Raw genomic sequence first — 57,671 nt, forward strand, 5'->3', positions numbered from 1 at the left:
GGATTAATTGTAACCTAAATCGCCACGGCAAAAAACTTGTTCTATGCCATATTTTGCTGACTTTTCTGGCAAGCTTGTTACAAGTTTTTCAATGGATGCAATTTAACCATCGTACTTCTTTTACATTGCACCCAATAATTCGCTATATACCACAGCGTGGCACTTATATCTATTTTAAAAACCTTAATCTAATGGATTTTTAATGAAATCCATATCAGTTTTAACGACATGTGTAAATTTCAGTGGTTTTGCTTGGTTGACGACCGGATAGTAGCTGTATATGTCTTCGAAATTAGCTTGAGTGGAAGTCCCTGATTAAACCTTAGTGGGGTGTCGCTTTCAGCTTCTATAGACGAGGCCAGCTTGTTGCAACTATTGTATTTCAGCCGATCCTTAATTCTTAGAAAGGATAAAAACAATAGTTGAGTAAACAATGAAAAGTATTTTAAACTCTAACGGGCATCGACCGCCCGGGAATTATATGTCTAACTAATTTCGAAGAAATACAACAAAGAAAAAGCCTACCTTCGCTCAAAGAGCTACGGCAGGCGAAGTCGGGATGACTGGCTCTCGATCGAACTTTTTCGTGGAGGACTTGAAAAGGTTGGAGAGGTATTTTGGGTTATTCGATTGATAAGTGTTAAGGTCGCCTTAATTTCGTTTTCCAGTAAAGCCAAATTCAGTACGATGGGATAGCATAGAGCTATCTAGGGTAGGTCCATGTTCATTTAAACAACCCGGATCACAGATCCTACATATTCGCCCTAAAAAATAAAAGGGTGTAGTTGCAAACACACACCCAGTTTTTTTCTTTTTGTAGAACATTACCGCCTAGTGGGGTTGTATAAAACCCTTTTTAAAATTTATACAACCTATTATTGTTATTATTAAAATGTTTGCAACCCGATAGGGTTATCAATATTTCATTCATCTTCTTATAGTATTTTCCTAACGTTCAACTAAAATGAGTATGCGTCCCATTTGCTAAAAGCATTGAGGTTTCCAGTTTGTAACGTCCTTTCTAATAGCTCAGGTCGCATATTCATTTTAGTGTTTGTTATGTTCTTTTTATTTCAGTTCGATAATAAATCGAACGAGTTCATGAATGGTTACGAATGGGTTTAGTTCCCAGATTGGGATTCCAGCGTCAATATCTACTTGTTTATTTCTCCTAAGCCTCTCAGCATTATTCTCAGCTTCTTCAAATTGATTTCCCAATATTGGGAGCAACCTTGTTTTTCCAGGTTCATAGTTATTAATGAAGTTTTCTCTAATAACATTCTTTACATCATCTCCATTTGTAAAAGGTTTTGCCGAGTATTGAAAGTGAATTAGAAACCAGAATTCAATATTAAAGCTTGAGTAGGCTATGTTAATCTTATTGGATTCTGCTTTAATAAATGCTCTATCTCTATTAGGTAGGTTATCATGGTCGAAAACCACCCATATGTGGTCATATAGTGCGCCTTCGTTTTTTGCTTTTTGTTTCCTTCTAATCGTTTCATTGACAAGATTGAGAGGGTCATTTCTTTTGAAATGTTCAACATCTATTTGAATTCCTCGCTGTTTTTCACGAGGCAATTCATTCTTTATTTCTAACAGGTAATTCCTCTCTGTTTGTCCCTCACATAAGATCAAGATTTTTAGATTGAGCTTCCTTGATTTTCTTGATCTTGCCACTCTAAAATGTCATTTCCAATTCATTAATAATTGGAGTTGCACCGAATTTTCCGCTATCATACCATTTATCGTAAGGGACATTTGGGCGGACTCCACTAATATCAGCCATGCTAAATAAATCAGTTTCTCCTCTTTCATTCTTTTCTGCGAACCAAATCTGATCACGCCTAAAAATATCGCTATCAAGTTGTGAAAGATCATGAGTAGCAAAGATTAATTGGGCGTTTTTTTCATTAATTGAAGGATTGTGAAAGAGTTTAATAAGTGATTTTGTTATGTGGGGATGTAGATTTTTTTCAAATTCATCCACTACGAGAATTGTACCATCCTCAAAAGCATCAAGAATGATTCCCGTTAGCATAAATAAGCTTTGAGTTCCCTTAGATTCTTCGCTCTTATCAAACTCTGTCTCTCCAACTATAGTATCGTTCTCATAGACATTGTGAACAGCCTTGATTTTGTATTTGTAGTCATCTTTTATTTTCTCAACTACAGAATCGGGTATATCCTCGGGGAGTGGGCTCTTCTCCCAATCAATCACCTCTGACTTCACCTTTGAGATACCTGTATCAAGAGCACAGATGATTCGATTGAATTTCTCATTGAAATCAGTGTCTTCAGGATCTGCCAACCTTTCTGCATATAGCTGCTGGATTCTGCTTTCATGGAAATCTTTAAAGAACGGATAGGATGCTAGTTTTTCTTTGAAAAAATTAAAGACAGGAATTAATACTTCAACGTTATCAAGAACTGCCTTTGATAAGAACAGTTGATTTGGAAGAAGCTTCTTTTCAATCGACTTACGGTCGCCTTTGTAATGTTCACCAAAAGCAATAGGCTTGTCAATTATTCTTGAGTAAATAACCGATGGCTGCCTTTTTGGCCGGAACACTAACTCTTCTCGAGTAATTGTATTTTTCTTGAATTCTAAAAATAGAGAGTAAAGAATATCATCAATATAAAAGTCGAGCTCAAACTTGACTGGTTGATTCTTGGTTGACCTGTCCAGAAGGTAGGGCTCATATGGCCCAATTTCTTCATTCGGTTCAAATTTTGCACTTCTGAGAACAAGAAAGTCAATTGCCGAAAAAGCCATAAGAATATTACTTTTCCCTGAGGCATTTGGGCCATATATGACTGATGTTTTTAGAAGCTTTTTTTTGTGAACTTCAACTACGTTGTTGTAATGCTCTTTGAATGTTGTTGCTTCAAAGGAGAATTCCACTCGATTCTTAATCGATCTGAAGTTCTCTATGGCAATTCTTGATAGCATTTCTTTGTATTAATAGGTTTCTAATGCTAATAACGCAAAAAAAATGCAAATAGTTTATTAATTCCCTATGATTATTTTTCGTATTGTTACGTTCTGTAGAAATTGAACATAACATTTGGCCATACACCACAATGTGGTGCTTATATTTATTTTATCAAAACCTTAATCTAATGGATTTTTGATAAAATTCGTATCGGTATTGGCTACATGGGTGTATATTTCGGTGGTTTTGCTGGAGTTATGTACTAATAGCACCTGGATATCTCTTAAGCTTACACCATCTTCCAGTAAATGGGTAGCAAACGAATGTCGTAATGTACATGCGCTTATTTTCTTAATAATATTCAATTTCTTCACGGACCTCTATCGGGCATCACCCGACGTAGCCCGCCCAGGGAATTAAAAGCAAAACAAATTTCTGGAGGTATTCAAAAAAGAAGCCCGCCTCCGCTCTATGAGCTATGGCGGGCTACGTCGGGGCGGCAGGATTCGAACCTGCGGCCCCCTGCTCCCAAAGCAGGTGCGCTAACCGGACTGCGCCACGCCCCGAAATTGAGTGTGAGTTTGGGTTTGAGAGTGAGTGTGAGTGTTATTTTGTGTTGCGGAAGAGGGAGAGGAGCATTTTTGAGATTTCTTCGTAGCCTGAATAGAATTGGACGTATTGACTTTTGTTCAAAATTTTCAGGTCGAATAGCACTTTTACCATTGATACACATTCAAAGACCGAACCTCTTGCCATTGTGTAAAAGTGTTTTTTATCTGCCTTGCTAACTCTTCCTACACCCTCGGCAATATTTAAAACAACACCCAGCGACGCCCTCTTGAGCTGATCCTTCATATAAGGATCCAAATCTTTTTCCACATACAATAACCTAAGAATACTTACAGTCAAAGCATGCGCCTTCCTATAAACCTCTAACCTCTCAAAATCAAACATCCATATAAACCCTTCCCCCAACCCCAAAATTTCCTCACACTCACACTCACTCCCAAACTCACACTCAATTCGCGGAGAGGGGGGGATTCGAACCCCCGGTACACTATTACGCGTACGACAGTTTAGCAAACTGCTGGTTTAAGCCACTCACCCACCTCTCCTTGCTTATCGCTTACCGAAAAGTGATGCAAATATAGCACAACCTCCCCAAGATAACCAAGTCTATTCTGAAAAATATTTACCTTCTCAAAGCGGTTATTTTTCGCATATTTAACTTTATTTAACAATAAATATCAAAACACCCTTCAACCCTTCAAAGCCCTTTCCTATATTTGTTTTTCAGGTATCGTGTTAAACTAGATTTCAGGCATGGTCTGGACTAATTCTATAGGACTTTTAGAGGGTATATTTATCGGCGCCTTTGTGGTGTTTTATGGTATTTACCTGTTTAAGGTAATCAGTGCTGCCAGAAGGTTGAAGTCTTCGTTTTATGCGGTATTTTATAAGGTGGCGATCAGGATGCTTTTCTTTACGCTGCTGATTGTAGCGCTGCTGGGACCATCTTTCGGGGAGTCCATCAAAGAAGTCAAAGTGATTGGAAAAGACATTTACTTTGCGGTCGACCTGTCAGGCTCTATGAATGCTTTTGACATTCAGCCCACGAGGCTGGAAAAAATAAAATTCGAGCTTAAAACCATTGTCGACAACTTCAACTCTGACCGGATGGGACTGATCATCTTTTCGTCGGAGGCGTTTGTACAATGCCCGCTGACGTATGATCAAAGTGCTTTTAACCTGTTTCTGGAGACGTTGAACACAGGACTGGTGCCGAATGCCGGCACGGATTTCGGGGCGCCCCTGAAAACTGCGTTGAAGAAGTTTGAGGAAGAAAAGGATTCTGGCCCCTCGACGCAGCAAAAATCAGAAATAATTATCCTGATCAGTGACGGGGAAGATTTTGGGGAAGAAACCGTGGAGGTAGCCAAGGATATAGAAAAACAAGGCATTAAATTGTATACCTTGGGGGTAGGCACAGAAAGGGGCAGTAAAATCAGGACGAGAGGTGGTTTTAAAAGGGATAAAAACGGTCAGGAAATTATCACCAAACTCAACCCGTCTTCGTTGAAACAAATATCCAGCATTACCGGCGGAAAATACTTTGAGATCAACGATACCAAAAATGACGTCTCACGATTGATTAATACCATTGAAAATATTGAAGGGGATTTAAGGGATACAAAAAAAGTGGATGTATCGGCCAATAAATACTTTTACTTTTTGGGCCTTGCCCTTTTGTTGTTCCTGCTTGATTTTCTCACAAAGTTTAAAACTTTAAGAATATGAAATTATATCTGGTCGCTTTCGTATTGCTGGCGCTGGACCCTATCGGGAAACTGGATCGGGTAGCCAAACAAAATGCTTTAAAAAAAGAGGCTAAAGCGGCTTTTATGAACGAAGATTATAAAACTGCCATTGAGAAATACAGCTACCTGCACGACAGCTTAAATGTACGCGATGATAACATTTTATTGAACCTGGCCACCGCACAATACAAAGTGGCCGACTCAGCCAGTGCCTTGAGCAATTATCAAAAACTGACTTCCAGTGCCCACAAAAACGTTCAATCCATTGCCTATCAGCAATTGGGTGTCATGAACAATACCCCACAAAAACAACAGGAGGCCCTGGATTACTTCAAAAAGGCCCTGAAGGCCGATCCTACCAATGAAGCGGCAAGATACAACTATGAGTTGCTTAAAAAGTTGATGAAAGAGCAGGAAAATCAGCAGGATCAACAAAATAAAGACGACAAAAACAAAGATCAGCAGGACAAAAAAGAGCAGGAAAAACAGGAGCAGGAAAAAGACGAAAAGGAGCAGCAGGAAAAAGAGCAGCAGGAGCAGGGAAAAGGAGATAAACAAGACCAGGAACAAAAAGACCAACAGCAAAAAGATCAGCAACAAAAAGATCAGGAGCAGCAGGAGCAAAGTCAGGAGCAACAGGATGCTGATGAAAAAAAAGACAAAGAGCAAAAAGAAGGTCAGGCGGAACAGGAACAAAGTGAAGGAAAAAAAGAGGAAAAAGAGGAAATTCCCCCCTCTACGTACAAAAAACTGCAGGAAATGAAAATCAGCCCTGAGAAGGCCAAAATGATCCTGGAAGCCATGAAAAACCAGGAAGTACAATACATCCAGCAGAACAAAAAGAAAGCCCGTACCCGGGCAAAAAATGATAAGCCGGATTGGTAGATTCTTGCTGTAATGATTTACTTTTACAGCAAGAATCGATAATCAACAATAACTCAAAAGATTTCTATATGAAAGAAGTATATATCATAGCTGCCGTACGAACACCGATTGGCAGCTTCGGGGGCGTTTTGTCCGGATTTACGGCGGTTCAACTGGGTGCTAAAGCGATCAGCGGGGCGTTGGAGAAAGCTGGTGTGGATGCCGGTGAGGTGGATGAAGTATTTTTTGGCAATGTCATCTCAGCCAACCTGGGCCAGGCGCCGGCGCGTCAGGCTGCTGTGGAAGCCGGCATAGGTTATCATGTTCCCTGTACTACGGTCAATAAGGTTTGCTCGTCGGGGATGAAATCAGTCATGTTTGGGGCGCAGTCAATCATGCTGGGACAGGGCGATGTCATTGTCACGGGTGGCATGGAAAGCATGTCTAACGTTCCGTTTTACATTCCAAAAGCCAGATTTGGCTACAAATATGGGAATGGTGAAATAATCGACGGCTTACACAAGGATGGCTTGTATGAAGTGTACTACAAATTTCCCATGGGAAATTGTGCTGACAACACGGCGAAAGAGATGGGGATATCCAGGGAGCAACAGGACGAATATGCGGTTAATTCATATAAAAGGGCCGCCACTGCTACCGAAGCTGGATATTTCAAAAACGAAATTATTCCGGTAGAAGTGCCTCAACGAAAAGGTGACCCATTGGTTATCTCAGAAGATGAAGAGTATAAAAATGTGAAATTTGAAAAGATTGCTCAGCTAAAACCCGCATTTTCAAAAGAAGGAACCGTTACCGCTGCCAACGCCTCTACCATTAATGACGGAGCGGCGGCCGTTATATTGATGAGCAAGGAAAAGGCTGAGGCACTCGGTATAAAACCGCTGGCACGTATCAGAGGCTTTGCCGATGCTGCCCAGGATCCGATTTGGTTTACCACCTCCCCTTCCCTGGCCATTCCCAAAGCGATGAAAATGGCCGGAGTAGAAGCTGGCGATGTAAATTATTATGAGATCAACGAGGCCTTTTCTGCTGTAGCATTGGCGAATAATATAAAACTGGAACTGGAGGCAGACAAGGTAAATGTTTTTGGCGGAGCGGTGTCGTTGGGACATCCGCTGGGAGCTTCGGGGGCGCGTATCCTTACCACGTTAAACAGCGTATTGGACAATAAAGACGCCACGGTAGGTGTGGCCGGTATTTGTAATGGTGGTGGTGGGGCTTCTGCCATGGTCATTGAAAAGGTATAAAGCACTGTCTAAAATAAATTCAAAGGCCTTACGTTTTTCGTAAGGCTACAGTTTTTTACTTCGGCTGTAATTGTTACTTTTTATGCAGATGATAGTCATGTTGCCTCGAAAAATAATCCTCATACCGACCGTCATATTTCTCCTGACAAACGTGGCTTATGCTCAATCCAAAGTAGTCACTTATCATGACGTGTCCCGCAGTCAGATCAAGGAATCTTACTTTATTCTGGGTAATGACAGCAGCCAGGTGGACGGCCCTTATGTCAAATACTATCCGGATGGCACAGTAGAGCTAACAGGCAATTTTGTCAAAGGACAGAAGGTGGGCGCATTTCAGGAATATTATGCCAACGGCATCAAAAAGCGCTTGCTGAACTTTGAAAACGGCCTTAAAAACGGAGAGATTACAGTTTGGGATGAAGCTGGCAATATCATTCAGAAAGGCCAATACCTCAATGACACCCTGAATAACACGTTGGTGGTCTATTATGACCACGGCCAGACCAAAAGTGAAACAAACTTTGTCAGGGGAAAACCCGAAGGGTTAATCAGGCAATACTATCCCTCCGGCGCTTTAAAAGAGGAGATTTATTACCAAAATGGCAAACCGGAAGGTGTGAGTAAAAGATACTATGAAAACGGTCAGCTAAAATCGGAAGCCAATTATAAAAAAGGACTGCTGGATGGTTACTTCAAAACTTACTTTCCCAATGGTCAGCTCGAGACCATCTCCAACCACACCGACGGCCTGAAATCAGGAGCATTTGAAAATTACAATGACAAAGGTATTCTTACACTTAAGGGTACCTACAAAACCATTACTGTCAATAAAAAATCCATCGGCGTCCTGGACGGTGACAACTTCGCATATTATGATGATGGAAGTAAAAAGCATGTTTTTCACTATAGTGACGGTCATCGCTACGGGGATAATTATACTTACTATCCTGACGGCCGTGTCAAAAGTGAAATAAAATATGACAACCACGAAAAAGACCGTATCATCAAAGAATTTCATGACAACGATAGCATTAAAAGCTTAAAGCAGTACAAAGAAGGCATGGCTACCGGAATATGGGAATATTATTACAATAGCGGTAAACTGAAAACCCGGGAAACCTATCTGAATGACAAGTTAAACGGGCTAAAATCCACTTATGATGAAGAAGGCAATCTCCAAAGTGAGGAGCCCTATACAAACAACCTGATTATTGGGGTTGCAAAGACTTTTTTCCCTTCGGGAGCTGTTAAAAGCGAGACACCCCATCATGTAAATAAAAAATCAGGCCAGCATATGTCTTACCATGACAATGGACAAACGGCGGTTAAAGGCAACTATATCGACAACAAAAAACATGGGCCCTGGGAGTTTTTTGACCCGGATGGTAATAAACTCAAAGTTATCGACTATAGCCGGGGCAAAAAAACAGGTGAAGAAATCTATAAAGAAAAATAACAGAAATCATCCAGTGTTTTTTTTATAGAAAGCAATCTTTAAATTTGCGGCATGGTGAATGAGGCAATTAAAGAAACAAATTATCATTTTAAAGGGCAGACAGATTTTTACCGGGGAAAGGTTCGTGATGTTTATTTCTTTGAAGATACCGTTGCCATGATTGCTACAGACAGAATATCGGCATTCGATGTGGTATTGCCCAAACCAATTCCCTACAAGGGACAGGTACTCAATCAGGTAGCTACCAAGTTTCTGATGGAGACCTGCGATATCGTTCCTAACTGGGTAAAATCAACGCCTGATCCTAACGTCACCATAGGAATCAAATGTGAGCCTTTTCTTGTTGAAATGGTAATCAGAGGCTATTTGGCCGGTCACGCCTGGCGGATATACCGGTCAGGAAAAAGAAAAATATGTGGTGTCGAATTGCCTGAGGGGTTAAAAGAAAACGACAAACTCCCAAAGCCGATCATCACGCCTACCACCAAGGCAAAGGAGGGGCATGATGAGGATATATCCAAACAGGATATCCTGGCGCAGGGCATTGTGTCAAAAGATGATTATGAGCAGCTTGAAAAATATACGTACGCATTGTTTGAGCGGGGTTCGGAAATCGCCAGACAGAATCACCTGATATTGGTTGATACAAAGTATGAATTTGGTAAATTTCAAGGGCAAATCTACCTGATTGACGAAATCCACACACCTGATTCTTCCAGGTATTTTTACCGGGAGGGTTACGAGGAAAGGCAGCGAAAAGGTGAAGCCCAAAAGCAGCTCTCCAAGGAATTTGTAAGACAGTGGCTGATAAGCAACGGTTTTCAGGGAAAACGCGGTCAGCAAATCCCCGAAATGAACGACAATTTGGTTGAGACAATCTCCGGCAGATATATAGAGTTATACGAAAGTGTGACCGGCGAGAAGTTTCAAAAACAGAATAATGAAGCCATTCTGAAAAGAATAGAAAAAAATATTAATCTAGCCTTAGAATAGCATGTAAGTCAGAAAAAATATGAAGATACTATTTTTGATTGTGCGAAAAGTTTATAAATTATATATCTGCAAATAACTTTCTTGCGCGTGCGCTTGAAATTGCAGGCATAAACCTGACCCTTCAAAAGGCTGGTGTGACCATTATAAAAAATATAACGATGAAATACTCAATTGAAAAAGAAGAAAAATATTGCCTTTTCGTATTGAACGAAAGCAAACTGGATACGACTGTTGCACCTAGCGTAAAATCCGAACTTTTAACCATTAATGCCGAAGGAATAAAAAACCTGATCCTCGACCTTTCACAGGTGAAATATACTGACTCATCAGGACTAAGTGCCATTTTGGTGGGTAACCGAATATTTAGTGAAAATGGTGGTGTGTTCATTCTGGCTAATCTGAACGATCACGTCATGAAATTAATCACCATTTCACAACTTGATAAAGTGTTGAACATACTGCCTACTGTGGAGGAATCGGTGGATGCCATCTTTATGCATGAAATTGAAAAAGACCTTAACAAGGAAGAGGACGAGGATCAGCACGCATAGTTAGGGGATTATAAGATGAGGGATAACATTTGGGATTTGAACTAAAAATACTGGGCGCAAATTCGGCCAAACCTGCTTACAACAGAAATCAGACATCGCAGTTACTGACAGTACAAAATGAATGGTTTTTAATAGATTGTGGTGAAGGCACTCAATTGCAATTAAATCACTACAAAATAAAGATCAGCAGGATCAAACACATTCTTATCAGCCACCTGCATGGAGACCATTTTTTCGGGCTGATTGGGTTAATCTCGACGATGCACCTGCAACGCCGGGCAACGGAGCTAAACCTTTACGGCCCTCCGGGATTAGCAGAGATCATTACCATGCAACTGAAGGTTTCAGGGACTGTGCTAAGCTACCCGCTGAATTTTAAGGAAATAAATCCTGATAAGGCCTGCTGTGTATTTGAAAATGACAAATTGACCATACAGACCATTCCTTTGAAGCATCGCATTCCATGTGCAGGGTTCCTTTTCCGGGAAAAAATCAAGCCGCGCAGGATTATAAAAGAAAAAATTCAAAAAGAATTTTCTCTGATTGACATGGTATCCCTGAAAAATGGCAAAGATATTGTCGATGAAAATGGTGGTATTATTTTCAAAAATGAAGATTACACCCTTCCTCCCAGAAAATCACGGTCCTATGCCTACTGTTCGGATACCCTGTATCATGAAGGCATTGTCCACCAGATCAGAGGAGTAGATTTGCTGTATCATGAGGCAACATTCCTAAGTGACAGGGAACAAAGGGCGAAAGAGACCTTTCACGCCACCGCACGCCAGGCAGCTTTAATTGCAAAAAAAGCGGATGTCGGACAACTACTCATCGGCCACTATTCATCCCGGTACAAGGATATTACCCCCTTCAGAACAGAAGCCAGAGAGGTTTTTGACAACACAATTTTGGCAATTGAAGGTGAAACCATTTATATTGAGGACTAACTTGAAATTAAGAAAAATTGACCACTAACGATCTCCCCAACAAGAAAAAAACCAATTTGTTCATCATCTTAAGTGGAATATTCCTGACCAATGCCATCATTGCCGAACTGATTGGGTCAAAAATATTCTCTTTGGAATCAACCTTCGGCTACCAGCCAGCCAACATACGCCTGTTAGGTGGTTTTGTGCTGGATTTTAACCTGACTGCAGGGGTAATCCTTTGGCCGGTCGTATTTCTTACAACCGATGTGATTAACGAATACTTTGGAAAAGAAGGAGTAAAAAAAATCAGCCTGCTTACTGTCGGCTTCATTGCCTATGGATTTGTGGTGATATACCTGGCTACAGTGCTGCCCCCCGCCCGGTTTTGGCTTGATATCTATGAGACCGACGGGGCGGGAAACCGGTTCGATATTAACTTTGCCTTCTCCACGGTGTTCAGGCAGGGTACGAGAATCATTTTTGCTTCATTGGTAGCCTTTCTCATCGGTCAGTTACTCGATGTGTTTGTTTTTCAACGATTGAGGAAAATGACCGGCAGCGGCATGATATGGTTGAGGGCAACGGGTTCCACACTGGTCTCCCAGTTAATGGACAGTTATGTGGTACTTTTCCTGGCTTTTTACGTTTTAGCGCCTCAGGATACCCGGTGGTCGGTAGCCCAGGTCTTATCTGTAGGGGTGATCAATTATATCTACAAATTCGTAGTAGCCATACTGCTCACCCCGTTGATCTATCTGGCCCATTATCTAATCGACAGGTATCTGGGAAAAAAAGAAGCACACACCATGGCCGACGAAGCCGCTGAAAAGAGTACAGGATTTTTTTAATGCGTCGGCAGGGTCTGTCATAACTCATTCACTCTGACCCTTTGCTCTTTCATATTATTGACCAGGATCTGATGATTCCCAATAATTGGGTAAAGTGTCTCCAGCTTTATTAAATAGTTTTTATCGATGATTTTGTAGTAAACCCGGCCTTCGGAATCCTTAAAATTCTCCTTCCGGCAGGCAAGTTCCATTGAATAATCCTGCAAATGAATAATCAGATTATTGTCACCGTCGCGCTTGTATCTACCTGTTAGCCAACGTTTTTCTTCAATGGTGGGGTTGCCCATACCCTCATCTTCATCTTGCAGAGTGCCATAGGCACACCTGTTATCATCAAAAAGAAATAAAATCCCGGATCTGAACGGGGACCGGTAATTGACAAACACAGCCCGTATCTTTAGCCGCCCGGCAGCATGGCTAAACCTGTCATTGTATCCGTGCCTTATGGTTTTATGAAACTTTTTATCGACAATAAAATATTGCTTTCTTCCCAGAAGGCTCAGGCGCTGGCATAAATCAATATCTTCATACCCATATCCTTCCATACTTTCATCAAATCCGCCAACAGTTTCAAAGTCTTCCCTGAAGCAGGCTATTCTTCCATAAGTATCTGAAAAGTTCATGAGGTTGTCTTTATAATTAACAGATAAGTAGCTATCCGGTTCGGTCTGAAAATGTCGGTTGACAAAAGCTGCAAAATCCGGTCCTGTAAAATTATCCGCGTCTACATTACAAACTATATCACCGGTTGCCAGCCGAAAGGCCATATTCCTCGAACGGCTCCGGTCAAAGTGATCGGGTGTATCAGTGCTTCCAAAGATCAATTTTCCTTTTTTAAGCTCCCTTGAAAAGTTTTCGTGAACCCAATCCGCTAAGCCATCGCCGGAATTGTAATCGAACAAAACAAATTCAAGGTTTTCGTAGCCGGTATTAGCGGCCATGTTGGCCGGTAATGTCTCCCTGATATGATGAAGACGATTCATGCTTACAGTGCAAAATGATATTTTAAGCAATGGTATCTCCGTTTTCGGCTGTAATATTTACTTGGGTGCCCGCTTCAGATACAACGGCAATGGCCTGGATTAATCCCTTGTGCGAAAGATCAATTTTATGGACAACATCCAATATAATCTCCCTGACAAAGTCCTGTATTTCTTTAGTGGTCTGCTCACCGGAAGTGGGTCTTTTCTTTTTTTCGATGATATTCAACCAATCACTCACGAAACCATCGATCATCCTGTTCGGCATCCGGTTTTGTTTGTTCACCTCATTCATATAGCGGTCAATCTCAGATGGCTGTTCCCGGTATATAGCTTTCCCCTGTTCAAAAAAACTGTCTACCAGATTTGCCTTGTCACCGGCCCGGTTTTTCAGGCCTTCTGTTAGCTGGTCAAAAACCGGCGTTATATGTATTCCATATTTCCGGTAAATGTAGCTTTGCAATATCGTCAGTATTTCAAGGAAAATACGAAATGTCAGGGAATCATGCCAGTTTTGTTCACCGGCCAGTTTTTTCAGGCAAAAAACAGAAAGTGAGGTATGGTAATCAAGATTTTTATGAACGCTATACATCCCCCCTGACTGAAAAGGGTTTTTATCCCAAAAATGGAGGGTATTGTACGGAAAATTCATAAACAACCGGTTCAATGGAAACCTGACCTCCGGTTGCTTTGCTTTATATGTTTCAAAAAAAGTATAAAAATGGTCTTTTATCAGTCTGACAGCTTTATCTGCCTCATCAAGGTGGAAGTACATGGTCACATTTTGCCCTTTGTACAGGCTGAAAAAATAAGAGAAGTTCCTGAGTTCACATGGATCGAGGAGCGGCAAAATTCCGGATTTGACCAGCAGGCAGCGCTGGTTATGCGGATAAAAAACCGAAAGTAACAATTGGTCCATGAAATATCGTTGACATACTTTTGCCTGGCTAAAAGTTACTAAGATATCTTACTATTTGAAAATCTCCTGTCAACTAATTCATCCGGTAATCATGAATCAACTGACCGATGAATTCATTCATGGCACTTTGCCCGATCAGCCGGTATTTACCCGGTTCATTGGCAGCGGTTTGCCGGGACTTAAAATCAGTATCCAGACAGTTATCTCCATAAAAGGATATATATAAGAGCCGCATATCCATGAATATGATCTCTGCCAAGGATTTTCTCTTTTTCCGGGGCCCTGGGTTGTTGTCGGTCTTATGTTTCATAAGTAAAAATGGTTGCTGGTGGTCAAATGTTATTAGTTCCGCCTTGTCCGGCTTCTTGCGGTTCCGGATCTTGCAGGCTTACGTTGGTACCGGGTGGGACTTTTGGACTGTACCGTGAGGTGCTCCGTGGTGCCTGGATGGCAGAGGTGCGGCCCTGTCTTGTTCCGACAGTACGTTCCCTTCCGGGTTCCCTGGCAGGCGCCTGTTGCTTTCTCGGAAAATCATCGATGATCTCCCTGAAATATCTGTAAATGGGTGAGGTTGCGGCATTGATTTGGGATTTGGTTTTTTACAGATAACAAATCATCCCGATCACCGTTTGCGATCAGGATGATTTTGTTAATCAAACTTAAACAGTCTATGTGAAACTAGAATTTGTCAACCTGCAATTCTTGTTTTTATAACAATAAATGTAGTGTTCATAGCTCAAAACTTTTATGATGTTTGTCAATGGTCATCATGATTGTAGTCAAAATAATCTGTTGACAATCATCACCATGTGTGTTCTATGGCCAGGCGCTTCACAATATTTGATAAAAATCAAAACTAATGCTGATGAATGTCATTTAAATCGTAAGGTTATGCCCTTACATTTAAATTACACAACTTGGACGCTGTAAATAAAGTGGAAATAATTACAAAAACTTCATCCTCTCAATTAGTGAAACCAAACCTGTCCGATTACCGGAGAACAAAACGCGAATTTTCATGGGATCAAATGCAATCCGAACTCAGTGGATTACCGGAGGGTCGGGGGTTAAACATAGCCCATGAAGCGGTGGACCGGCATGCTTTTGGTAAAAACGAGCACCGGATAGCAATAAAATGGCTGAGTAGAACAGGTAAAACCAGGGATTATACTTACAAACAACTAAAAACGAAAACTAATCAATTTGCCAATATACTGGAAACATTGGAGGTTAAACCCGTTGAGCGTGTATTTACGCTAACAGGAAGAATTCCTGAGTTGTATATCGCCGCCTTGGGAAGCTGGAAGCACAAAAACATCTTTTGCCCACTGTTTTCAACCTTCAGCCCTGAGCCGATATTGCAACGCATGTCAAAAGGAAATGCCAAAGTATTGCTGACCACTTCCAACCTCTATCAAAGAAAAATCTCAAGGATCAAAAACCAATTACCACAATTAAAACATATACTGCTCACCGATGCCACCGATCATCTGGGAAAAGGCCTGTGGTCATTGCAAAAGTTGATGAAAGAGGCTTCGGACGAATACGACATCCCGCCGACACATCCCGAAGATCATGCCATCCTGCATTTTACCTCAGGCACCACAGGAAAGCCCAAAGGTGCTTTACATGTACACAGTGCTATTTTAAATCTTTACATGACCGGGAAATACGTATTAGATTTTCATCCCGGTGATATCTACTGGTGTACGGCAAACCCGGGATGGGTAACCGGCACCTCCTATGGCATCATTGCTCCCCTCTCGCACGGAATCACCTCCATCATAGACGAAGCCGGTTTTGATGCGCAAAGATGGTATCATATCCTTGAATCTAACAAAGTCAATGTATGGTATACCGCACCTACTGCGATTCGCTCCCTGATGCGAGTCAAGTCCACGCCAAAGGAAACTTTCGATTTGAGTCATCTCCGCCTGGTACACAGTGTGGGAGAGCCGTTGAATCCGGAAGCCATCAGGTGGGGCCAAAGTCATTTCGGGTTGCCCATTCACGATAACTGGTGGCAGACCGAAACCGGTGGCATTATGATTGCCAACTTTCCATCAACCAAAATCAAGCCCGGTTCCATGGGATTGCCTGTCCCCGGCATTGAAGCGGCTATTTTCCAAAAAGATGACCATCATAAACCCATGAAAATCAACACACCCGGAACTTATGGTGAGCTGGCCATTAAAGCTGCGTGGCCTTCCATGTTCAGGGGTTATATTCATGATGAGGCCCGTTACAGGAAATGCTTTTCCGACAACTGGTATATGACAGGAGATCTGGCCATGCAGGATGAGGAAGGATACTTTTGGTTTTTAGGACGGGGTGATGAGATCATCAAAACATCGGGTCACCTTGTGGGGCCTTTTGAAGTGGAAAGCGCCTTGATGGAACATCCGATAGTAGCTGAAGTAGCAGTAATAGGTAAGCCTGATCCCATGACAGGGCAATTGGTGAAGGCATTTGTTGCATTAAAGCAGGATGAAGAACCTTCGGAGGCTTTGAGATTGGAAATCCTGGGATTTGGCCGAAAAAAACTCGGAACAGTCATCGCGCCTAAAGAAATAGCTTTTCTGGACGATTTACCCAAGACCAAAAGCGGCAAAATCATGCGGCGCCTTCTGAAAGCCAGGGAACTGGGGCTGCCTGAAGGAGATATTTCAACGTTGGAATTTTAACCGGGGTCTTCTGCCCTGTTCATTGTTTAACTTTAAAAGAAAAGCTCATTCATCATGACAATTTTAGTACCTACGGATTTTTCAGACAGGGCCAGCCATGCACTGGGACTGGCCTGTCAAATAGCCAGCAGGCAGCAGGCCGGTATCAGACTGCTGCATGTTCTCGAACATCCGCAAGGGGTGTTACTCAATGCATCGGGCGACATCAACCTCGAGAAACCTACCGGTAATCCATTTATCGTAGACCTGATAAAATCGGCCAACGAAAGTATGGATCATATGGCAAAATCCTGCCAAAGTGTGGATATTATCAAGGATGTTCATATTGGAAAACCCAATACAGATTTGGCAGACAACCTTGTCAATGCCCCCGCAGATCTCATCATCATGAGTTACAAAGGTAAAGGGGAACCGGAAACCATTGGAAAGATTCCGGAAAAAGTAATAAGGATGGCCAATTGTCCGGTCATAACCATTAAATCCCCGACAGCACTGGATGATTTGAAAACCATTGTCTATGGCTCCAATCTATCGGAAAAGGAAAAACCCGTGATAGAAAAGCTAAAAGCATTCCAGCAGTGGTTACAGGCCGAAATACTTGTTTTAAAGGTGTTTACTACCAGTAACCTGCACCCTGTCGGCAGCGACTGGGAAGCAATCCGCGAATTCATCAAACAAAATGAGATAGATAACTGCCAGCCCTATTTTACCCCTGCTCCCAGTGAGGAAGAGGGTATTGTGAAATTTGCCCGGGAGCATAAGGCTGATATGATAGCCGTTGGCACTCATGGACGTAAAGGGCTGGCCCGTCTGTTTAGCGGTAGCATTGCCGAGGGATTGTCACACCATGCCCGCCTGCCGGTATGGACCTGTAACCTTAAAGCCGGAGGCAACGCTTAGCCGTTATTGATAATTAGCCGTTACTGATAACGCCATCCGGACCCAGACCTCCTCAAAGTCGATCTAAATAGCATTCAGCCGGGAAATCTATCCCGGCGCCATCTCAACAAGCCGCCGGACTTCCTGATCCGAAACCGGGGAAAAATCACGATAAAAAAGCCCTACCGCATAAAATTCGGCAGGCTGGTGCAGGCAGATGATCTCATCCACTTTAGAAGTCAGTTTCACAACTGCGGCCGGTGGAGCAACAGGTACGGCTACAATCACTTTTGCCGGGTGTTTGCTATTTACCAATTCCACGACCGCTTCCATAGTACAGCCGGTGGCTATTCCATCGTCCACAATGATAACAGTCTTATCTTTGAGTCCTCCCACCAGTTCAGCCCCGCCGTAAAACTGTTCTTTTGCCAACAGAATTTTACGTAACCGCTCGGTTTCCGACTCTATATAACTGTCAGCCACATCAGCCACCTGTTTTATAACCCTGCCTTCCAGGGTGACCGCTCCAATCGCATATTCTTTGTTAAATGGATGGCCTATCTTCTTACTGGGTATAACGACCATCTGAAAGTGGAGCAATTTTGCCAGAAAATAGGCCAATGGAATACCGCCTCGGGGAAGTCCGACGATCACGCCGTTTTTCCCTTCATATTTTCGCAAAGCTTCACCCAACCGGGCCGCCGCATCGTGTCGGTTTTGAAAAACCATAAGTCTGCTGGCATTTAAAGGCCCAGAGCATAATAATGTACTTCCGGGCTGTCAGGGTATATTCCTTCTATAAGGACCCCTCCTTCCCTGCTTTTCAGTATCGCTGTCAGATCCTCTACGGAATTAATTCTTTTATCGTCAATTTTGGTAATTATAAAACCTTCTCTCATCTCCGTTTGTGCCTTGAGCTTACCGGAATGCAGCCTGGTAACCTCGAGGCCGCTCTTGATTTTAAGCTTGTTTTTCTCTTCCACCGTGAGGGCCCCGAACTCAGCCCCAAGCATTTCGACCACTTCATTCCGCACTTTTTTAACCTCCTCTACGCCACCCGACACATTCCGGAGCCTGGCTGTTATTGATTGACTGCTACCATCCCTGAATATCCTTACTTTCACTTCATCGCCAGGTTTGTGCGTGCCGATTTTTGCCTGCAGGTCGGCAGCATTCTTAATTTTTTGATCGTCGATCGCCAAAATGATGTCCCCCGACCTGATCCCGGCCCTGCTGGCTGCACCATTTAAAGTCAGACTATCTACAAGTACCCCTTCAGCCGTATCTAATTTGAGATCCTCGATCAGTTGGCCGTCAAGATTTCTGACAAATACCCCCAGGTACGCTCTCTGCACAACACCATACTTTTTGATATCATGCACCACTTTTTCCACGATATTGGAAGGGATTGCAAAAGCGTAGCCTGCATACACCCCCGTGGGTGATGCAATCGCCGTATTGATCCCAATTAACGCGCCATCGGTATTCACCAGGGCACCACCACTGTTGCCACGGTTGACCGCCGCGTCGGTTTGAATGAAAGACTCGATAGCGGCATTATCCTGCAAGATATTGATGTTTCTGGCCTTGGCACTGATGATCCCCGCCGTTACGGTCGATGATAAATTATAAAAGGGGTTGCCTACCGCCAAAACCCACTCTCCTACCTGTGCCTCATCCGAATTTGCAAACGGCAGGGCCGGAAGGTTATCTTCCTCGATTTGCAATAATGCCAAATCGGTTGACGGATCCCTCCCGACAACCCTGGCTTCATAAGACCGCTGGTTATGTAAAACCACTTCAATCTCCTGCGCCTGGTCAATTACATGGTTGTTGGTCACTATATACCCGTCTTTATCGATAATTACCCCTGAACCTGCCGCCCGGGCAAAGTTTTCCCGCTCACCATCTTCCGGAATCTGAAAAAAGCGCTTCCAGAATTCATCATCAAAAAAATCCTTAAACGGGCCCGGGTCCGGATAATTAAAACCACGTCCTCTGATGGCTACTTTTGACTTGACATGTACCACACAAGGAGATGCTACACTCGCCGCGTACACAAAATCCTTGTCACGTTTCCCCAACCCGCCTGCCTGTGACCTGAAAAAATATTCCTGCGACTCCGGTAAGCCGGTTAAATCCTTATAGCTATCCTTACCAAACATCATAACGCTCGCTACTACAATTATCAGGGTTATGGCTGAAATTAACAGAAAAAATCTTTTTTGCATTAGATCAAGTTTTAAATCCGATAAAACGAAAGGTTTGCGTTAAAACATTTACGTAATTCAGTTTACCTAAACACTTCTTTGACAGACAACGCATATACTAAAATAAATGCTAAGGCCCACGAACTTTATGACCGCAATCAACGGTGCATATGATCTTTCTCATCGATACCCTATGCGTCCCGGGGTTGGTTCTGAAAAGATTGACCCAGGTCATTTTCAGGCCAGTGGATTTTTGCTTTATTTTACAAAAAAACTATATGAACAAAAACATTTTTTCAGGCTCCCTGATTATAGGTACTCTCATCACCCTTTCAATTTTTAGTGTAAGTTGGTCGGCTTTTCCGGACAATATTTTTATCTGGATTTCTTTTGTTCCTTTCTATTTAATAGTGCTTGGAGTGGTGGGGCTGGGCCTGGAGTATAAATTGCATCAAAGGCGTGGGTTCTTTTTTTTGGTTTATTTGCCGGTGTTGTTGGCGATATTGTATTATATGTTTGTTTATATTCATGTGTATGTGTGGGGGGGATAGTTGTTTGTAGGGGATGCGATTGTGGGAGCAGTGTGGTAGGAGTCGAATGATGGGGTAATAAACCCCTTGCCACCGCCACTTTGTTGAATAGCCGCCATGTTTTTCAATATTGCTCTCCGCCCCTGCTATTGCAAGGGCAACGCAACTAAACAATGCTTCGGGGGTTTCAATGAGTTGGTGTTGTCGATCAGGGAGCAGGTAGCGGCTTTGAAGCACTTTCCTCGCGTTGATATCCGAATCCGGCATGATGTTAAACGTTGCAAAAGGCGAGTTACACCTCGCCTTTTGCATGGCAAGCTTCTAATACCCGTGGATAAGTAGAGCTGTCCATTGTCCCTGTACTGGTTTGGTCGATACACCAAAAAGTACTTATTAAAGTTACGTAACCTTTTTAACATTAAAAAAAGATCTCTGCTATATTTTTAACTGGTAATTGTCAGGTTGAACTAATTTTACGACCAGTAAAAGGGCAGACAACCCGGATCATCGACAAATGCAAAAATGTGGATAACTTTGTGCATAAGTTGTGCATAACTTTTTAGTTAAAAAATTGGTTTCCAGCAATTTAAGTATGATCTTTAATCTACTGAGTGAGAGATAAAAGTCAGGTATGAAAAGCCAGGCCGATCTAACATCAAACCAGGAAATTTTTGAGTACTTAGGTATTGGAAAAGGGAATGGTGCGAAATAGAGAGGTCAGAGGTGGAAGTTATTTTTCTTCGGAAACAATAATGGAAACTGAAGTCACAATAACTGTAACTTAGCCCTTATTAAGCTTTACGGAGTTTAATGAAGTGAAGCGGGGATTCATTATGAAAATAGTGGATGCCCGCTTGCTGTTTTAACCCCCTTTGTTCCACATGCCCCATTCCAAAACCACACCCCACGCTTAGCACCGACCCCATGGATTTTATATGATAGAAGTCATACCGTTTTATGACTTAAAACACTATTTAAATCCGGCGACTTTGATAATTTTATCTGAAGAGTTTATTTTTCAAGACCCGATAACCGCCACTTTGTGGCATTAGTATGGTGAAAAAATATGTCGACTATCATTCGCTTACCCCAATCCGTAATTCGGTATTTGACCGAAACCGGTGAAATCTCCCGGTTTGCAGCCCGGTTCTTCAAAGAGGTTTTCAAACCTCCGTATGAGTTCAGGGAACTTCTCCGGCAGTCCTATGAAATAGGTTGGAATTCGCTGCCATTGGTGGGACTTACCGGTTTCATCATGGGGCTGGTGCTAACGCTCCAGACCCGGCCTACATTGGTTGAATTCGGGGCCGAGTCCTGGATGCCATCGATGGTGGGAATAGCTATTATCCGGGAGATTGGCCCTGTAATCACCGCCCTGATCTGTGCGGGCCGTGTAGGTTCGAGCATTGGCGCGGAGTTGGGGTCGATGAAGGTGACTGAACAGATCGATGCCATGGAAGTTTCCGGAACCAACCCCTTTAAGTATTTGGTGATTACCAGGGTAGTCGCGGCCACCTTAATGCTGCCTTTGCTGGTCATCATGGCCGATGCCGTGGCATTGTTTGGATCATACCTCGTCGAAAACCTGAAAGGCGCGGTCAGCTTTGAGCTGTATTTTAGCCAGGTTTTTGAATTTCTGAATTTTGGAGATGTGATTCCTTCCATCACCAAATCATTTTTTTTCGGATTTGCCATTGGCCTGATTGGCTGTTATAAAGGCTACTTTTCTAAAAAAGGAACTGAGGGCGTAGGCAAAGCTGCCAATACGGCTGTGGTGGTCACTTCTGTGCTGGTATTTATTCTTGATTTTATCGCCGTACTGGTGGCAGACATATTCTACGAGTTGTGAGTAACATGGGGCAGACACTATACCAACATATTGATGAAGCCAATGAAGCCCCGGATCGTAGTAAAGCGGTCATTGAAGTAGAAAACCTCAGCAAATCGTTTGGGGACAACCATGTATTGCAAAACTTTAACCTGATATTGAAAGAGGGTGAAAATCTTGTAGTGCTTGGAAAATCAGGGTCCGGTAAATCCGTATTAATAAAATGTATTGTCGGATTAATAGGAATTGACAACGGTAAAATCAATGTGCTGGGCAAAAACATCCCTGGTCTGGAACAGGAGGAACTGGACAGGTTACGGGCAGAAATCGGTTTTTTATTTCAGGGAAGTGCCTTGTATGACTCTATGACCGTAAGGGAAAATCTGGAGTTTCCTCTGAGGAGGCATGTTGAGAAGTTTGGGGAAAATGTCGACAGCCTGCAACTGGTCAGGGAAGCTTTGCATAGTGTGGGGCTCGAAGAAACCATGGACTTAATGCCTGCCGAACTTTCCGGAGGTATGAAAAAACGCGTAGCCCTGGCCAGGGCGCTGATTCTGAAACCCAAAATCATATTTTACGACGAACCCACCAGCGGCCTCGACCCCATCACTGCCAAAGAAATCTGTTATTTGATGCTCGAATTGCAACAAAAATTCCATACCTCTTCATTGATCATTACCCATGATATGGAATGTGCCAGAATCACGTCTAACCGCGTGGTAATTCTCATTGATGGGCAAAACTATGTCCAGGGGGATTACCGGGAACTGGAAAACTCAAAGGATCCTAATATTAAAGCATTTTTCAAGTAATAGCTATGAAGAACACGACACTAAAAAATATCAAACTGGGGGCATTTGTTACAGTGGGAATTGCTTTATTTATTGTAGCCATCTATTTAATTGGCAATGAAAAAAATATGTTCGGGGATACCTTTGAGCTTAACGCACTTTTCGGTAATGTCAATGGGCTTCAATCAGGCAATAACGTGAGGTTCTCCGGCATTAATGTAGGAACTATAGAGGAGGTTATCATTACCAATGACTCTACTATCGAGGTAAGGATGATCATAGAAAGCGATGTACGGAAATACATCAAGAAAGATGCCATCGCCAGCATTGGTTCTGATGGGTTGATGGGAAATATGCTGGTGAATATTAGCCCCGGCAACGGTAATCGACCACCGGTAGAAAACAACGACTATATTTTGTCTTACAGCCGGATAAAAACAGACGATATCCTGAATACCCTGAGCATGACCAACGAAAATGCAGCCCTGTTGGTTTCCGACCTGCTCAAAATAACGCAAAACATTAACGAGGGAAAAGGTACTTTCGGTGCTTTACTGGTCGATACCGTTCTGACAGAGGCACTCAGACAGACGATCTTACAACTGAACAACGCTGCCTATAATACTGAACAAATATCTGATAATCTCATCAAAACCACCGAAAAATTAAACGAAGACGAAGGATTGCTGGGTGCATTGATCGGAGATCGGGGCCTGACAAAAAAGCTGGACACAATCATGGAAAATTTGACAAACACCAGTGATTATCTCACCGCAACATCCTCAAAGCTGGAAACTTTTATCGATCATCTGGAAGATGGCGAAGGGGTCGTTTCAATGGTTGTACATGACACAGTTTTTGTCAATGATCTGAAGCAAACTGTCGCCAACATCAATGAAGGCTCTGCCCGGTTCAATGAAAACATGGAGGCCTTAAAACACAATTTTCTTTTCAGAAGATACTTCAAAAGGCAAGCGAAAAAGCAAAATAAAAAATTTAAGTGAAAGCCTTGTACAACTCACAACCCGCGCAGTGGTCTCGCTTTTACCGGCATCAATGCAGAAAAACACAAGCAGGACCTGGCGGTTGTACCACTTAGTTTATGACATAAAGTAAGCCGGCCTTTTTACATGACAATAATCATGCGATAGCATGACTTTAGATACCCGATAATCAAACGGGTTATGCTAGTTTTGTGAATCCGTATTAAAGAAGGCCAAGACAAAAATGAATCCCTCTGAAAACTCAAAGCCCGGAAGAAAAAACAGCTTTAACCGGTTCAATTGGTTATACTTTGCTTTGATAGCCCTGCTGCTGTTCACCCTTTTATCCGGTTCGTACAACCCGGTGAAGGAGATTAGTTGGTTGGAGTTTGAGCGAAACATACTAAGCCTGCATGACGTGGCCAGGATAGAAGTGGTCAATAAGGAAAAGGCCAATATTTATATCAAGGAAGACAGGCTGGACGATCCAAAATATGAAGCCGTTTCTAAAAACATATTCGGCCCCAACCCGGGCCCCCATTACGCGTTGACCATCGGATCAGTTGAAACTTTTGAAACGAAACTGCAGGAAGCCACCAAGGATTTTTCACCCGATCAGCAAATAGCCGTTAGCTATATTTCCAGCTTCGACTGGTCTACAGTACTGGCATGGCTGCTCCCCGTGGGGTTGATTATCCTGTTTTGGTTTTTTATGATGAGAAGCATCGGTCGGGGGGGCGGTGGCAGTTCAATATTTAACTTTGGCAAATCCACGGCGCAGCTTTTGGATAAAGACCGGAAAAGTAAAATCACATTTGCGGATGTGGCCGGCCTGGAAGAAGCCAAAGTAGAAATAATGGAAATTGTTGATTTTCTGAAAAACCCCGGAAACTATACCAAACTGGGCGCGAAAATACCCAAAGGCGTGATGTTGGTGGGTCCTCCGGGTACCGGTAAAACCCTAATGGCAAAGGCTGTGGCAGGCGAAGCCAAAGTACCTTTCTTTTCATTGTCGGGCTCTGAGTTTGTGGAAATGTTTGTAGGAGTAGGTGCATCGAGGGTCAGGGACCTTTTCAAACGGGCCAAAGAAAAGGCACCAAGCATCATCTTTATCGATGAGATCGATGCCATTGGTCGCTCCCGGGGTAAATTGCAGGCCTTTCAAACAAATGATGAGCGGGAAAATACGCTCAACCAATTGCTCACCGAATTAGATGGTTTTGGTACCAATACAGGTGTAATTGTACTGGCCGCCACCAACAGGGCGGATATCCTGGATGCGGCTTTGCTACGCCCCGGAAGGTTCGACCGGCATATTTATCTGGAGCTTCCTAATCAGCAGGAACGCCAGGAGATTTTTAAAGTGCATCTTAAGCCGCTGAAACTCGCCGAAAATATCGATTTGAAACAGCTTTCGGCACAAACCCCCGGGTTTTCAGGAGCAGATATTGCCAATATCTGTAATGAAGCGGCACTGATCGCCGCCCGAAAAAGCAAAGATCTGGTAGACTGGGACGATTTCAATGAAGCCATAGACCGTATCGTTGGCGGACTGGAGAAAAAAAGCAAGATAATTTCACCCAGGGAGAAAAAAATCATCGCCTATCATGAGGCTGGACATGCAGTAGTCAGTTGGTTTTTAAAAAATACCAACACGCTCATCAAAGTAACCATTATTCCCCGGGGGAAGTCCCTGGGTGCCGCCTGGTATCTGCCCGAAGAGCATCAGATCATCACAAAATCCCAATTTAAAGACGAAATTTGTGCCGCACTTGGAGGAAGGGCTGCGGAGGATCTGATTTTTAATGAGATATCTTCGGGGGCGCTGGACGATCTGGAAAAGGTCACCAAACAAGCCTATAACATGGTCGCCTACTACGGGCTGGACGATAAAATCGGACACATCAGCTTCTACGATTCGACAGGGCAAAACGAAAGGTTATTAGAAAAACCCTACAGCGAGGCTACTGCGAAGCTCATTGATGAAGAGGTCCGGAAACTGGTTCAGGAGGCGTATGACCGGACAAAGCAGCTTTTGGCAACCAACCGGGACAAGCTGGAATCTCTGGCAGCGTTGTTACTGGAAAAAGAGGTGGTCTTTGAGAAAGATCTGGAAAAAATTATGGGTAAAAGGGCCATTGAAACATTGGCTGAGACAGAATAAATGATAAGGTCATTGTGCTTTTAATGAAGCGTTTCCGACATGATGACAATCATGGTGACAAGTGATTTCTATCATTTGACAATCCTTCGGTTTTTAACTAATTCAATGATAAAATTAGCGGAACTTTGGCATTGTCAATTTGTTTTATAGTAAAGTTAAAACATTTAAAATCTTTTAGTTATGAGTATCAAAAAGCAGTTTTTAAAAAGCAAACCGGTTTGTAAAGTAACATTGAGCGTTCCAAAATCCATTAGCAATGGCGCTAAAAAAATCCAGGTGGTCGGTGAATTCAACGACTGGAACACCAAGGCTACGCCTATGGAACAGTTGAAAAACGGCATCTTTAAAGCCACCCTGGCTCTGGAGACTGGCAAAAATTATCAGTTTAAGTATCTGATTGACGGAGAAATATGGGAGAATGACGATTATGCAGACGATTATATTCGCAACGAATTCGATACGATGAATTCTATTGTGAATCTTACGTAAGCTTCAGGGAGATAAAATACCCAACAACCTATCAACCGTTATCCGGTTTATCAGCCAGGTACAATATTTAAAAATCTTAGTTTGCTTTCAGCAAAAAAAGGAATGGGGGGTAGTCTTTTTATAAATTACCCGGGATCACAGTCATGGAGAAAATACAACCGACTTTCGATATCGTCTTTCATTGCTTCGAAACAATCGTAAAAAGCATCGCCAAAACCTAAGTTCCTATGAAGGCTATGGTAATCAATAAGATTGTCGATTTAAATAGTAATCCGAATCCCCTGGACCTGATCGAATTGCCTAAACCTACCGTTCAAGGTGACGAGGTGTTATTAAAAGTGAGTGTATGTGGCATTTGCCATACCGAACTGGATGAAATCGAAGGGAGGACGCCACCTTCCCACTTTCCTATGATTCCCGGTCATCAGGTCATAGGCCGTGTGGTTGAAACAGGCAGGGAGGTAAAAGATGTTCGGTTGAATGACAGAATGGGCGTGGCATGGATTTGCAGTGCGTGCGGTCATTGTGATCATTGTCTGAATGGAGCGGAAAACCTATGCAACGATTTTGTGGCTGCCGGCAGGGATCGGCATGGCGGGTATGCGGAATTCATGAAAGTACCGGCGTCATTCGCCTATCCGATACCCCCCAACCTCGAGGATGCCGAGGCTGCCCCTTTGTTATGTGCAGGTTCGATTGGCTACAGATCGTTGAATATGACCCGCTTAAAAGACGGACAGCGGCTTGGGCTTACCGGGTTTGGCGCTTCCGCCCACCTGGTATTAAAGATGATTAAGTACAAATTTCCCAACACACCGGTTTATGTATTTGCCAGGAAAGCATCCGAAAGGGATTTTGCCCTATCATTGGGTGCGGTCTGGAGCGGTGACACATCGGCCCTCTCCCCCGAACCTTTAGATGCTGTGATAGATACCACGCCGGCGTGGAAACCGGTGATAGAGGCGCTAAAGTGTTTAAAACCCGGCGGCCGGCTGGTGATCAACGCCATTAGGAAAGAAAACACGGATAAAGATTATTTACAGAATCTGGATTACCCAAGGCATCTGTGGCTTGAAAAAGAGATTAAATCAGTAGCCAATATAACACGTTCGGATGTCAGTGAGTTTTTAGCACTGGCCTCAGCCATGGGGATAAAACCAAGCTACCGGGAATACACGCCGGAAGAGGTAAACAAGGCTTTGGTGGAACTAAAATTCAGCCACGTTGCCGGTGCGAAGGTTTTAAGAATTTCCTGAAATGATCATCGCACAAGGTACGTCAAAAACATGGCTGGCAGGAAGCCCGGGCAGGAAGATACCACTGGCGACTATGTGGTGGAAAAAGATGGAAAGCGCGCTGAAGCAAAAGGAGAAATTACCGGTACGATGTGTTTTGCATGTACCCCTTTTGTTTCATGTATTCCCTGACCTCGTCACTTTTCATATAGAAAGAAACATGAAGCAACTGCCACCCCAGCCCGTGATCGACCGTGGCCCTGTCAGCATCCTTTTCAAATTGATACCGGAATTTTTTGGAGGTTACATATCTGATTCCCCACCAGGCCATCCCCAGGCCGGATCTTTCCCTGTAGTAAGCAAAGTGGGCCAATTCATGTCCTATTACACCCAACTGCCGGTTGAAATCCAACCGGTTGACAAAAGCATCAGTACTCAGAAGCAATACATAAACGTGCCGTTTTCTAGCTCTGAAAAGGTTCCGGAATGACCAGCTCGCGGTCACAGGATGCCTGACGTTTTTTTTATATTTTATTTTAATCGTGTGGCCCGCCAATTCCGGATAATGCGACAAAGCCACATAAGTAGCGGTTTCCAGGGGATCTCCTGCCGGTAAAACGATGTTTTTAGTGGTTTTTCGCAGACTGTCGATTTTATCCTTAAAATCTGCCTCCCTGTAAATCACTCTACCGTTAATCTGCCCTGAAACATCCCTTGAAAGCAAGGTTATGACAACAAGCAAGCCACAACATACAGGGGTTTTAAAAATAAATCTCATGCTTTATAAATGCGTTTTTGATCGATTTAGTTTGCAGTTCTGATGGAAAGATCATTTTTTGGGATAAGCTTTTACTTTTGCGCCATCTTTCAAGAAATTAATGGCGCCAAGACACAAAGAGACACAACAACACTCACGTCTGCCGGTGCCTGCCGCCAACTATTTATTCATCGACCGGATTAATCCCTCCTGTGCCACAGATGCTACCAGAAGGCCGTTCCGGTCAAAGATTTTTCCCTGGGTAAACCCCCGTGAATTTGATGCACTGGGGCTGTCAATCGCATATAACAGCCAATCATCCATATTAAATTCCCTATGAAACCACATGGCATGATCGAGGCTCGCCAGAAATATTTTGTTGATGTCGATGTGTTCCCGATGTGGCAGCAAAGCGGTTCCCAGCAAATTGTAGTCCGAAGCATAAGCCAAAACAGCCTGATGCAACCTGGTATCTTTAGGCAGAGAGTTCTTGGCTTTGAACCATACGTGCTGAAAAGGAGGTATATTTTTAGCCTCCAACGGATTCAGGTTGTCAACCCTCCTGAACGCTATGGGCCGCGACCGGGTCAACCGGCGATAGATCTCAGGTGCTTTTTCCCGGTAGTTATCTGCCATTTTTTCTTCGGAAAGACTATCTTCCGGAGGTGATACTTCCGGCATGTTAACCTGGTGATCGAAGCCTTCCTGAACCAGTTGAAAAGAAGCAGACATATTAAAAATAGCCCGTCCGTGTTGAATGGCCACCACCCTTCGGGTTGTAAAGCTGCCCCCGTCCCTGATCCGGTCTACCTCATAGATAATTGGCGTACTGATGTCGCCGGTCAATATAAAATAACCATGAAGAGAATGGACAAACCTGTCATCAGGCACCGTCTGGTAGGCTGCATAAAGGGATTGTGCCAACACCTGACCGCCAAAAACCCGGTTCCAGGGTGCCTGATAGTTTTGTCCCCTGAATATATTTTCTTCTATTTTTTCCAGATTCAGCAGGTCAATAAGCGCTTCAATAGTTTGCATCCGTTTCTTTTTTTTGCCCTAAACTAAAAAAACCGGCCAAACATGCCAGGCTCAATTTTACTAAAAACTGTCGGCGAAATTCCAATTTTGGGAAAAAAGTTTAAATTTTGGAAAATTTTACCAGAAAGGTAAGGCGTATTTTTTTCAAAAAACAAAATACTAATCCTCTTAACTATCTAATTATCAATTCGCTGAAAAATTATTCCTGTTTTCTGGCATCGATTAACCTGAAATGGAACAGATATTGGACTTTCCGTACATGTCAACATCTTGTAAAATGTAAACTTATGAATTTAATAAAATGTGATCCGCTAGCCTTTTGATCACGGTGAGGCTACTATGGATGGTCCTTCCAAGCACTTGGAAGGATTTTTTTTTGTCAACGGTTAATGCTTCACCTTCTCCGGATTGTATTGCGGATTCGGCTCACGGGGCACAGGAGCTTTTACATGCCGACGCCACTGCCTTAACAGGGTCAATAATTCCCGGGTTTTTTCAGGTTTTTTTCCTGCCAGATTATTTCTTTCTCCTGTATCTACGCTGAGATTGTATAATTCCAAACCATGATCTTCAAAGTATTCGTGCAACTTCCAATCGCCTAACCGCACTACCGATCCCGGTCTGGTCCGGAACAAGGGATCTCTACCGTCGTCTTTCTCCGGGTTGTCTGCCTGTAGATAAATGGGAAAATGCCAGTATAAAGGCCTTTGGGGGAGTTTTTCACCACGGAACAACGGCAGCAGGCTGATGCCGTCCATCTCATTATCATTTAGCTCAATGCCCAGTATTTCCCTGAAGGTGGGAAAAAAATCAAGATTTACAATGGGGTAGTCCGATGTAGAAGCCGGTGCCACCTGATCCGGCCACTTTATTATACAAGGAACCCTGATTCCTCCTTCGTAATAACTGCCTTTACCACCCCTTAACGGATGTTGGTTGGAAATCGACCGGATACCTCCGTTATCAGAAGTGAAAATAATGATGGTATGATCAGTAAGATCTAATTCGTCCAGTCCCGCCAATATCTTCCCGACATTAGCATCCACAGTTTCGATCATGGCTGCATAAACAGGATTGGAATGACCATTTGTCGCTTTTTTGTTTTTATATTGGCTGACCAGTAATTCTTTACCAATTAATGGTGTATGTACGGCATAAAAAGGCAGGTAAACAAAAAATGGTTTGTTTTTATAGCTACGAATAAAACCAAGCGCCTCATCGGCCAGGCGGTCAGTCAGATATTCTCCGGCAACACCATCTTCTATATAATCGATCTTATAAGGACTCAGATAACCTGCCTTACCCGGATTGCCACGATGCGAACCACCGACATTAATATCAAACCCCTGTGTTTTAGGATCATCACCTAAATGCCATTTTCCAAAGGTACCGGTGGTGTATCCAGCCATTTTGAAGAGTTCGGCAATCGTGAGAATTTTTTCCGGCAAAACCTCATTATTCGGAGTAGGAATTATTTTTCGCTCCCGGCTCGGACCTCTGTCAGAATTGGCCACGGTGTAAATGCCATGCCTTGGCGTATGCTGGCCACTCATCAAACAGGCCCTGCTGGGTGCGCAGTTAGCTGCCCCTGCATAGGCCTGGGTAAAAACCATACCCGATTGCGCCAGTCGGTCGATATGAGGCGTTTCGTAAAAATCACTGCCCTGATAGCCTGTATCAGTCCATCCCAAGTCATCGACATTGATAAAAATAACATTAGGCTTTCTTTGCGGGTAAGCCGGATCAACAAAGAAAATACAGCTAACCAGTACCAATACTGGCCAAATTATTCCTATTCTCACTGAAAATGTAAATACGCAGGTCATATTCAGACTAATTTATTGGATGATCAACAACTGTTTCCAGGCCATTCCAGGCCGGATTAGGCAACAATGGTTTTGTATCGTGGTCTTTTAACCAGGAATTCAGCAGATCCTCCAGTTGGGCTTCCACCTCCGGGTTGGTTCCATATATATTTTGGCTTTCCCCGATATCCTTCGATAAATCATACAATTCCTTTCGCCCGGTTTCAAGGTCATGTATCAATTTATAATCTCCTAACCTGATGACACTTCCGGGATTACCACCCTGATTGGCATAATGTGGATAATGCCAGAATAGGGGCCTGTGCTTTGTCTCCGCTGCCCCGGCATCGTCCAGCAGGTCAATACCGTCCACTTCAGGAAATTTCGAAACGATTCCAGCGTATTTCAATACGGTGGGAAATATATCAGCACCTGTAACGGGCCATGATCTTTTCACCCTTTTCTGATCACTTCCGGGATCCCTGACAATAAAAGGTACCCTGATCCCCCCTTCGTAAAGCCATCCTTTTCCGGCACGGAGAGGCAAATTGGAGGTAGGGCTCCCTTCGGCCGTAGACAATCCACCGTTGTCTGACGTGAATACGATCAAGGTATTGTCATACAAATCATTGTCCTTCAGGTAGGTGATCAACCTGCCAATATTGGTATCCAGACTTTCAATCATGGCCGCATATACCGGGTTTGACTGAATAAGCCTTTCACGGTAACGATGCGCCTTACCTGTTGCAAATGGCATCCACGGCTGATCGTAATTGAATTCATTCAACGTATCAAGGCCTAACAAATATTTTTTGCTCGTATATTTCTCAATCAATCCTTCAGGGGCTTGCAGCGGTGTATGGACCAGATAGTAGGAAAGACAAATAAACAGGGGGTGTTGCTTGTTTGCTTCGATCGCTTCAATGGTTTCGGTGGTAAGCCGGTCAGGTAAATATTCGCCGGGCACACCGTCGGGAAGCCTGGGGTTACCGTAGGGAGAAAAGTAGCCATGATAGCCATTTTTGATGTCTTTTAACGGGGCCCCTCTACGCCAGCCGCCTATGTTTGTGTCGTAACCTTGCTTTTCAGGCCAGAACTTTTCCTCTTCACCCAAGTGCCACTTGCCTGTGAAAATGGTCTTGTATCCATTTTGGCCAAGCACCTCAGCCAGTGTTGTTTCTGCCGAATCTAACTGAAATTTGGTATCCGGTACAATCCACCGGTCGTTGGGGGTGGGACCCGCATAGGCTTTCCGGCCCTTAATCCAGTCCGTTACGCCGGTTTTTAAAGCATATTTCCCGGTCTGAAAGCTGGCCCTCGAGGGGGAGCATACCGGGCAATTGGCATAACCATTGGTAAATAGCATGCCATCAGCCGCTAGTTGATCCAGATAAGGTGTTTCATAAAATTTACTTCCGTACGCCCCAAGGTCTGTCCAGCCCAAATCATCGGTGATGATAAACAATACGTTGGGAGGCTTTTGCTGCTCAGGCTGACAGGATAACGTGGACAAAGCAAGGGACAGCACCAAAACAACACGGTTAAAATAATTAGTTTTCATGTACGTAATTTTCTGTACTTCCCAATAATTCCTTTTCCCAGTAATTTAAAAGATCTTCATCACTGATATCCGGGCTTAACCCGATGCTTTCCATATTTCTTTTAAACCTTCCCCGCATCAGCTCTTCTGCGGCTTTGATAGCACGCGGATCTTCAGGGTATTCTCCCAGATCATATTTTTCCAGCCAGTCATCCATTTGGCCCTTCAACGACTGTAATTGCTGGCTGTATTCCGGGTTGGTGGCCAGGTTGTTTATTTCATACGGGTCGTTTTTCAGGTCATATAATTCATCAGGCGGTCTGACATCAGACATGAAACGGCTTTGTATCTCATCCAGTTCTCCTTTTTTGTAGAGTATCCGCATCAGCGTTAACATCGGGTACCTGTACTTTTTATAGGCGTTAAACTGGGTATAAGGCCTTTCGGGATAAAAGTTCCGGATATATTTGAAATCTGTGGTTCTGACAGCACGGATGCGGTCAACGGTCTCGTCCCTTCTGTCCCTCATTGTTGCAAGGAATGTTCTATCCGGTTGATTCTTGTCCAGAAAATTCCGGCCCTGTATATGATCCGGGATCCGGATTCCGGCCAGGGCCAGGCTGGCCGCGGCTATGTCTATATTGCTAACCAATTGCCCGGACCATTGATTGGCCCCTTCGCCATTGAGCCTCCTGACAATCAGCGGGGTGTTGGTGCCGGGATCGTAGAGAAATTGCTTTCCCCTTATGTGCGGTCGTCCCTGATCGCCAAAAAAGAAGACAATGGTGTTTTCCGTAAGCCCGTCCGCTTCCAGATCTTTAAGTATTTTGCCTACTTCAACATCCACCAATTGGATGGTTTCCAGATACATGGCCCAATCCTTTCTGGCCAGGGGATGATCAACGTAGTATGGCGGCAAAAGCACCTTTGCCGGGTTTACAGGGTTTAATGTATCATTGTAAAAGGGACGGTGAGGAAAGGATATCTGAATTTGTGAGAAGAAAGGTTGTCCCTCAGCCCTTTGACCCCAATGGGTTCCGTCATAAAGGCTATCGAAATGATGTATAAAGTTATAATCGGTTTTGCCTTTTTTGTTTTTCTCCCTGAAAGATCGGTTGGACACAAAATACCCCGCCTCTTTAAAATAAGCTGTAATTGGTTGCACACCTTCGGGTAAGCCTTGTTTAAAAGGTGTCCGATGTTGATGACAATCGATGCTGACCGGATACATACCGGTAATTAATCCGGATCTACTGGGTGAGCAAACGGCAGTGGTTGTATGAAGATTTTCATACAAGGCCCCTTCTTTTGCCAATTGATCAAGGTGAGGTGTATAAACGGTTTTATTGCCATAACAGCCAAGGTCTGTGCCCAGGTCATCGGCCACTATCCACAAAATGTTTGGCCGGGTGTCAGCCGTGCCGGAGTTAGTCTGCCGCTCGGCGGAGGGCTGGCACCGTACAAAAACCAAAATCAGGATTGAGATTACAGGGGTTATTTTCATCGTAAGCAGGGTTATCATTCTTTAATTGTTCAATATAAAAAAATATGTCGATTTTTTCTGCGGTATATTCCGGTCCGTTTTCAAGCTTCTAATGGTCCATGGTAAAATATTCCGTAGCCTGCAACGTCAGGAAGTTCGCCGGATGTTATGATACTCAGCGGGTCAGTCATCTCCGGCCTTGTAGGTTTTGCTGGCGAACTTAAACACATCCGATTCAGTTCTTGCGCCCTCCATTATCATGGATAATTCCTGCACTTTTTCGGGAAAGGATGAAGCAAGGTTATTCTCTTCCGAAAGGTCATCTGCCAGGTTGTAAAGCTCAGCCGGAGGAACAGGGTTGCGGTTGACATCATATTGCACCAGTTTCCAGTTTTCTTTCCTCAGCGCCATGCGGCCGCCGCGTTCATGAAACTCCCAATACAGGTAATCATGTTTCTGCTGCCGGTCTCCCTGCCCAATGAGAACGGGTAAAAATGAAATCCCGTCGATACCTGTGGGGGGTGTCAAACCGGTAATTTCGGCAAAAGTGGGCAATACATCCCAAAATGCAGAAATATGATCTGAAACTGTGCCCTGCTGTATTTTGGCAGGCCAATAAGCCAGCATCGGCACCCTGATGCCACCTTCATACAAATCTCTTTTATAACCTCGTAATGGTCCATTACTGTCAAAATAATCAGGATCCGCACCACCCTCCATGTGAGGGCCATTGTCAGAGGTGAAAATAATCAAAGTGTTTTTTTCTATACCCAATGCACGGACCTTTTCAACCACCTCGCCAACCATATCATCCAGGTGGGTGACCATAGCGACAAAGGCGGCATGGCCTTCAGGCTGGGAGCCATAGGGCCCTAGTTTGAAATGCGCTCCTTCATCTACCCCTTCATAAGATTTTTCAGGAAGAAACTTTCCACGAAACTTTTCCATATACGCTTCAGGGGCCACCAATTCCGCATGGGGTTGCACAGCCGCGTAGAAAAGGAAGAAAGTGGTGTCTTTATTGCTTTCAATAAAATTCAAAACATTTTCCTGAATTAAATCCGGAGCGTATGCTTCGGTGGCGCTACCTTCGTTCTGTTTCAGATGGACCTTTTCTTGATTATGCCAAAGGTGCCATGGGTAATAATTGTGTGCCAGTCTTTGGCAATTGTAACCGTAAAACTCATCAAATCCCTGAAAACCAGGGTCTCCTTCAGACCCCGGATAGCCAAGCCCCCATTTACCAAAAATACCGTTTACATAACCCGCCCCTTTGAGCATCTCCGCCAGTGTGAAGGTATTGTCAGGCATGGGCCACTGACCTTCGGGCCGCACTTCCTTGTTGCCCCTGATGGGGGTGTGCCCGGTGTGCAACCCGGTCATCAGGGCAGATCTCGAAGGAGCACATACCGTAGATCCCGCGTAGTGATTAGTAAATTTAATGCCCTTTTCGGCGAGTTTGTCAATGTTGGGGGTTTGAAATCCGGACTGCCCAAAACAACTCAAATCACCATATCCCAGATCGTCGGCAAGTATGTAAATAATGTTAGGATGGCCTGGCAAATCCCGGGGCACTTCCGGGGATTGCTTTTGATTGGCCGGGGAACAACCTCCGGCAAGAACAGCACAAATACCGGTGGTCAGCAGGATGATATAGGATGATTTAACTTTCATTGGGGATGGGGTAATTTACAGGGTTAATATCTCATTGAAATTACTAATTAATAAAAATATCAGGGATTTTTTAGTAAAAGGTAAAGAAAAAGCCTTTCGGCCAGTTCCTTACCCTGTTGGAAAAAATAATACCCATTTGTTATCGATAACCGTTATTGGTAGGATCCGATTCAAGTAATGCCGGATTCAATTCGATTTCCTCTGCCGGGATAGGTAATAACACATGCCTTGGCTGAATGTTAACAGCCGCATCATGAACCGGGTAAACCGTATTCTGCACTGTTTCAACCAATATACCCCACCGGATCAGGTCATACCGGCGGTCATCCTCAGCCGCCAGTTCCCACTTTCTCTCTTCAATCAAGGCTGTCCTGAAGGTCTCTTGTGATAATCCGGCAAGCGGTTGGTCCGGCTCATAAGCCCTTTCCCGCACTTTGTTAATATATTGATAGGCATTGCCGGGACCACCTAATTCATTTTCTGCCTCGGCAGCCATCAGATAAACATCAGCCAAACGGTAAATCACCCGCAGTTCCCCATGATTCCCCCTCGGTGAGTTGACCAAATCAAGGTTCCACAGTTTCGGCATATAGTAAAACTTAAGCTCAAAGCCCAGGTACTCATTGATACAACTCAAAGGCTTACGAAGATCACCGGCCGGAAAGTTCTCATAAACAGCCGGTAAAGGTACGGCCAGTCCGAAGCCGTTAAATTCCTCACCCCGGCTATCCAATGTATCACGAAGTGCATTTCTCTGCCCCGAGTCCCTGGGTTCATCCCTTAACCTGGGGTTAAAAGAATCTGTCCGGTTGGTACTTTGCACATCCTTCAGGTAATCTATACCCCAGATGATTTCATCGTTGTATAAATTATCGATTTCAAATACCTCTTCATAGGTATCCATTAATTGATGCGGGGAATTATTAATAATATCTGCACAAGCCTCTTTCACACCTTCCCAATCCCGCTCCCAAAGCAGGTATTTTGCCCTGAGCATTTTAGCCGCCCAGATAGTTACTCTTCCCAGGTCGGCCGGGTCACTATAGGATGATGGCAAAAGATTTTCTGATTCTATTCGCCCCAGATCACCGGTCATGGCTTCCCTGATGGTATTTATTGCCGTTCTTCCCAGCACGGCCACCTCTCCGAGGGTAAGGTTTTCCGTATAAAAAGGCACATCGCCCCATAATACTGTCAGATGATAGTAAGCAAAAGCCCGCATAAAGAGACTTTCCCCGATAACCCGGCGCAGGATTTCCTCAGACAGGTTTTCATTGTCCTGAACGTTGGCAATAACCGCGTTGGCATCGCCTACCACCCTGAAGAGCTCTCTCCAGACAGTATAGGCGTTAGCATAATTGGTCTCCGTTAAAATATAGTCGGTAATGGCGGCGTTGCCTCCAAAAACGCGGCTGGGGGCAATTATGTCAGCGCCAAAATAGGTAAAATTATTGATGCCCTGCCATTGGCCATATAAATGAGTACTTTGAAAAGCATCGTACAAGCCATTGGCCGCCTGAATGGCCTCGGTATCGGAATTGTAAAAATTATCGAGCGAAATGATCCCTCGCACATCTTCTTCAAGAAATTCGTCACAACCGGCAAATCCTATCAATGCGAATACTATGATTAACTTTTTCATTTTAATTCAAGATTTACGATTAAAAATTGGCCTTCAATCCCACTGTAAATGTTCTGGCATTGGGATACTCCACCCGGATAACACCGGATATAACGTTCCTGAAACTATTGTTGGAATTGGGATTAATCCGGCTGGATTCAGGGTCGTAACCCCTGAAATCAGATAGCAGGAAAAGGTTACTCCCTACCCCGTACACCGTCAGTGATTTGATGGTGCTGTTAGTTTTTAAAGGGACATTGTACGAAAGCCTCAGATTCTTCAGTCTCAGGTGTGAGCCGTCTTCCACCATTTCCGAGTTTGACCTGATATCGGAAATACTGACCATGCTTCCGGCCCTGGGAATATCCGAGTTGGGGTTTTCAGGCGTCCACCGGTCGGCAAGGTTGGCGTAAACGTTGGCAGTACTTCTGCCAAAAAAGCCTCTTTGTACATATTCATTGTAGATTTCATTACCATAGGTTCCCTGAAAATACATTTCAAGGGTGAAGTTTTTATAGCTGATAACATTGTTAATACCCCCATAAAAATCGGGTTCCGGATTACCCATGATAGCATGGTCATCGTTGTTAATGACACCATCGTTATTCGTATCATTGAATCTTGGTCCTCCGACCACCTGCCTTATCCCCAAATTACCGTCTGCGTCTATCTCGTCCTGGTTCTTGTAGGTACCGAGATAATCCACACCGGTGTAAACACCCACCGGTTCTCCTACCATCAACTTGGCTCCGGGGCCCCCCTGTTCAAGATTGTAAACCACAATCTCTTCCACCCCTCCAAGATCGAGCACCTTGCTCCGGTTACCGGCTACAGTCAAAGTTGTCTCCCATCTGAAACTGTTCTTGCTTATGTTGACACTGTTGATCATCAGTTCCAATCCCTGATTCCGGATCGAACCTATATTTTCCAACTTGGTTGAAAAGCCTGTTGACCTTGCTATTTGTCTTTCCAACAAGAGATCCCTGGTTTTTTTATGGTAATAGTCCATTTCTAAATTCAACCTGCCTTCAAAAAATCCCATTTCCAAACCTATATCAAACTGGTTAGTGGTTTCCCAGGTCAGTCCCGGGTTTTCCGGCCTTCCCCTGAATATTGAAACTACCTGGTTGTCATTAAAAATCATCACCTTGTCAGTATTTGACCGGTCACTATCCAAAACCGCCAGTGTACGATAAGGTGGAATGGACTCTTTTCCGGCACTACCATAACTGGCCCTCAATTTCAGATTATCAAATATGCCCAGATCCCTGATGAATGGTTCATCTATCATCCGCCAGGCAAAAGCGGCAGACGGAAAAAACGAATAAGTGTTATTGGAACCTGAGTAGACTGAAGCACCGTCTACCCGGCCTGCCGCTGTAAACAAGTATTTGTCTTTAAAGGTATAGTTGACCCTTCCCAACCAGGATACAATTTGTGTGGCCCCTGAAAAACCCGACTCGATCTCATAAGTGAGCGGATCACCCAGTTCGATCGCATCGAAGCCCAGCGCATCTACGGTAAGTCCGGCTGTTTCGGAAGCAAAGCTTTCGTTCCTTTCCAATTGCCATGTAAAACCTGCCACAACGTCCATTTTGTGATCTGCGTTGAATTCCGTACGGTATGACACCGTATTTTCCTGCAGGATGTTGTAAAAATAGTTGTTGACAATTCTGGCCCTTCCTCCCTGTTGCGCGTTGGCCCGGGTAGGCAGGCTGCCGGAATCAAATATGTTTTGTTTTGTCCAATTGAGTTGCGGACCAATGCTGGACTTGATGATAAGGCCATCAACAGGTTCGTATTCAAAGTAGGCAGTGGACAAGATGTTGGTCCGGTTCGTGAAATTGGTCCTTAGCTGAAGGTCTGCTTCGGGATTTCTTAGTACCCCTCCGGTTACCGGATTCTCGTCATAGAAAGATCCGTCTTCATTATATATGGGAAAGGCCGTCAATACCTCTCTCATGCCCCACAAGGCGACAAGGTTATTGTCATTTTTAACGAAGGAGCCATTGAGCCGCAGTCCAAATTTAAGCTTTTCCGAAATATTCAGATCCATATTGGTGCGCAGGTTGTATCGCCTGATGCCTGTTTCTCTTATGATGCCCCGCTGGTCAAAAATGTTGGCAGAAACATAGTAATTCATCTTTTCTGTCCTTCCGGTAAAAGAGAGGTCAACATTATTAATGATGCCTGTTTCGGTAATCTGATCCTGCCAGTCCGTGTCGCCGATTTCAGAAGGGTCGGTAAAGGGGTCGGCTTCACCACTGAATACAGCCAGTTCACTCCCAAATGCTGCCCTTTCCGGACCATTGAGATAATCAATTTTTCTAGCCAGTTGCTGGATGCCGGTATACATGTTCAGGGATATTTCCGGTATTCCGGTGGGTGTTGTTGCACCTGACTTCGTGGTAACGAGCACTACGCCATTGGCCCCTCTGGTGCCGTAAATTGATATGGCAGTGGCGTCTTTTAGCACTTCGATGGACTCGATATCGTTGACGTTAATGTTATTCAAATTAAAGTCTGTACCCACAATAAATCCGTCAATGACAAATAATGGCTCATTATCGGCATTTATAGAGTTACCTCCACGAATTCTGATCGAAGCCCGCGCCCCCGGAGCGCCGTTGTTGGCAGTAACCAACACGCCCGGTGCCCTGCCCTGAATGATCTGGTCAACTCTCGGCGACGGCATGTTATTGATATCTTCGGCTGCGATGGATGATACGGAACCTGTAAGATCTTTTTTCTCTACCGAGCCATATCCAATCACAACTACCTCTGAGAGGGTGGAAATATCCGGAACGAGACTGACGTTAATGACAGTTCTCTGACCTATTTCTATCTCCTCGGTCAAATAGCCGACAAACGAAAATGTTATGGTGGTGGCATCATCGGGCACATTGAAAACATAATCACCATTGGAATCGGTAATCGTGCCAATGCCCGTCCCTTTGACCACTACATTAACACCTGGCAACGACTCACCGTTATCATCGGTGACATGGCCGGAAATGGTTTTTTCAAAAACTTCCACCAGCCGGTCTTCCGAGAGCGGTTTTATGGCTAGTTGTTGTACACTAATTGTGTTATTAACGCGGTAAAATTTAAGGTTTGCCTGTCGGGAAATATCCAATAACAATTTTGCCAACGTGTTTTTATGCGGGCTGAGATTAACTCTCCTCCTCTCAATTACCTTTTCTTTACTATAGGTGAACACAAACCCGGTTTTTGCCTCAATCGTTTTAAGTGCCCGCTTAACGGTTACATTACCTAAACTTAAACTTACTGGTATTTCGTCGAGACTTTTAACCTGCGCTTTACCAACATTTGCTAATAGTGTACTTAAACTTAGGTTAATAATCAGAATAATATGAAAGGTATGTCTAAGCACCATCCAAACAATGGGTATAATTTTAGATTTCATATATTTGCAAGGTTTACATAGTTAAACTTTTATTCTCAGCCCTATTCATAGTCATGTCTGTTCATTTGGCGATGGAAGCATGCCTTGATGAATAGGGCTCACATTACCGGGGTTTACATGCCCCGGTAGTTCTTTTTTTGGTTAGAATTTACATCATAGGCCTGTTAATTTGACTTGAACATTATGTTGACTTTTTCCTTGTTAATCTCGTATTCGAAGTTGAGCGCGAACCCCAAAGCTTTTAAGACATTCTCCAGGCTTTCGTTTTCAAACTTTCCGGAACATGTAAGCAATTGCCGGGGATAGTTATTGAGTGTGATAGTGACGCCGAACCATCTTTCCAGATATTGGATCGCCTCCGGAAAATCAGTATTTTCAAAATAGATCGTCCTGTTTTTCCAAAACAGCGTTTGTGCTATATCAATTTCATTGCTTGTTATTTTCCCTGTCTCCTTCTCCAGTACTACTCCCTGACCAGGATCGAGCATCAGGCTGTTTTTAGTAGCCAAATCATCAACCATCACTTTGCCTGAGATCAGGGCCACGCTAATTTGCGGCTCGTTTTTGTATGCCTGAATATTGAAAGAGGTACCTACTGCAGTGGTGGCCAAACTGCCCGTAATTACCGTGAAAGGGCTCGATATATCTTTTTTCACTTCGAAAAAGGCTTCTCCTTCTAAAAATATTTCCCTTTTCCCCGGTTGAAAGTTTTCTGCATAACGCACATTGCTTTCAGCATTTAAATAAACCATCGAGCCATCGGGCAGGCGCAACTCGGATTTTTGACCACGTGGATTGGATTTTGTAACCAAGTCATCCGACTTTTGCTTATTGAAGTCCGAATTATACATTTGAAGGCCGATTGCGACAGCGAGCAGCGTAATGCCCGCGGCTATCGATAAATAGACTTTCTGCCGTTTTTTGTAGGAATATTCACGCTGGTTAACCTTATGCCGGTACATAGGCTGTACCTTTCCGGCCCCTACTACCCCTTTTTGCCGATCAATGGCTGTATTGCTTTCTTTGATTTTTTCCCAGAGCTTCTTTTTAACCCTTTCCCGGTTTTGTGGTGGTTGAAAACCCACAGCCAGCACAATTTCCCTGGCCTGGTTGATAACTTCATCTTTTTCCGGGTTTTGAAGCAACCACTTCTCCCAAAAATAGTTGATCTCAGGATGCGGGCTCAGTACCCATTCCCGAAATTTATCGTCATTGACAAAATCTTCTATATCAAAGTTTTTGTATCTCACCCCTTTGTTTTTCCTTATAGGGACAGTGACCCGCGAAACCTCATCATTTTATTTCATGTTTTTTTGAAAAATCTTTCTCACCATCCTGCCGTTGACCCTTCCCTTTGTGTCTCTTTGTGTCTTGGTGCCTCCGTGGTGAAAAATGGTTAACCACGGAGGCACCAAGACACAAAGAACTTTGATGAAAATGTTGTGCCACATCAACGTATCGCTTGTGCTATGCTGTAAAATAAGTTGTGAAACAGACAAATCCTGCCCGTGCCTTAAACAAGACCGAACGACGCAAAAATCAGGGTATGGCCGAGTGCTTCAATGTTTCTTTCAACTTTCCGATGCCCTTGGAAATGTGATTATATACAGCCTCCAGCGTGATGTTCATGACCGAAGCTACATCGGCATAGTCGAGGTTGTGGTAAAAACGCAAATGAATGGCTTCTTTTTGCCTGTTGGTGAGCTGTTTTAAAGCTTTTATCAAGCTCTGGTGATTGTACGCCTTTATTTGTTTATTAATAATCTTATCTTCCCTGCTACTTTCAAACAAAGCTTCTTCAAAAAAACAAAAATTGGTCAGGTGTGTGTACTTCCTTTCCTTTTTTATTTTTCGAAAAATAATTCTTCTGATGGCCGATAAAAGATAAGCCCTGATAGATTGGGGGACTACCAGGTTTTCTTTGTTTTTCCAAAGACTTGTAAAGAGGTCATGAATACAATCTTCAATAAGGTCAGATTTTCTGGTGATTTTTTCACAGTAATCATACAAAGCGTCAAAATGATCCTCATAAATCCTGGCGTAAGCTTCTTCATCTCCCTCTTTAAACGCACTCCATAGAGTTTGCCCTGAAACGACGTCTCCGGATAAATCCCTGCTTTTTTTTGTATGTATTGCCGTAAAAAACAAATCAGATGATTGTTAGTGATTAAGGGCTTTGTTTTACTCTTCAACCATTGCTTATTAGGAATTTTAAGTTATCTCCTTCTTTTTGATAGCCTGGTGAATTGCCGAATATTATGGAAAATATTCATAAGACACAACTTTTACGCAGTCAAAATACCCTTACAACGGATCCAGGCTCATTAAAAACCTCCTGGCTATTCAATGATTTTGCGCTCTAACAGCCATTTTTAATGCTCCCACCTAAATCAATAGTCATTCAGTCCGCCAGGCATCGCATAAAAACGATTTTTTTTCTTTTTTTCTTCCATTTTTCCGGATGCTTTATGGTCTCAATTAATTTTCTACTTGTCAACACTTTACATCAATTAGTTTAAAGCTAAAATATAAAGAATCAGGCGGATATGATGGCTGAAATCGTTTGCTTAAGCTCAAAATATTTACATATTCCGGTTACCTATGTTGACCGTGTAGTATATATTAACACACATTCTTTCCATAGCTGGTTGTTACACAAGACCGCTCTTAACTCCCGTTTTGAGCGGTTTCTTGTATTTCAGGGTAAATTCTTAAAAATAGAAGATGGGAGCCTGATGCAGAAGCGCTTATAGAAATAGTACAAATGATTAAACTCAATCTTCCCCTAGCCTGTTAACCGGATTAGCGCTGGCAATACAAGATTACATGCCAACGAAAGATATACGAAGCGTTAGGCATATCAATAGGAGAAACAACGAGAAGCTGTGTGAAAACGGTGAATCAATTTAGCTTTTGCCTTTCCCTTCTGAAAAGTATTTTCAGAAAGAAAATGAGGCTACCTATGCTAAAGGTAGAAATAAGCATTATGGCCAACAAGACGCTTAATACTTTCATCTTTCGAATAAATAATTAGCCTAAAGGAAATAGCCCAGCTTACGAAATTCGAGGGATTGAAGTCGTCTGAAGTGAATAGCTAGTATTTTGCTTGAAGAAGCTTAAAGTAAAAATGTCTAATTTATTCTTTAAACAACCTGTCGATGTAATTGCAGATTACATAACCTATGCCTCCGGAAACGATAAAGGCACCAAGAACTAATGCAGATAGAGTTCCAATCATAATAGTAAACGTTTAAGCGGACAATTTCCGAATTTTATAAAAAACTTAAAATTTCAAAAAGCTACATCTATTGCCAATGTAATTTAATCGGGAATAAGAGAGAAGTGTTCTTCCCTACCAGCTATTACTCCTAATCCCACTAAACTTATAGATTAAGCATTTCATTTGCAAATTTTACCTTCAAAATGTTACATTATTATTTTCAATATAACAATTTTTTCTTGGAATTGTACTAAAAATCAATTTTCCCGACAAGTTCGTGTAACTTGTATTTCAACTGGGTATGAATACTTTTTTGTCCGGAGCCCGGGTAACTAATTTGGGCAGATTGCAGGAAATACAGGAATTCAACAAAAAAACCCGGCCAAACTCACTTTTGGACCGGGCTTTTTTGTTGAAATATTATTTTCAGCAAGGTTATTTAACCTTATCGACGATGGCTTTGAAGGCCTCAGGGTGATTCATGGCGAGGTCTGCCAGCACCTTTCTGTTTAATTCAATATTGGCTTTTTTGAGGTTGCCCATAAACTGGGAATAAGACATCCCGTACTGCCGGGTACCGGCATTGATTCGCTGAATCCATAGTTTTCTAAAATCCCGTTTTTTTGCTTTTCGGTCGCGATAGGCGTAAGTCCAGCCTTTTTCAACGGCATTTTTAGCTACGGTCCATACGTTACTTCTTCTTCCCCAATAACCTTTGGCGAATTTCAATATTCTTTTCCGTCTTGCCCTCGAGGCTACCGAATTTACTGATCTTGGCATAATTTTTAATTTTTTGACCGTTGGCGCTCAATCGATTGAAGCATTAAGACTTAAAAGCCAAAGGTCTGGTGAAACATCGACTAAACCTATTTAATAATCTTTGTGCAGATCAGATATTTAACATATCCTTGATCCTTTTTTCATCGGCCTTGTGAACTAAGGTAGCATGGGTCAGATTTCTCTTCTGCTTGGTTTCCTTTTTTGTCAGAATGTGGCTCTTAAAAGCGTGTTTTCTCTTAATTTTGCCTGTTCCTGTCAATTTAAACCGCTTCTTAGCTCCCGATTTGGTCTTTACTTTAGGCATTTTAATTATATGATTAATTAATATCTATTGATCCATTTTAATTATTTTTTCGGAGAAAGGAACAAAAACATTCTTTTCCCTTCCAGTTTTGGCATTTGGTCGACTTTCGCATAGTCTTCCAATGCCTGCGCAAACTTTAGCAGAAGAATCTCTCCCCTTTCTTTAAAGACGATGGTTCTACCTACAAAATGAACATAAGCTTTTACTTTTGCTCCATCTTTCAAGAAATTAATGGCATGTTTTACCTTAAAATTGAAATCGTGTTCTTCAGTATTAGGGCCAAACCTTATTTCTTTTACCACCGTTTTATGGGCCCTGGCCTTAATTTCTTTTTGTTTTTTCTTTTGTTCATACTTGAATTTGGAATAATCTATGATTTTACAAACCGGTGGTACAGCCTTTGCTGATATTTCAACCAAATCAAGTCCTTCTTCCTGAGCTAATTGAAGCGCCCTTTCTATCGAATAAACTCCACTTTCAATATTTTCGCCAACCACCCTCACCTCTGGCGCTGTTATTCTTTTATTCACTTTGTAAGGTTCCTCAACTCTGCCCCGTGGCTGGAACCTTCTTCTTTGTTTGCTAATTTTTACCTCCTTGTTTTGTTAAAAAATTCGAACCGCAAATATCGTTATTATTTTGAATAAACAAAAAACCTATTCGTTTTTTACGCGTAAAACGGTCTTCCCGAAAAGGCTTTCTTTATGCTTAAAATCCGTTTATTTTCAGTGTCATCTGCCAATTATCCGGCTTTAACACGGGTTTGATTTTCTACCTGTTCGTTGAAATGGTTCATAAACTCCTTTAACAAAAAGCTGCCCTGATCCCCTTCTCCATGTTTTCTTACTGAAACCTTGTTTTCTTCCTGTTCTTTCTCCCCTACGATCAACATAAATGGAACTTTTTTAATTTCAGCATCCCTGATTTTTCTTCCGATTTTTTCGTCCCGGTGATCAATGAAACCTGTGATGTCATGTTGTTCCAATGCTTCAAAAACCTGCTGGGCATAGTTGGCGTATTTTTCAGAAATAGGCAGCACTGCGACCTGCTCGGGAGATAGCCACAATGGAAAGTTCCCTGCACAATGCTCTATCAAGACAGCCACAAATCTCTCCATAGAGCCAAACGGAGCCCGGTGTATCATCACCGGCCTGTGCCTCTGGTTATCGGCTCCTATATATTCCAGTTGGAACCTTTCGGGAAGCTGGTAATCAACCTGTATGGTGCCCAGTTGCCAGCTTCTTCCCAAAGCATCTTTCACCATAAAATCCAGCTTGGGGCCATAAAAAGCTGCTTCTCCCAATTCTGTAATAGTATCGAGTCCCTTCTCCGCCGCCGCTTCCTGAATGTCTTTCTCTGCCTGTTCCCAAGCACTGTCCTCACCTATGTATTTGGATTTATCATTGGGGTCGCGCAGTGAAATCTGGGTAGTAAAGTCTTCAAAACTCAGGGATCTGAAAACGTATAAAACCAGGTCAATCACTTTTTTAAATTCTTCTTTGACCTGATCGGGCCGGCAGAAGATATGCGCGTCGTCCTGGGTAAACCCCCTTACCCTGGTCAACCCGTGCAGCTCGCCGCTCTGTTCGTAGCGATAGACTGTTCCAAACTCAGCCAACCTGAGTGGCAGCTCTTTGTATGACCTTGGCCTTACCTTGTAAATCTCACAATGATGCGGACAATTCATCGGTTTCAACAAAAACTCCTCATTTTCATTGGGAGTATGAATGGGTTGAAAGGAGTCCTGGCCGTATTTTTCGTAATGACCTGAGGTGACATAAAGATCTTTACCGCCAATATGGGGCGAAACCACCGGCTGATATCCTGCTTTTTGTTGTGCCTTTTTTAAAAAGTTTTCCAACCGTTCACGCAACACAGCCCCTTTGGGAAGCCAAAGCGGCAAACCCATCCCTACCTTTTCAGAAAAAGCGAAAAGCTCCAGTTCTTTTCCCAGTTTTCTGTGGTCTCTTTTTTTGGCCTCTTCCACAAGGTGAAGATATTCTTTGAGTTCCTTTTGCTTTGGAAAAGTAATACCATAAATCCGGGTGAGCTGTTTGTTTTTTTCATCACCACGCCAATAAGCGCCGGCTACATTGGTTAGTTTCACAGCTTTGATAAAACCGGTATGGGGAATATGAGGACCTTTGCACAAATCTGTGAAGTTTCCTTGTCTGTAAAATGTGATGGATCCATCTTCCAAATCTTCAATCAACGCTAATTTGTATTCATCCCCTTTTTCCTTGAAATACTGTAAGGCTTCCTGTTTGCTGATACTTTGCCTGTAATATTCATTTTTTTCCCGGGCCAGTTCCGTCATTTTATCTTCAATTTCCCCAAGCTTTTCGCCACTAAACTCCATATCACCAAAGTCCACGTCATAATAAAACCCCTGATCAATGGGAGGACCAATGCCAAATTTTATGCCCGGATATAAATATTCAAGGGCTTCGGCCATCAAATGGGCGGATGAATGCCAAAAAGTGGCCTTTCCCTCCTTGTCGTTCCAGGTAAGTAACTGCACTGTTGCATCTGCAGGGATTTCACGTGACAAATCCCAAACTTCACCATTGATTTTTGCAGAAAGTACATTCCTGGCCAAACCCTCGCTGATTCCCAAGGCGATGTCCATGGCAGTTATTCCCTTCGGATATTCCCTGACCGATCCATCCGGTAAAGTAATTTTTACCTTCTCTATATCTACTTGACTCATTCTATTTTTATTCCGGTTTTATTTTCTTCGGTTTTAGTATTTCGATTTGTTGGTTTTCTTCTCTTTGCCTTTCCAGCCTTCTAAAATAATTTTGCCTTCTGCCCAACTGAATCAAAGCGGCTTTTGCCGGTTGATAGGTGGAGTCTATGGCAAGTATTTCTTCAAACTTTTTCCTTGCCCAGCCGAAATAACGTCTCCTGCCCAATATCTTACCTTGCATCAACATAGCGCCTTTCAGGTTTTCTCTTATGCTCAGGGCTTTTTCCGCATAGTATGTGGCAGAGTCATTCCGGTAATTGTCAAAATGCAATTCACTCATTTTCACCATAGACCGGGCCGCCAGGCTATCTTCCCTGATAATGGACAGATAGATCATTTTGGCACTGTCATCTTGTTTTTTTAACCTGTATAAAATTCCCTGGTCAAACCATATTTTCAGGTTTACGGGATCCAAAGCCCGATGTTTATCTAAATACAGCTGCGCGCTGTCTGCATTTTTGATGGCTATGTATAACTTGGTAAGATGATCGTACGCAGCACCATGGGTAGCGTCGAGCTCAAGACTTGTTCGAAACTGACGGATCGCGGCTGTGGTATCCCGGTCCGCCAGCAATATTTCCCCTCTTTGAAAATAATTGAGTCCGCTTTTATCTGCATAAAGGGCCCTGGAATTGTAGGCAATCGCCTTCACCAATTGTCTCTGACGAAGGTAAAGATTGGCCAATAAATAATTCAGGGCTGGCGTATCGACCCCCATGCTTTCTGCTTTGAGGGCAGCCTCCAGGCTGGCTTTAAATTCCCCGTTCTTAAACTGGTTTTCAGCTAAAAAAAAATAATAGTCCGCGTTGCCTTGATCAAGGCTTATGGCCTTTTCAATATTAATTCTGGCACTTTTATAATTTTTCAGATTATTTAATAACCTGGCTTTTTTATAATAAGCTTCAGCGTTGAAAGGTGATTTTTCAATAGACTGGTTGATGGCTTCAATACTCAGTTTATAAAAGTGCTCATCGATTTCAGGACGTTCCGGCATTTTGCTTTGCGAGTAGTCCATATCGCAGCCCGGGAAGGTAATTATTATTACCAGCACTAAAATACCGACCAGATACTGAGTTCTTTTCATAATGCCAATGCTATTAAGCAAAATTATAGCATAAATCAAAGGTATCAAATAAAATCATAGATTTAACAAGGCGCTCCGGTCTTCAGGCATGCTGTATCTAATTGATTTTTCTTATCAAAAACGCATTAAAACCCTTGTCTGAATGTTTGGCATGCTCGCGGGGCAGATTACCATGGATCGGGGCCAACTCTGTTAGATTCATTGTAAAATTAACGGGTTGGTCCTGATAAACGCCTTCATGGACTACCTTATGAATATTTTCAATATCCCGTACTTCGAATTTTTCCCCGTTTTGCAGGAATTTTCCCATTTCAACCGGAAAACTATCCATCTCCTTAAAGTTGTAGATAAAAACCAGGGCGCGGTTGGGGTCATATTTGTTCTGGTATAAAAAGGCCTCAGAGGCTGGGGTTGTCCTGATTACCTGATTTGTATTGTTTTTCCATTCACTTTGTGTCAACGAAATATACTTGGTGCCACCGACGGTGAGTTCCTGCATACCGATTCTGGGATGGCTGGTAGCTGTTGAATTGCTCACATATATTTTATTATCCTTAAATGGCCATTGCCAGGTTCTTTCAGATTTGCCCAATGCCTGTACTGCGGTAAGCATCGGATCGCGGGTGACTATAAAATTATTGGTAAAACTTTTCACCTCGGCCAGATGGTACAGGCCAATGTTGCTTCCGACAAGATAATTATTATCGAAAACCACATTTTTGGATATTATCGGGTAATTCGCCCCGTAGCCAAGCTGCACAGCGACTTTATAAGCGTGGTTGTTAATAAACCTTAATCCTGAAACAGGTTGGTAGCCCCCGAGGATAAATCCCCTGCCTGGCGTTCTGTTCTGGTTATAACCAATCAGATTATAGGCCAGGTTGTTCTCAAGGTGAAAATTTTCAATATTTCCTTTTTGCGTGTAAGCATGGAAACCTTCACTGGCCGTACCCCAGACGATGTTCAACACCATTTTTTTGTAAGTATCCTGATTGGCTTTATTCTGAACGTAGTAACCGTGCCCATGCCCTTTACTTTTTCTGGAAGATTTCAGGTTGTTCCAGCCAATATTATAAGCCAGGCATCCGTAAATTTCTCCTGCAATAGATGAAGCCCAGGTTGAAAACCCGATCAGCACATCATGTGCCACACAGTTGATGACCTTACTTTCCGTACCCATTAAATGTACGCCATCAGAACAAAAGAACGCTTCACCGGAATTACTGATCCTGTTAAAAGCTTCCGTATCATAGATCTCAAAATCTATGAACCAGGAATAGCTACCCTTGATCTGTAATATTTTACGGGTGTTTTCTCTTTTTTCCTGCACACCAATGAGGTCTGCGCCCAGCCAATGCTCGGATTTAATGATAACCGGTCTGTTCTTTTCCCCATAGATGCGCGTAATCCAATGCCCCGGATATTGCCCTTCCATCACCAGAAAAGTATCTCCTGCATGGTTTTTAGGTCGCTCTAAATATTCAAATGGCAGAGGGCTTTCCCGGGTTCCTTTATTAACCAACTTGCCTTCGGGACTCACATAATAGGTCTTGGCAACAAGTGGTGAACCAGCCAGGAGTAATATGGTCAATAATTTATAGGGCATGTTTATGGGGCTACTTCAGGGACTAATATAATAAAAAAGTCTACCATCAGGCAGACTTTTGTGTGAGTGCTTTTTTACAACTAATTTATATCATCCAAAATGGCAATAGCTTCATTAATGTAAACATCTTTCTCCAGGGAGCTTTTCCACCGTTTCATTTTTTCTTCGGTTACCTCATCTCCGTTTATTTTGGGCAAATCCACCTTTAAAAATGCCACCTCCATATTACCCTGTTTGCTTAGCAGATCGTCGTACTTACGGGATTCATCATTGAGCCGGACCATTTTTGCCTGGTACGCATCAAAAGATAACGGATACTTCGTGTCCTCTTCCTGGATCTTATACCTTTTAGCATTTTCATCAATCAATCCGAAAATTTCGTTGTTCCTAATCCTTTCCGCACTCTTTTGCCGGATATCTTTTAGCTGTGGACGGATTGAGTTTTCCCATTCATTATATTGTAAAGGACCAATCTCATCCCATGGAATTGGAAATTCCTGATCTTTTTCACCCACATTCAGATAGGACCATGTATCGGGCAGAATAATGTCAGGCGTTACCCCCTTCAATTGGGTGGTACCGCCATCAATTCTGTAAAACTTCTGCAACGTTAATTTCAAGGCGCCAAGTGGTTTGATTTCATCGTAGGCCTCAGACACAAAACCATCCAGGTCAAAAGCGCGTTGCACAGTGCCTTTACCAAATGTAGTGGGACTGCCACCGACGATTACCGCCCGGCCATAATCCTGCATGGCTGCAGCCAGAATCTCAGAAGCAGAGGCGCTGTAGGTGTTGACCATCACTACCAATGGCCCGTTGTAATAAACATTTTCATCGGTATCCGAATACACCCTCGGTTTTCCGACTTTCGCTTTAACCTGTACGATAGGACCATCTTTGATAAACAGACCAGCCATTTCCACTACATCCTGCAAGGATCCGCCGCCATTGTTTCTCAGATCCAGTATGATCCCTTCCACGCCTTCTGCCTTAAGCTTCTGTATTTCATTTTTTACATCGTCGCTGCAATCTCTTCCGCCGTTTCCTGTAAAGTCCGCGTAAAATTTAGGCAGGTTGATGTAACCTTTGTTATTGATAACAGCGGATTTCGTGTAGGTTTCTTCCAAAATCACGATATCCCTGATAATCGGAATGGTAATTACATTTCCGTCTTTCTGCTTAACCGTCAATCTCACCTCCGTTCCTTTCTTACCGCGTATATATTTGACGGCATGATCGGTCCTCATGTCCGTTACATTGATCGGCTCTTCATCACCCTGTCCTACCTTCAGAATTTTATCGCCTACCTTGAGCTGCCCCTGCCTCCAGCAGGCACTTCCCGGTACGATTTCCGCGACCACGATAAATCCATCTTTGCTGGTTAAACGTGCTCCGATACCTTCGAGCTGTCCGGACATGGCAATATCAAAATTTTCTTTATCCCGTGGTGGAAAATAGGCCGTATGGGGATCATATATAGTGGTGATTGAATTCAGGTAGATGGACAGCCAGTCGCTTTCATCGATCTTTGCCATACCATTTTGTTGCTCCTTCTGACTTTTCCTCACGCTCTCCCTGGCTTTTTTCTCTAATTCGGTAAAAGAAGTTTTCTTATAGTTTTTATCTTCCTTAACCTTCTCGTCTTCTTCGGCAATAAGATTGTTGAGTATAAACAAAGTACGGTATTTTAAAAATTTACGCCATACTTCTTTCGCTTCACGCTCATTTTGCGGATAGTCCCTTTTTTCAGTATCAAATTCAACGTATTCATCGACAGAAAAATCGAACGGTTTGTTCAGGATTTCATCAGCATATTCCCCGGCTTCGCGGATGCGCTGCCCCATGAGTTCCTCCGACAGCTTAAAAAACTCATACGAGCCTTCATTAATCTGCTCGTCGATTTCTGTTTTGAATTTGCTTAGTTTTTTTATATCGTCACCTGTCAAATACTTCTTACTGCCGTCAATCTGCTCCAGATAGTGATTAAATACTTTGGAGGAGAAATTATTGTCGATAATCTGCGATTGGTAGTGCCCCTGATTGAGGCTCTGCATAATCAGCTTTAACAATACTTCGTTTTTATCTACCGGTGCATCTTTGGGTTTATATGAACTAAACAGGGCAAAAAATGCAAACGCAGGAAGGATTATACTTAGTTTAAATCTCATTTTCCACTTATTCTTTTCAATTAATTAACGTAGACCTCAACCATCTGTTTTACTAATTTTGAAAATTAGTGAATACCGACGTCTTTTAAAAGCCCAAATAGGACTAACAATGGTGCTGGTAAGTTTAACGGCTATTTTAGCGCATTATCATAATTTTAACTTAAGCGTTTTACTGTAGTCGATCGGCACTTTTTTATTGATGCCAAATTTAGACACCGTTAAATTACCATTAAAATTCAGGCTCACTTTTTTCCCATTCAAAAACCCCACCAGATCCGATAACATATTCCTTTTAAACTCCCCGGCAGGAACCTCGACCGTAAATGGTATCTCGAACTCCTGTTTGGCTACCACCCTGGTTTTGGTGGTATTAGTGATGCTGGCAATGTTTTTCTCTTTATAAATTACTTCAACATTAATATTTTTAACCTTATAATTTAACTCGTTCGGGTTTTTAAATAACGCCTTACCTTTCAGGGTAATGTAGTCCCTGGTGATACGGTGCACTTGCAATTCATTGATTTTATCAAATACAGGCTCCTCATACGCACCACAACCTGTGAGGATCATAAGTATCACAAAACCCAGGGATCGGCACTGCCTTGTTATCATAGTCGTTTTAATCATAAAGTCCCGCAAGATTTATCACTAAAAAATAGCATAAAATATGCCAATATAATTCATTAAAAGATTCAAAGCGCTTTATTTTAGATCTTTTTTAAATAATCAGTATGTAAGCTTTCGCAAAAAATATTAAAAATTCAGACAAATAAGGACTGTGCTGTTATTTTAAGTGTAATTTTCTAATTATTCGATACTTGTATCCTTTAATCGTTGTTTTCTCAAATTATTTTGAATCTGGTATTTAAGTTTAACATTGTGATTGCCATTTTGACCGGAATGGCTTATTTATCCGCTTATATTTCGCCATATCGATGCTGGTTTCCTGGCTTTTTGGCTTACGGTATTCCTGTTTTTATGGCACTGAATTTTGTTTTCCTGCTTTTATGGATCATGAGGGGAAGCATGAGGTTGCTGGTTTCGCTGTTTACTATTATGCTGGGGCTGGGAAATATCCGGGCCAGCTACTCCCTGAGCCAGGAAAACCCTCCGGTTCATAATCAATTCTCAGTGATGAGTTACAATGTAAATTGCTTCAATCCTTATCCCAAAAAGGGCCCGAAGGACAAAGAGACATTTGAAAGTATTACCGGTTATTTAATCAAAGAAAGTCCTGATATACTATGTATTCAGGAGTATTGCAGTTATCCTACCATAAAAGTGTTTGACACCAAATCAAAACTTCTGAACACCGGTTACCGGCATTTATTTTATAAAACCCGCGGGAAAGATGACCGACTTGAAACAGCCGGTTTGGCAATTTTTACAAAATTTCCGTTCATTCGATCAGGTACGGTGGAAAATGAAAGCCAGGAAGTAATTGCCATTTACATGGATTTATCGATTGTCACCGACACAATCAGGGTGTACAATGCCCATTTATTTTCTATGGGTTTGATCAATCACCGGCAGCCGGAAGCAAACAATGCCGTGAAAAGGTTTATCGGCAAGATGAAAACAGGGTTTCGGGCGAAGTCTGCCGAAGCTGCGTTATTAAGGGACCATTTACTGGCAAGTCCGTATAAAATTATTTTAGCAGGAGATTTTAATGAAACACCTTACAGTTATGTTTACAAATCTTTTAAGCAACATTTCAACAATTCTTTTGAAATCGCCGGCAACGGCTTCGGTGTGACTTACAATGGAAAAATCCCGTTTTTGAGAATCGATCATCAATATGCCGACAAAGAAATCAGCATACTGAACCACCGGGTATCAGGGAATATGACTATTACGGATCATTTTCCGGTCGTGGTTGATTATACATTGGAATAAAATTATTATTTTAACCTTATTGAAATATCAACAAAATCCTTTCAACATGAAAAGAAACTACAAACCCTATTTGGTATTGGCACTGACCTTATTTTTGGCAGTGGGTTGTGCTTCGCTCAAAAACAAGTATACCCCGGCCGGCACATGGAATTACGTTGTGAAAGATACACCCATGGGTGATGCTGTGGGTACTATGAGTATCACCTCTGTGGATGATGGCTTCTCCGGCAAAATGATTACTGATAACTTCGGCGAAGGTAATATGGATAACCTGACCATCGTTGACAATCAATTAACAGCCAGTGTATACCTGGCCGGACCAGGTATCACCATCGATGTGAAAGGGCTTTTTGAAGGTGAAACTTTTACAGGCTCGGTCAACGCCAATGGGGATGAGTATCCTATGACAGCTACCCGCAAGGTAGTCCAATGACTTTGGTTATACCGGGAATTGCTGTCGGTAACTTCCCGGTATAACTTCCGAGATCCTTGTGTTACGTTATCTTCTCGATACTTCACCCTGCAACGCTGCAATTTTTATTTGTCCTGAAGGGCCGTATTTAGCGCTACGTGATTTTTCCGTAACAAAGACCAATTGCTGTTTTGCCAATCCACACAATACTTTCTTGCTCCATTTTGTACCATGACAATGTTAAAATAAGTCTGAAGAAATAAAACTTTTCATGTGATGGTTGAATTATTACACCCCGATTATAACCTCGTTTTGCCCGGCAAAGCGGATTTTGATACATTGGAAAGGTAATCTGAAATTTGAAAACTTTAACCAACGTCCCGGGTTGGTTGGCACTGCCATTTTCATGAAAAATTCAGAAAAAAGTGGTTAAACAGGCTTTTTGGGCGGTTTATAGTCCCATTTTGGGACATCGTTTCTATTCCTTTTCTTCAATCTGACATGAGAATATTTACATTTTTATTGGATACATTACCCAAATTCCTTTATCAAAGGATTGGCCTACGCTCAATAAAATGTTTGTAGTATCTTGCCCTTATCAAAACTCCTACACTCTGTACCAACCACAAATTGTCGGTTGTCAGCCATTTATTGGTAGGCTGAACAAATAATCCAAATTGTAAACTTTAAAAATAAATTTTAGTATGTTCGGAATGTTAATTCTGCGAGCATTGGTTGTAGTGCTTGTGGGGGTGATCATTGTATTGATCCGGAGCTATTTCAAAAAAGTACAAATTCATAATCGGGTGATGAACCAAATCAAACAAGAGAATGAGATTTGGAATGAAGTCTTAAAACGAAAGGATATTAACAAGGTTTAAACCCCGACTAACCGCATAAAATATTAATCTCACATAACGCTATCGTGATATGAAAAGGCAAATTGCGTCCAATTCAGGGCGCCAGTCTTTTTTTTATCCTCCTTTATAATTACCTTCTAAAATTCATAAATTTGAAGGTAATGTTCACCATCATAGATATTGAAACGACCGGCAGTAATTCAAAGTCGGATAAAATTACTGAAATCGCAATTTTCAAACACGATGGTAAAGCGGTTATCGAAGCATACTCGACCTTAATTAATCCGGAAAGGCGTATACCCTTTTACATTACCGAACTGACCGGTATCGATGATACCATGGTAGCCGATGCTCCTAAATTCTACGAAGTAGCTAAAAAGATTGTAGCACTTACTAAAGACGCTGTGTTTGTGGCCCATAACGTGGGCTTTGATTACAATTTTATACGCTCAGAGTTCAAAAGCCTGGGATATGACTTTAACCGGCCAAAGTTATGTACGGTCAAATTAAGCAGGCTTTTAATACCGGGAAAAACCTCCTATAGTCTGGGTAAGCTTTGCAAAGCATTGGGCATCGAGATCAGCCACCGCCACAGGGCTGAGGGGGATGCAATGGCAACAGTAACACTCTTTGAGATGCTGCTTGCACGGGATCAGGGCAATATCATCTTCCATGGCGGTAAACCAGGCTTGTTGCCATCACATCTGAATTCAAACCTGTCACCCGAGGTGATCAATGCCTTACCTGCCAAAACCGGTGTGTATTATTTTTTCAATGAACACCATGAACTGATCTATGTCGGAAAAAGTAAAAATATAAAATCCAGAATCAGGGCGCATCTCAACAATTTCGATCATCTGAAAGCCATCGAATTACGGAATGAAATCACCTGCATCGAATATGTGATTACCGGAAGCGAACTCATATCGATGTTACTTGAATCTGCGGAAATCAAACGCCACAAGCCCTATTTCAACCGAGCCCAGGTTAAATCCGGATTTAATTATGGTGTATTTTCCGATTTTCTGATCGACGGGTTTATCCACTTCAGAGCAGGTAAAATATCCGGTAAAAATCATCCGCTCGCTGTTTTCACCTCTCAAAATCAGGCCAAGGGATTTTTAAGCCGGGTCACCGAAGAATTCGACCTCTGCCCGAAATTTACCGGGCTGGACTATACAAGTGGCCCCTGCATGAGGCATTTAATGCAGCATTGCGATGGAAATTGCCACCAAAAAGAACAACAAGAAGATTATAATGCAAGGGCTATGGCAGTTATAAAATCCATGGCATACGACCACTTCAGTTTTTTCATCATTGACAAGGGCAGGGAAGAAAATGAGCGATCAGTTGTAAAAATCGAAAAGGGCAAATACATGGGATACGGCTATG

General features: G+C 42.9%; 48 protein-coding genes, 2 tRNA genes and 1 pseudogene (1 of these 51 running past the window's edge). 21 read left to right on the plus strand and 30 right to left on the minus strand.

What is annotated here, in order from left to right:
• Positions 1-1,068: 1,068 nt before the first annotated feature.
• The 6 genes from AC04NP_RS25535 to AC04NP_RS25560 form a co-directional block, all read right to left on the minus strand.
• The gene (locus tag AC04NP_RS25535; RefSeq protein ID WP_482862874.1) at positions 1,069-1,680 is read right to left on the minus strand and encodes an RloB family protein; all 612 of its coding nucleotides are present in this window, start codon (positions 1,678-1,680) and stop codon (positions 1,069-1,071) included.
• Between the two features lies 1 nt (position 1,681).
• Entirely contained in the window at positions 1,682-2,953 is a 1,272-nt protein-coding gene (locus tag AC04NP_RS25540; RefSeq protein ID WP_482862875.1) for an AAA family ATPase, read from the minus strand.
• A gap of 162 nt (positions 2,954-3,115) precedes the next feature.
• Positions 3,116-3,310 carry a tyrosine-type recombinase/integrase gene (locus AC04NP_RS25545; protein ID WP_482862876.1) on the minus strand — a complete coding sequence of 65 codons (195 nt, stop codon included), beginning with the start codon at positions 3,308-3,310 and terminating at the stop codon, positions 3,116-3,118.
• 117 nt (positions 3,311-3,427) lie between these two features.
• Positions 3,428-3,502, minus strand: a tRNA-Pro gene (locus AC04NP_RS25550).
• Positions 3,503-3,542: 40 nt separating this feature from the next.
• Positions 3,543-3,917, minus strand: a complete 375-nt coding sequence (locus tag AC04NP_RS25555) for a four helix bundle protein (protein WP_482862877.1) — start codon at positions 3,915-3,917, stop codon at positions 3,543-3,545.
• A gap of 45 nt (positions 3,918-3,962) precedes the next feature.
• Positions 3,963-4,051: transfer RNA gene (locus AC04NP_RS25560), tRNA-Ser, on the minus strand.
• A 208-nt stretch (positions 4,052-4,259) separates the two neighbouring features.
• Here AC04NP_RS25560 and AC04NP_RS25565 point away from each other — a divergent pair.
• From AC04NP_RS25565 to AC04NP_RS25600, 8 genes are all read left to right on the plus strand, one after another.
• The gene (locus tag AC04NP_RS25565) at positions 4,260-5,234 is read left to right on the plus strand and encodes a vWA domain-containing protein (protein ID WP_482862878.1); all 975 of its coding nucleotides are present in this window, start codon (positions 4,260-4,262) and stop codon (positions 5,232-5,234) included.
• Positions 5,231-6,139, plus strand: a complete 909-nt coding sequence (locus AC04NP_RS25570; RefSeq protein WP_482862880.1) for a hypothetical protein — start codon at positions 5,231-5,233, stop codon at positions 6,137-6,139. The genes AC04NP_RS25565 and AC04NP_RS25570 overlap by 4 nt, the downstream gene beginning before the upstream one ends.
• Before the next feature lie 68 nt (positions 6,140-6,207).
• A complete protein-coding gene (locus AC04NP_RS25575) occupies positions 6,208-7,386 on the plus strand; it encodes an acetyl-CoA C-acyltransferase (RefSeq protein ID WP_482862882.1) in 1,179 nt (392 codons plus the stop codon).
• Between the two features lie 82 nt (positions 7,387-7,468).
• On the plus strand, positions 7,469-8,842 hold the full coding sequence (locus AC04NP_RS25580; protein WP_482862883.1) for a toxin-antitoxin system YwqK family antitoxin: 1,374 nt from the start codon (positions 7,469-7,471) through the stop codon (positions 8,840-8,842).
• A gap of 51 nt (positions 8,843-8,893) precedes the next feature.
• Positions 8,894-9,835 carry a phosphoribosylaminoimidazolesuccinocarboxamide synthase gene (locus tag AC04NP_RS25585; RefSeq protein ID WP_482862885.1) on the plus strand — a complete coding sequence of 314 codons (942 nt, stop codon included), beginning with the start codon at positions 8,894-8,896 and terminating at the stop codon, positions 9,833-9,835.
• A gap of 158 nt (positions 9,836-9,993) precedes the next feature.
• On the plus strand, positions 9,994-10,386 hold the full coding sequence (locus tag AC04NP_RS25590; protein WP_482862887.1) for an STAS domain-containing protein: 393 nt from the start codon (positions 9,994-9,996) through the stop codon (positions 10,384-10,386).
• Between the two features lie 29 nt (positions 10,387-10,415).
• A complete protein-coding gene (locus tag AC04NP_RS25595; protein WP_482862889.1) occupies positions 10,416-11,333 on the plus strand; it encodes a ribonuclease Z in 918 nt (305 codons plus the stop codon).
• 17 nt (positions 11,334-11,350) lie between these two features.
• Positions 11,351-12,163: a queuosine precursor transporter gene (locus AC04NP_RS25600; protein ID WP_482862891.1), complete on the plus strand. Its 813-nt coding sequence runs from the start codon at positions 11,351-11,353 to the stop codon at positions 12,161-12,163.
• A 17-nt stretch (positions 12,164-12,180) separates the two neighbouring features.
• Here AC04NP_RS25600 and AC04NP_RS25605 read toward each other — a convergent pair whose 3' ends face one another.
• The 3 genes from AC04NP_RS25605 to AC04NP_RS25615 form a co-directional block, all read right to left on the minus strand.
• Positions 12,181-13,176 (minus strand): glycosyltransferase family 2 protein, encoded by a 996-nt coding sequence (locus AC04NP_RS25605; protein ID WP_482862893.1) that lies wholly within the window; start codon positions 13,174-13,176, stop codon positions 12,181-12,183.
• Complete coding sequence (locus tag AC04NP_RS25610) at positions 13,169-14,062, minus strand: hypothetical protein (protein WP_482862894.1); 894 nt, start codon at positions 14,060-14,062, stop codon at positions 13,169-13,171. Before AC04NP_RS25610 ends, AC04NP_RS25605 begins: the two co-directional genes overlap by 8 nt.
• A gap of 73 nt (positions 14,063-14,135) precedes the next feature.
• Complete coding sequence (locus tag AC04NP_RS25615; RefSeq protein ID WP_482862896.1) at positions 14,136-14,372, minus strand: hypothetical protein; 237 nt, start codon at positions 14,370-14,372, stop codon at positions 14,136-14,138.
• A gap of 26 nt (positions 14,373-14,398) precedes the next feature.
• Here AC04NP_RS25615 and AC04NP_RS25620 point away from each other — a divergent pair, with 26 nt between their 5' ends.
• The 3 genes from AC04NP_RS25620 to AC04NP_RS25630 all read left to right on the plus strand — a co-directional run bounded on the left by AC04NP_RS25620 (position 14,399) and on the right by AC04NP_RS25630 (position 17,646).
• Positions 14,399-14,623, plus strand: coding sequence for a hypothetical protein (locus AC04NP_RS25620; protein ID WP_482862898.1), 225 nt, complete (start codon positions 14,399-14,401; stop codon positions 14,621-14,623).
• Between the two features lie 356 nt (positions 14,624-14,979).
• Complete coding sequence (acsA, locus tag AC04NP_RS25625) at positions 14,980-16,746, plus strand: acetate--CoA ligase (protein ID WP_482862900.1); 1,767 nt, start codon at positions 14,980-14,982, stop codon at positions 16,744-16,746.
• Between the two features lie 54 nt (positions 16,747-16,800).
• Positions 16,801-17,646 carry a universal stress protein gene (locus tag AC04NP_RS25630; protein WP_482862902.1) on the plus strand — a complete coding sequence of 282 codons (846 nt, stop codon included), beginning with the start codon at positions 16,801-16,803 and terminating at the stop codon, positions 17,644-17,646.
• Between the two features lie 87 nt (positions 17,647-17,733).
• Here the strand turns inward: AC04NP_RS25630 and AC04NP_RS25635 are convergent, their stop codons facing one another.
• Together AC04NP_RS25635 and AC04NP_RS25640 are read right to left on the minus strand one after the other, a co-directional pair.
• Complete coding sequence (locus AC04NP_RS25635; protein ID WP_482862904.1) at positions 17,734-18,354, minus strand: phosphoribosyltransferase; 621 nt, start codon at positions 18,352-18,354, stop codon at positions 17,734-17,736.
• A gap of 14 nt (positions 18,355-18,368) precedes the next feature.
• On the minus strand, positions 18,369-19,856 hold the full coding sequence (locus AC04NP_RS25640) for a Do family serine endopeptidase (protein ID WP_482862905.1): 1,488 nt from the start codon (positions 19,854-19,856) through the stop codon (positions 18,369-18,371).
• 257 nt (positions 19,857-20,113) lie between these two features.
• Here AC04NP_RS25640 and AC04NP_RS25645 point away from each other — a divergent pair, with 257 nt between their 5' ends.
• The gene (locus tag AC04NP_RS25645) at positions 20,114-20,386 is read left to right on the plus strand and encodes a hypothetical protein (protein ID WP_482862955.1); all 273 of its coding nucleotides are present in this window, start codon (positions 20,114-20,116) and stop codon (positions 20,384-20,386) included.
• Positions 20,387-20,509: 123 nt separating this feature from the next.
• On the opposite strand, the pseudogene AC04NP_RS25650 reads toward AC04NP_RS25645, so the two are convergent.
• Positions 20,510-20,677, minus strand: a pseudogene (locus tag AC04NP_RS25650) (ribonucleotide reductase N-terminal alpha domain-containing protein); the annotation flags it as partial.
• 754 nt (positions 20,678-21,431) lie between these two features.
• Here AC04NP_RS25650 and AC04NP_RS25655 point away from each other — a divergent pair.
• From AC04NP_RS25655 to AC04NP_RS25680, 6 genes are all read left to right on the plus strand, one after another.
• Complete coding sequence (locus AC04NP_RS25655; protein WP_482862907.1) at positions 21,432-22,214, plus strand: MlaE family ABC transporter permease; 783 nt, start codon at positions 21,432-21,434, stop codon at positions 22,212-22,214.
• Positions 22,215-22,219: 5 nt separating this feature from the next.
• Positions 22,220-23,005 (plus strand): ABC transporter ATP-binding protein, encoded by a 786-nt coding sequence (locus AC04NP_RS25660; RefSeq protein ID WP_482862909.1) that lies wholly within the window; start codon positions 22,220-22,222, stop codon positions 23,003-23,005.
• Positions 23,006-23,010: 5 nt separating this feature from the next.
• The gene (locus AC04NP_RS25665; protein ID WP_482862910.1) at positions 23,011-23,988 is read left to right on the plus strand and encodes an MlaD family protein; all 978 of its coding nucleotides are present in this window, start codon (positions 23,011-23,013) and stop codon (positions 23,986-23,988) included.
• 223 nt (positions 23,989-24,211) lie between these two features.
• Positions 24,212-26,131, plus strand: a complete 1,920-nt coding sequence (ftsH, locus tag AC04NP_RS25670) for an ATP-dependent zinc metalloprotease FtsH (protein ID WP_482862911.1) — start codon at positions 24,212-24,214, stop codon at positions 26,129-26,131.
• 180 nt (positions 26,132-26,311) lie between these two features.
• Positions 26,312-26,620, plus strand: a complete 309-nt coding sequence (locus AC04NP_RS25675; RefSeq protein WP_482862912.1) for an isoamylase early set domain-containing protein — start codon at positions 26,312-26,314, stop codon at positions 26,618-26,620.
• 227 nt (positions 26,621-26,847) lie between these two features.
• On the plus strand, positions 26,848-27,876 hold the full coding sequence (locus AC04NP_RS25680; protein ID WP_482862913.1) for a zinc-dependent alcohol dehydrogenase family protein: 1,029 nt from the start codon (positions 26,848-26,850) through the stop codon (positions 27,874-27,876).
• Positions 27,877-27,994: 118 nt separating this feature from the next.
• On the opposite strand, the gene AC04NP_RS25685 is transcribed toward AC04NP_RS25680, so the two are convergent.
• From AC04NP_RS25685 to AC04NP_RS25770, 18 genes are all read right to left on the minus strand, one after another.
• Positions 27,995-28,633, minus strand: a complete 639-nt coding sequence (locus AC04NP_RS25685) for a hypothetical protein (protein ID WP_482862914.1) — start codon at positions 28,631-28,633, stop codon at positions 27,995-27,997.
• Between the two features lie 159 nt (positions 28,634-28,792).
• A complete protein-coding gene (gene tesB, locus AC04NP_RS25690) occupies positions 28,793-29,650 on the minus strand; it encodes an acyl-CoA thioesterase II (RefSeq protein ID WP_482862915.1) in 858 nt (285 codons plus the stop codon).
• A gap of 386 nt (positions 29,651-30,036) precedes the next feature.
• Positions 30,037-31,476: a sulfatase gene (locus AC04NP_RS25695; RefSeq protein ID WP_482862916.1), complete on the minus strand. Its 1,440-nt coding sequence runs from the start codon at positions 31,474-31,476 to the stop codon at positions 30,037-30,039.
• A gap of 7 nt (positions 31,477-31,483) precedes the next feature.
• Positions 31,484-33,016, minus strand: a complete 1,533-nt coding sequence (locus AC04NP_RS25700; protein ID WP_482862918.1) for a sulfatase — start codon at positions 33,014-33,016, stop codon at positions 31,484-31,486.
• Positions 33,006-34,499: a sulfatase family protein gene (locus AC04NP_RS25705; RefSeq protein WP_482862920.1), complete on the minus strand. Its 1,494-nt coding sequence runs from the start codon at positions 34,497-34,499 to the stop codon at positions 33,006-33,008. Before AC04NP_RS25705 ends, AC04NP_RS25700 begins: the two co-directional genes overlap by 11 nt.
• A 162-nt stretch (positions 34,500-34,661) precedes the next feature.
• Positions 34,662-36,152: an arylsulfatase gene (locus AC04NP_RS25710; RefSeq protein WP_482862921.1), complete on the minus strand. Its 1,491-nt coding sequence runs from the start codon at positions 36,150-36,152 to the stop codon at positions 34,662-34,664.
• A 139-nt stretch (positions 36,153-36,291) separates the two neighbouring features.
• Positions 36,292-37,794 (minus strand): RagB/SusD family nutrient uptake outer membrane protein, encoded by a 1,503-nt coding sequence (locus AC04NP_RS25715; RefSeq protein WP_482862922.1) that lies wholly within the window; start codon positions 37,792-37,794, stop codon positions 36,292-36,294.
• Between the two features lie 19 nt (positions 37,795-37,813).
• Positions 37,814-41,200, minus strand: coding sequence for a SusC/RagA family TonB-linked outer membrane protein (locus AC04NP_RS25720; protein WP_482862923.1), 3,387 nt, complete (start codon positions 41,198-41,200; stop codon positions 37,814-37,816).
• A 164-nt stretch (positions 41,201-41,364) separates the two neighbouring features.
• Positions 41,365-42,450: a FecR family protein gene (locus AC04NP_RS25725; protein ID WP_482862924.1), complete on the minus strand. Its 1,086-nt coding sequence runs from the start codon at positions 42,448-42,450 to the stop codon at positions 41,365-41,367.
• Positions 42,451-42,739: 289 nt separating this feature from the next.
• Complete coding sequence (locus AC04NP_RS25730; RefSeq protein ID WP_482862925.1) at positions 42,740-43,348, minus strand: RNA polymerase sigma factor; 609 nt, start codon at positions 43,346-43,348, stop codon at positions 42,740-42,742.
• 1,507 nt (positions 43,349-44,855) lie between these two features.
• Positions 44,856-45,200, minus strand: coding sequence for a 50S ribosomal protein L20 (gene rplT, locus AC04NP_RS25735; protein ID WP_482862927.1), 345 nt, complete (start codon positions 45,198-45,200; stop codon positions 44,856-44,858).
• A gap of 109 nt (positions 45,201-45,309) precedes the next feature.
• Positions 45,310-45,504 carry a 50S ribosomal protein L35 gene (gene rpmI / locus AC04NP_RS25740; RefSeq protein WP_482862929.1) on the minus strand — a complete coding sequence of 65 codons (195 nt, stop codon included), beginning with the start codon at positions 45,502-45,504 and terminating at the stop codon, positions 45,310-45,312.
• 41 nt (positions 45,505-45,545) lie between these two features.
• Positions 45,546-46,034, minus strand: a complete 489-nt coding sequence (infC, locus tag AC04NP_RS25745; protein WP_482862930.1) for a translation initiation factor IF-3 — start codon at positions 46,032-46,034, stop codon at positions 45,546-45,548.
• Between the two features lie 212 nt (positions 46,035-46,246).
• On the minus strand, positions 46,247-48,214 hold the full coding sequence (gene thrS, locus AC04NP_RS25750; protein ID WP_482862931.1) for a threonine--tRNA ligase: 1,968 nt from the start codon (positions 48,212-48,214) through the stop codon (positions 46,247-46,249).
• A gap of 7 nt (positions 48,215-48,221) precedes the next feature.
• The gene (locus AC04NP_RS25755; RefSeq protein ID WP_482862933.1) at positions 48,222-49,337 is read right to left on the minus strand and encodes a tetratricopeptide repeat protein; all 1,116 of its coding nucleotides are present in this window, start codon (positions 49,335-49,337) and stop codon (positions 48,222-48,224) included.
• A 97-nt stretch (positions 49,338-49,434) separates the two neighbouring features.
• Positions 49,435-50,943 (minus strand): hypothetical protein, encoded by a 1,509-nt coding sequence (locus AC04NP_RS25760; protein WP_482862934.1) that lies wholly within the window; start codon positions 50,941-50,943, stop codon positions 49,435-49,437.
• A gap of 80 nt (positions 50,944-51,023) precedes the next feature.
• Positions 51,024-53,111, minus strand: coding sequence for a carboxy terminal-processing peptidase (locus tag AC04NP_RS25765; RefSeq protein WP_482862935.1), 2,088 nt, complete (start codon positions 53,109-53,111; stop codon positions 51,024-51,026).
• Between the two features lie 147 nt (positions 53,112-53,258).
• On the minus strand, positions 53,259-53,738 hold the full coding sequence (locus AC04NP_RS25770; RefSeq protein WP_482862936.1) for an LEA type 2 family protein: 480 nt from the start codon (positions 53,736-53,738) through the stop codon (positions 53,259-53,261).
• Positions 53,739-53,963: 225 nt separating this feature from the next.
• On the opposite strand from AC04NP_RS25770, the gene AC04NP_RS25775 reads away from it, so the two are divergent.
• From AC04NP_RS25775 to AC04NP_RS25785, 3 genes are all read left to right on the plus strand, one after another.
• The gene (locus tag AC04NP_RS25775) at positions 53,964-55,007 is read left to right on the plus strand and encodes an endonuclease/exonuclease/phosphatase family protein (protein WP_482862937.1); all 1,044 of its coding nucleotides are present in this window, start codon (positions 53,964-53,966) and stop codon (positions 55,005-55,007) included.
• Between the two features lie 46 nt (positions 55,008-55,053).
• Positions 55,054-55,440, plus strand: a complete 387-nt coding sequence (locus AC04NP_RS25780; protein ID WP_482862938.1) for a hypothetical protein — start codon at positions 55,054-55,056, stop codon at positions 55,438-55,440.
• A gap of 1,000 nt (positions 55,441-56,440) precedes the next feature.
• Positions 56,441-57,671 carry the 5' portion of an exonuclease domain-containing protein gene (locus AC04NP_RS25785; RefSeq protein WP_482862939.1) on the plus strand. 137 nt of this gene lie beyond the right edge of the window, so only the first 1,231 of its 1,368 coding nucleotides appear in the window; the start codon lies at positions 56,441-56,443; the stop codon falls past the right edge of the window.

The sequence above is a fragment of the Agaribacillus sp. DX54 genome (assembly GCF_056858335.1).

Bases quoted from the DNA above. Each gene is read 5' to 3' on its own strand.
- AC04NP_RS25720 (WP_482862923.1), bottom strand. From the start codon at position 41,200: ATGAAATCTAAAATTATACCCATTGTTTGGATGGTGCTTAGACATACC.
- AC04NP_RS25570 (WP_482862880.1), top strand. From the start codon at position 5,231: ATGAAATTATATCTGGTCGCTTTCGTATTGCTGGCGCTGGACCCTATC.
- AC04NP_RS25610 (WP_482862894.1), bottom strand. From the start codon at position 14,062: ATGGACCAATTGTTACTTTCGGTTTTTTATCCGCATAACCAGCGCTGC.
- AC04NP_RS25660 (WP_482862909.1), top strand. From the start codon at position 22,220: ATGGGGCAGACACTATACCAACATATTGATGAAGCCAATGAAGCCCCG.
- AC04NP_RS25635 (WP_482862904.1), bottom strand. From the start codon at position 18,354: ATGGTTTTTCAAAACCGACACGATGCGGCGGCCCGGTTGGGTGAAGCT.
- AC04NP_RS25780 (WP_482862938.1), top strand. From the start codon at position 55,054: ATGAAAAGAAACTACAAACCCTATTTGGTATTGGCACTGACCTTATTT.
- ftsH (WP_482862911.1), top strand. From the start codon at position 24,212: ATGAATCCCTCTGAAAACTCAAAGCCCGGAAGAAAAAACAGCTTTAAC.
- AC04NP_RS25765 (WP_482862935.1), bottom strand. From the start codon at position 53,111: ATGAGATTTAAACTAAGTATAATCCTTCCTGCGTTTGCATTTTTTGCC.
- AC04NP_RS25760 (WP_482862934.1), bottom strand. From the start codon at position 50,943: ATGCCCTATAAATTATTGACCATATTACTCCTGGCTGGTTCACCACTT.
- AC04NP_RS25585 (WP_482862885.1), top strand. From the start codon at position 8,894: ATGGTGAATGAGGCAATTAAAGAAACAAATTATCATTTTAAAGGGCAG.
- AC04NP_RS25715 (WP_482862922.1), bottom strand. From the start codon at position 37,794: ATGAAAAAGTTAATCATAGTATTCGCATTGATAGGATTTGCCGGTTGT.
- AC04NP_RS25710 (WP_482862921.1), bottom strand. From the start codon at position 36,152: ATGAAAGTTAAATCATCCTATATCATCCTGCTGACCACCGGTATTTGT.
- AC04NP_RS25620 (WP_482862898.1), top strand. From the start codon at position 14,399: ATGTTATTAGTTCCGCCTTGTCCGGCTTCTTGCGGTTCCGGATCTTGC.
- AC04NP_RS25770 (WP_482862936.1), bottom strand. From the start codon at position 53,738: ATGATTAAAACGACTATGATAACAAGGCAGTGCCGATCCCTGGGTTTT.
- AC04NP_RS25630 (WP_482862902.1), top strand. From the start codon at position 16,801: ATGACAATTTTAGTACCTACGGATTTTTCAGACAGGGCCAGCCATGCA.
- AC04NP_RS25705 (WP_482862920.1), bottom strand. From the start codon at position 34,499: ATGAAAATAACCCCTGTAATCTCAATCCTGATTTTGGTTTTTGTACGG.
- AC04NP_RS25645 (WP_482862955.1), top strand. From the start codon at position 20,114: ATGAACAAAAACATTTTTTCAGGCTCCCTGATTATAGGTACTCTCATC.
- AC04NP_RS25655 (WP_482862907.1), top strand. From the start codon at position 21,432: ATGTCGACTATCATTCGCTTACCCCAATCCGTAATTCGGTATTTGACC.
- AC04NP_RS25580 (WP_482862883.1), top strand. From the start codon at position 7,469: ATGCAGATGATAGTCATGTTGCCTCGAAAAATAATCCTCATACCGACC.
- AC04NP_RS25540 (WP_482862875.1), bottom strand. From the start codon at position 2,953: ATGCTATCAAGAATTGCCATAGAGAACTTCAGATCGATTAAGAATCGA.
- AC04NP_RS25685 (WP_482862914.1), bottom strand. From the start codon at position 28,633: ATGAGATTTATTTTTAAAACCCCTGTATGTTGTGGCTTGCTTGTTGTC.
- AC04NP_RS25675 (WP_482862912.1), top strand. From the start codon at position 26,312: ATGAGTATCAAAAAGCAGTTTTTAAAAAGCAAACCGGTTTGTAAAGTA.
- AC04NP_RS25755 (WP_482862933.1), bottom strand. From the start codon at position 49,337: ATGAAAAGAACTCAGTATCTGGTCGGTATTTTAGTGCTGGTAATAATA.
- thrS (WP_482862931.1), bottom strand. From the start codon at position 48,214: ATGAGTCAAGTAGATATAGAGAAGGTAAAAATTACTTTACCGGATGGA.
- AC04NP_RS25615 (WP_482862896.1), bottom strand. From the start codon at position 14,372: ATGAAACATAAGACCGACAACAACCCAGGGCCCCGGAAAAAGAGAAAA.
- AC04NP_RS25700 (WP_482862918.1), bottom strand. From the start codon at position 33,016: ATGAAAACTAATTATTTTAACCGTGTTGTTTTGGTGCTGTCCCTTGCT.
- AC04NP_RS25680 (WP_482862913.1), top strand. From the start codon at position 26,848: ATGAAGGCTATGGTAATCAATAAGATTGTCGATTTAAATAGTAATCCG.
- AC04NP_RS25565 (WP_482862878.1), top strand. From the start codon at position 4,260: ATGGTCTGGACTAATTCTATAGGACTTTTAGAGGGTATATTTATCGGC.
- AC04NP_RS25590 (WP_482862887.1), top strand. From the start codon at position 9,994: ATGAAATACTCAATTGAAAAAGAAGAAAAATATTGCCTTTTCGTATTG.
- tesB (WP_482862915.1), bottom strand. From the start codon at position 29,650: ATGCAAACTATTGAAGCGCTTATTGACCTGCTGAATCTGGAAAAAATA.
- rplT (WP_482862927.1), bottom strand. From the start codon at position 45,200: ATGCCAAGATCAGTAAATTCGGTAGCCTCGAGGGCAAGACGGAAAAGA.
- AC04NP_RS25640 (WP_482862905.1), bottom strand. From the start codon at position 19,856: ATGCAAAAAAGATTTTTTCTGTTAATTTCAGCCATAACCCTGATAATT.
- AC04NP_RS25575 (WP_482862882.1), top strand. From the start codon at position 6,208: ATGAAAGAAGTATATATCATAGCTGCCGTACGAACACCGATTGGCAGC.
- AC04NP_RS25665 (WP_482862910.1), top strand. From the start codon at position 23,011: ATGAAGAACACGACACTAAAAAATATCAAACTGGGGGCATTTGTTACA.
- rpmI (WP_482862929.1), bottom strand. From the start codon at position 45,504: ATGCCTAAAGTAAAGACCAAATCGGGAGCTAAGAAGCGGTTTAAATTG.
- AC04NP_RS25695 (WP_482862916.1), bottom strand. From the start codon at position 31,476: ATGACCTGCGTATTTACATTTTCAGTGAGAATAGGAATAATTTGGCCA.